This window comes from Chryseobacterium sp. BGA-UO-ETr-SB22 (assembly GCF_059567885.1).
This window is the reverse complement of the sequence record NZ_JCAQOV010000004.1, coordinates 634,388-692,058: the sequence shown is the minus strand read 5'-3', so window position 1 is coordinate 692,058 and position 57,671 is coordinate 634,388. Positions and strand designations below refer to the sequence as shown.

Here is a 57,671-nt window from a genome sequence, read left to right as displayed (position 1 = left end):
ATTAATTGTGATCAACAATGATAAACTAAGACAGCAGTTCGGAAACCTGGGATTCAAGCAGGGATTTTCAAAAGCCGATGAAGTTTTAGCGAATGCTGCCAAAGGTATGGCAGAAGTTATTACAGGTTATTTTGATGTAAACATTGACTTTAGAGATGCTAAATCTGTACTTCAGAATTCAGGTACCGCTTTGATGTCTACAGGAACCGCTTCAGGTGAAAATAAAGCCGAAGAAGCCGTAAGAAAAGCCCTTGATTCTCCATTATTGAATGATAATAAGATTACAGGTGCTAAAAACGTTCTGTTATTGATCAGAAGTGGTGCTGAAGAAGTGACCATGGATGAGATTGGTATCATCATGGACCATATTCAGAAAGAAGCAGGAAACACGGCAGATATTATCTTCGGGGTGGGTGCTGATGAAGAATTGGGAGATGCAGTAAGCGTTCTTGTTATCGCAACAGGATTCTCTAACGACAACAAGAAATTTGCAGGACCTACAGAGAAAATCAGAATCAGTCTTAATGACAGTTTTGATGCTCCGAAAAACTCTCCTTTCAAAACAAGAGAAGAAAGAGAATCTGCACCTGATGCAGCCAATGATTCCAGCAGAGCCAATCATTTCAGATTAGATGATGAAGACCACAGCACACAGTTCAAGGTTACATCTATTGAAAAAAAAATGATTCTTGAAGAAGAGCAGGTGAAACCGGAAATAAAATTCTCTGATAAAGAGGAAAATAGTATAAATACTCCTGAGCAGGCTTGGAAAAACGAAGAAGAAAGTGAACAGGAATACAGCTTGTTTTCTATTGACGAAGAGAGTGAAGATCCAAATGACCTGGAAATTCAGTCTTTCTCATTTGATTTCGAAAATAAAAAAGATGAGCCACAGTCCGGGAATACCTTCAGCAACTCTTTTTCAGATGAAAAACCTGTTGAATTCAGCTTCTTCGTAAACGAACCTGTCAGAAATGAGCCTAATACCGATTTTGGGCAGCCAAAAGCAGAGTTCAACACGCCAAGCAATGCTGCTGTAGCAGAACCGGCTCAGAAGATTGAAACATTCTACCAGAAACAGGAAGAGCCAAAAGCTGAAACAAGAACTGCTTTTGAAAGCAAAACAGAAATTGAAACTCCGAAGACGGAAGAATCAGAATTCACTTTCGTGAATAAAACGATGGACCAGGAAAGAGTGATTGAAAGAAGAAATAAATTGAAAGAATTCAATTCCCGCTACCAAAGCTTTGACAGCACGAGTGAGTTTGAATCTATTCCTGCTTTCAAAAGAAAAAATATTTCGATTGACGGAACCAATGCTTCAGATCAGAACATCAACACGTATCTATCTGATAACAATGGATCTATGCAGATCAGAGAAAACAGATTTTTAAATAAAGACGTAGACTAAATGCTATGGCAATTGGCTACCAGCAAATGGCTTTCGGGCCTTATAAAAGCTATTAGCCAACTGCCAGAAGCCAAAAGCATATAAACATGAGTTTAGAAAATACAATAAGCGAAGCTATAAAAACAGCCATGAGAGAGAAAGACAGAGTTGCTCTGGACTCTCTTCGTGCCGTAAAATCTCAGATTCTTCTTTTAAAAACAGAAGCAAGAGGTGCTGAAGTTTCTGCAGAACAGGAAATTGCCATTCTGCAGAGAATGATCAAGCAGCGTAAAGACTCTTTCGAACAGTTTTCCGCTCAAGGCAGACAGGATCTTGCAGAAGTAGAAGACGCTCAGATGAAAGTAATTGAGAAGTTTTTACCAACACAACTTTCTGCTGAAGAATTAGAAACAGAAATTAAAAATATTATTTCTGAAACCGGAGCTGAATCTATTAAAGATTTAGGGAAGGTAATGGGAGCTGCATCAAAAACATTAGCTGGAAAATCAGACGGGAAAAGTATTTCCGAGATGGCTAAAAAGCTCCTGTCTTAGTTGAAAGATCATCTTTGATGGCCATCCTATAAACCATCAACTTATTTCCTATCAACTATTTACATTAGGATATACAACCTTTGCATATCGATTTGATTAAGAAACCCGGAACTTTTCAGTTCCGGGTTTCACTTTCTTTGGATATTAAAGTTTGTTAATCAGTTTTGATTCTAAACTGAAAAAAGAATTAAGATACTACCATATTTCAGAAAGTAATTAAGTGGTTGATTGCTTGAGGGAAAGCATTAAATGTTTTTTTCATGGCCGTTTGTTTTTCAGAATCATTTCAAAATTAATAATAATTTTCCATTATTCCTAGTCTTAATTCACATTTTTTTGAATATTATTACAGTATTAATATTTGATTAATTTTATATGACTAATCTATTGATAGTTTTTATATATTGAACAAAAGCAAAGAATTGCTTAACTTTGTGGAGATAAAAAACAAAATATATGTATCCAACAGATTTAGTAATGCCTATGAAGGCAGAGCTTACAGATAAAGGTTTCCAGGACTTGACAACGCCAACTCAGGTAGAAGATGCACTGAAGCAGTCCGGAACTACGTTATTGGTTATTAACTCCGTATGTGGTTGTGCTGCAGGTGCTGCAAGACCGGGAGTTGTATACTCTTTAACTGGAGATAAGAAACCTGATCATTTAACAACAGTATTTGCAGGATTTGATACTGAGGCTGTAGTAGAAGCAAGAAAACACCTTGCTCCATTCCCTCCAAGTTCTCCATGTGTAGCCCTTTTCAAAGATGGTGAATTGGTTCACATGCTGGAAAGACACCACATCGAAGGAAACCCTGCAGGAGCTATCGCAGCAAACCTTCAGGCTGCATATGACGAGTATTGCTAAGAAACAATAATCTAAATATCAAACCGTTACATATTTTGTAACGGTTTTTTTATTTAATTCTGTAAAAAATTTTCAGAAAATTCAAATATCATTATATTTGTTGGAATGGCAACCAAAGCACTTTTCAATACCGTAGTCAACTGGTTCATCCGCCAAAGGATAGATCAGATACAGAATTTCATGGACCATCCCATTGAGACCCAGAAAGGTATACTCTTTTCTCAGCTGTTTCATGCAGAAGATACGGAATATGGTAAATTATACGGATTCAATTCTATATCAAGTTATCAGGATTTTAAAAACAAGGTTCCTATCGTTACCTACGAAGAAATGGAGCCTTATATTGAAAAAGCAAGGCAGGGACAGAAGGATGTAAGCTGGCCCGGGCTCATTAAACATTTTGCCAAATCATCGGGAACTACCAATGCCAAGAGCAAATTTATCCCTATTTCTGCGGAAAGCCTTGAATACTGCCACATGAAGGCAGGAAAGGATATGGTGTCCATTTACGCCAATAACCATCCTGAAAATCAACTTTTTAATTATAAAAATTTACGTTTAGGAGGAAGTTCTGAACTGTATGCCGACTTTAACACGAAATTTGGAGATTTATCCGCTATTTTAATTGATAATCTTCCGTTTTGGGTAGAAATTACTACCACTCCAAGCAAGAAAGTCTCTTTGATGGGAGAATGGGAAAGCAAACTGAAAGCGATCACCTCTGAAGTAAAAAATGAAGACGTGGGAAGTATCCTTGGGGTACCAAGCTGGATGATGGTTCTTCTTCAAAAAGTATTAAAGGAAACCAATATTGGAAGTATTTCAGAGCTATGGCCTAATTTGGAGGTGTTTTTTCACGGTGGAATCAGTTTCAAGCCCTACAGGGAACAATTCAGGCAGATCATCGGAAAAAACATCAATTACTACGAAATTTACAATGCTTCTGAAGGTTTCTTCGGGATACAGGACAGGTCAGACAGTGATGAAATGCTACTGATGCTGGATTATGGTATCTTTTATGAATTCATCCCTATGGATCAGTTCCATTTTTCGAATCCAAAAGTAGTAAGCCTGGAAGATGTGGAAGTGGGGAAAAATTATGCAATGGTTATTACAACCAACGGCGGTCTATGGAGATATCTGATTGGTGACACCGTTGTCTTTACATCAACCAACCCGTTCAGAATCAAAATAACAGGAAGAACCAAACATTATATCAATGCTTTTGGAGAGGAACTGATGATTACCAATGTAGAATCTGCCCTTTCAAAAGCCTGTGAAGCTACGGGAGCACAAATCACAGATTTCACTGGAGCCCCTGTTTTTATGAAAGGAAACGAAGGAGGTGCTCATGAATGGATTTTTGAATTCAGCCAGCATCCGGATAACCTGGACAGCTTTATTGATGCTTTTGACAAACATTTAAAGACGATCAACTCTGATTATGAAGCGAAGAGATACAACAATATAACCCTTAAAAGACCTATTGTACATATTGCTAAAACCAACCTTTTCTATCACTGGCTGGAAGCTAAAGGAAAACTTGGAGGGCAAAATAAAGTCCCGAGATTGAGCAACGACAGAGAATATATTGAACCTTTGCTGGAAATGAATAAAAACTAAGATTATACTTTCCAGTTAATAAATAAAAAAGCCGTAACTCAATTGAATTACGGCTTTCTATTTTTATTTACTTAAATCTTCCTTCATTTTCTTCGCGGCTTCCTCTACTTTTGAAGCTCCTTTTTTGGCAGCTTCTTTAGCATCCTGTCCTACTTCCTTAGCTCCGGTTTTAATATCTTTTCCTACTTTATTTGCTTCGGTTTTGATGTCTTGTCCGGCTTTGTGAAGATCTTGTTTCGTTTTATCGGCTGTTGCATCTATTTTATCTTTTGCTTTCTGAGCAGCATCGTCAATCTTATTTCCCGCTGCATCTACCTTCGCCTTCACATCTTCTTTTGCATTGTTGATCTTTGCTGTATCAACAGTGGTTGGAGTGTCAGTAACGGTGGTGGTAGTTGTTGTTACCGATCCATCAGCATTTTCTACTTGCTCTGTTTTTGTTGTTGATTTTGTACATGCTACAGTGAATACAGAGATCACTACAGCTGCCAGGATTTGCTTTTTCATATGGCCTATTTTTTTAATGATATTGACTTTATTGTGTTTTAGAGTCTGGAGTTGAAGGCGTTTCTAAAGGTTTTTGCTTTTTTTCTGCATCTGCCTTTTTCTTTTCCTCTTCTTGTTTTGTTTTATTCTCTTTTTCAAGTTCTGCTTTTAGCTTATTCTCTTCTTCCAAAAGCTTTTTAGCCTGTTTTACAGAATCCAGATATTGCGGAGAAGACATTCTTATCTTGCGGGCGATATCTACTGAAACAGCTCCTGTGGAAAAGGAATCAATAGCAATAGTATCATAATTCATCTTAACTTCCTGTTCAGCAGCAAATCCCGGAGATTCTTTCTTGGAGCATGCCGTAAAGAGGATGGTAAAAATAAAAATCGCAGACAGTATATTTTTCATGGAACTAATTTAGCAGAAATTCTGCAATTACAGGATAGTGATCCGATAATTTCACAGACTGGTCTACTTTATAGCTTAAAGGAATGATAGATTTTGAACTGAAGATATAATCAATTCTCAACGGCACTTTATAGTCGTGAAAACTGCTTGCACTCCCCTTTCCTGCCACTAAAAAAGCATCCTGAAGATCTTTTCCCAGGTTATAATATTCATAAGAATTGGGAACAGAATTAAAATCTCCGGCCAAAATAACCGGGTAAGGTGATGAATCTACCATTTTTCTGATTCTCTTCACCTGATCTTCATGGGCTTGGAATGTAGGTATCATATGAGAAAGTAATGCGGATACATTTCCAAAACCTAAGCCGTCAAGCTTCGTAAACATAGATTTATGAAGTCTGAAAGGCTCAAGATAAACATTTACGATTCTGACTATTTTTCCATTGATATCAATATCAGCATAGAATGAATTTCCTCTTGCTTTCTCATCAATCAGTTCTGCCTGTCTTACAATTTTATGTTTTGTTTTCAGAATGACCGAAGGATATTTTATAAGATCCCGCTTTATGGCGCGGTTGGTATCTTTCTCTTGCACAAGAATAATATCTGCATCTTGCTCTTTGATATAATTTTTTACTTTATCCCAGCCGTATTCTCCGTATTTTACATTAAATGTCAATACTTTAATATCCCGTATTGACTTTACATTTTCTGTTTTCGGAGAAAAGTTGACCCATCGTCTGATTGGATTATAGAAAATAAGGGTACCTAATGCAAAAGCAATAGCTACTTTTTGTTTTTTAAAGATCCATATCAGGGTAAGAATGATATGTGCCAATATCAGATAGGGGAAACCAAGCGATAGCAGGTTAAGATTGCCCAAAAGATTAGGCGGAATCCATGCATTCCCTAATGTGCATAACAGCAAAACAGCAATAACGATATGTATAAATAGTAATATCTGATTCGACTTCATGAAAAAACGGTCTTGGTACGGTTTTCTTTCAACAAAAATCCTACCAAGCAGACAATTTTAACTCTTTTTATGATTATTTGCTCTCCGCTGAAAATTTCACAATGACAGGATAATGATCTGAAATACTTACAGAACGGTCAACTTTATAAGATATTGCCTTTACTGATTTTGAGGAAAAAACATAGTCAATTCTAATTGGGAATTTGTAGTCGTGAAAACTGGTTGCACTTCCTTTTCCAGCAGTTAAAAATGCATCTTCAAGTCCGTCCGACAGATGATAGTATTCATAAGAATTAGGCACAGAATTGAAATCTCCAGCCAGGATAACAGGATAAGGTGAATTATCAATAACTTCCCGAATGAGCGCTACCTGTTCCTGATGTTTTTTAAATGTAGGAATCAGCCTTTTAACAACATCTTTTATTTTTTGTTCGTTGGTATCGGTATTTCCATTAAGTTTCACCATATCTTTTTCGAACCGAAAAGGATTAAGATAGACATCAATGAATCTATATATCTTACCCTTAATTTCTATATCAACCTGTAATCCAGGAATTCTTACATTTTCGTCTTGTGGATCTATAATCTGCTGTTTAATGATTTTATGCTTGGTCAAAATCGTTAAACCTCCTCCGGAATTTGCTTTTTGATAACCATCAAATTGATAATCTTTGCCCGCATCTTCCTGTAATAGAACAATATCTGCATCCTGAGACCTCAGATAAGGAGCAATCTCTTTATTTCCTCTTCCGCCTGCTCTGGTATTGAAGGAAACTAATTTTATTTCTGAATCTCCATTTTTCGGAGATGAATAATTCACCCATCGTTTTACAGGATTAATAAAAGCAAGACCTGCAAACATAAAAACAAACGCTCTTTTTTTCCAGCTGAATACCCAGAATATTGTCAGAATGATATAAGAGATCATAAGTACCGGAAAGCCTAGGGAAAGCAAGTTAAACCACGGAAAAACCTTCGGTGGAACATAGGCATTTAATAATGTACCCAGTAGCAAAAATAGAATTCCAAGATGCAGAACGAATAGGATGAGTCGGAAAACCTTCACAATATTATTTTAATTGAAACGATACAAATGTTTTTTCCAAATTAGAGCCAACAGCCACCCGACCAAAGCCCCTCCTACGTGAGCCAGATGAGCAACACCGCCTCCATTTCCGAAAACACCAAGGTATATGGAAACAACAACAATAATAGGCAGAAGGTATTTTACTTTTATTGGAACCGGAATAAACATGATTCCAATTTTAGAATCAGGATATAATGTGGCAAATGCTGCTATTATCCCGAAAATAGCACCTGACGCCCCTACCATTCGGGATCTTAATAAGTTATAATATTCACCAGCTAATTTCTGTCCTTCGGCTGTTGTAGTGCTAATCTTCATACTTCCCACATAATCAAGAGCTGCTTTCGGGTAAATTTCAGAAGCGCTGAAGCCTAGACTTTGTAAGCGGGAAATAATTTGCTGAGCTTCCACAAAATTCCATAAATTAAAAAGGAAGAATGCTCCTAGACCACTAGCAAAATATAAAATCAAATATTTTTTGTCTCCTAATGTCTGCTCTAGAATTGGCCCAAAACTGAACAATGTAAACATATTGAATAAAATATGCATTATTCCTATAGATTCAGAAATAGAAGCATGCATAAACATGTGCGTAATAATCTGCCAAGATCTAAAATTGGGAGAAAAAGGATAAAAACCTGAAAGTGTATTGTATAAATTAGGGAACACAAAATTGGTTATCACATAAACGATAACATTAATTATAATAATATTCCTCGTAATCGGTGGTATATTGTTAAACATAATTTTTTAAAATTTGTTTTTAAAATCATTAAACGGAACTTCATAATAGCATCTTTTTCCATCCGGTAAAAATTCCGGGAAACCTAATGCTGTAAAATCTTTGATCAGCTGTTCCGCATCTTTTTTATAAATAAAGTCAAATCTCGACTTCGACTGCATTTTGTTCCATTGATTATGGTAATAATGCAAAAACTCTTCTTCTGTTTTATATTCCAGGATTTCAAAAAGATTTTCCAGGAATTTCATCGCCTGTGTTTCTTTCAGCCCTTCAGGAAGAGAATCTATTCGAAGTACACTTTCATGAGCAATTTTCATGTCAAACCCTAATTCTGGAAGATATTTTTTGATCGAATTGTATTTTGTTTTCTCAATCTCATTCATATGGTATTCCAGAGAAAAAAGAAGAGCATGGCTATTTGTGTTTGATTTTCTGGTAGATTTATTCCCTTCAGAAACCAATAGTCTGTGCATTCTTCCGAGATCCAGCATTAATGTCACATCACCTTTATTGAAAAGCCAATAGCCGTTCGGAAGCCTCATCAAATCTTCGTCAAAATCTTCATCTTCAAATAAATTGATCTTTGAAGGTTCAGCGGTAAGATTCTGATGATACATTTCGGTAAGATTCTGAATTTCCTGCGGATGTACTACAATTTTTTCTTCCAAAAACGGGTTATAATCCTTGTCTACAATAATTTCGGGCATTTTTACAAAACCACTTCCACCGCCATTTCCTTTACTTGGAATGGGTTTATTCATCATTTCATCCAATTCCGGATCTCTGTCGAAATCAAGGCTTGGAGAAACATTATAAATACCCAAAGATCTTTTAATGGTTGATCTGAGTAAAGCAAAAATAAGATGTTCATCTTCAAATTTCACCTCGGTTTTCTGTGGGTGGATGTTGACATCTATTTTCTCCGGATCAAGCTCCAGGAAAAGGAAAAATGAAGGTACATATCCGGGCTGAAGCAGTCCTTCAAAAGCTTCCTGTACTGCTTTATTGAAGTATGGGCTTCTGAAATACCTTCCGTTCACAAAAAGAAACTGCTCTCCTCTTGCTTTCTTAGCTCCTTCAGGCTTGGCAACAAACCCATGAAGCTTACACCAGATAATATCTTCTTTAATAGGAATCAAAAGCGGCTGAAGTTTTCTTCCGAAAACATCTACAATACGCTGCATCTGACTTCCTTTTCTCAGCCTGAAAACAGCTTCATCATCATGAAAAAGAGAAAACTCCAGATTTTCATGAGCCAACGCAACACGCTGAAATTCATCAATGACGTGTCTGAATTCTACATTATTATTTTTTAAAAACTTCCTTCTTGCAGGAACGTTATAGAAAAGATTTTTCACTAAAAAATTTGATCCGTCTGCTGTCTGAACCGGGTCCTGAAACTGGAAAACTCCCCCTTCGATATAAATATTGGTACCGATAGACGTGTCTTGCTGTTTCGTTCTGAGCTCCACCTGAGAAACCGCTGCAATAGAGGCCAGCGCTTCACCACGGAAGCCTTTTGTGGCAATCTTAAAGATATCTTCTGTTCCTTTGATTTTGGAGGTAGCATGCCTTTCAAACGCCATGCGGGCATCTGTTTCAGACATCCCTTTTCCGTCGTCTACCACCTGAATAAGGTTTTTCCCCGCATCCCTGATGATCAATTCAATCTTCGTTGCATCTGCATCTATAGCATTTTCCAAAAGTTCCTTCACGATGGATGCAGGCCGCTGCACCACCTCTCCCGCTGCAATTTGGTTGGCTACATGATCCGGTAAAAGCTGAATAATATCTGACATAAAAACGTAAATCAACTTACAAAAATAGTCAATGAAAACGGGAATTAAAATACCAAAACCGTGATTTAATATTTAATTATCAACATTTTCACCTATTTATCCCCAACTGTTTTTTTTAATGTTTGTAATGAAGGGCTTTAGCGTGTTTATTTGCCTGCCCCGGAAATTTTCATTTCTATAAGCATGAAAAATATGGTGAAAAATAACAAAAATGCTGATATGCAAGATAATTTTTCAGAAAAACGCCCTTATTTCATTATAAAATAAGGGCATTTACAGCTAGTTTATACAAAAAATTAATAGTGTGTTTTATATTTTAATCTTCAAAGACAAGCTTTGGTTTCTTCTCTCTTTTAGGAATTCCATGGATTTTCTCATACAGATAAGCAAAAATATTGGCCTTTCTGTAAATCCTGTTATATCTGTAGTTCGTATTGAAGTGACGGATATGAATTTTATAAGCATCGTACCCGATGACAATCAGCAGACATATACTGATCACATAGAATACCCTGAATTCCAGATAATAATAAGTCAATCCAGAGAAGACAGCTCCCATTACATACGCAAGCATAATACTCATCAACAGTTTTGCTCTACCGATCAACTCTCCATTTCTTCTGTATTTCTTTTGTGTAAACATTGAAGCCAGGATTCCTAAGTCGGTAGTTGTTCCGGTAAGGTGGGTCGTTTTCACAGAGAAGTTGGAGATACTTGCCGTAAGACCGTTTTGCAGTCCGGTGGCAAAAAGCATCAATGCTACCAAATATTCTGTTTCTTCTAATGTTTTCTGATAGTAAAACTGTCCGTATATCCCAACAAAAAGGAGACATATGATTTCTAGTGCAATCGGCATAGAATGGGCAAAATATTTACTTTTCTTGTTAAAATTGATGACAATAAAGTTGGACAGAAAGCTTCCGAAGAAGAACAAAAATATCCATCCGCCTACGACCGCTACCTGCGTCCAGTTTCCTTTACTTATTTCTGCGGCTAAAATAGCATAGTGCCCCGTTACGTTCGATGTAAAAGAGAGGAATATCAATAGGGAAGCAATATTTATAGTACCTGCCGTAAAGGCAGTCAGCGTCCCCAACCTGATATTATCTCCCAGTGTCCTGCTGTTACTATAATTTCTTAACATTTTTTTATTTTTTTAATTTGTGTTTATTTAGACCTCTACAAAGATCTCTGCCAGTCTTCCTCTTTCCGGAAGTCTTTCTCTTACCTCAACGGTAATTTCATGGGATTGCAGTTCTTTGCATTTTTTGATATAAGGAATCAGATCAAACTTGCCTTTTCCTTTACTTTTGATGGATGGAGAATAATAAGCTTCGTCAATATTTTCTGCCTTTACATACTGATTGAATGTTCTCTGGAAACTCCCTGTAAAAACATCACAAATGATTTTATTAACAAGATGAGGATATTTATTACTGATAATTCCATAGGCATCACAGAACTCTTCCGGTCTTATTTTATTAAAAACCGATGTTTTGGTCGTGAATAAAAGATCTCTGATAGAATCTCCGGAATCATATCCGGACGTCAGAAGGATATTATATTGATTCTGATCTTCTGATGCGTCTTTCTCCTTAAGTACTTTTTTCAATATATTCAATGACTCAAGAGAGTAATCTGTCGCAATTAAAATTGTTTTAGCCATGTTCTTTATTATTTTGTATTGTGTTTATCTTTTTTGATGATACAAAATTAGAACGACCATATTAGAAGATCTTTGGAACGGAATTAAAATGTGATTAAAGAGATTAAAATGAGATTAGAAAATTGTTAACGGGAGTTCATATAGCAAAAAACGACATCGTAAAATGACGAAATTGCTTATGAATATTGTTTGTTATAGATTGTTTTTAGCCTAAATAAAAGAGATCAGACTATTCCCTTTTCTGTGTACTATAGAAATTTGGGAAGCGCATCTGCACCGTTGTTCCCTGGTTCTCGTGTGAACTCACGATCAGTTCACCGTGATGCATTCTCACGATGTTTCTTGCCAATGGAAGTCCTATTCCATAACCTTCATAGTTGTTGGTATTGGAGGCTCTGAAGAAGGGATCGTAGATTTTATTCATTTCTACTTCAGGAATCCCTATACCATTGTCTTTTACAATAATGTAGACATCTGTATTGGTAGCTCCGAGAGAAACTTTAACCTGCTGAAAATTAGAATACTTACAGCCATTACTGATGATATTGGCTACTGCAAGGTGTAATAGCTGTTCGTTCCCCTGAACTTTTAGTTTTTTAGGATTATCAGGAAGCATGCTGATATCAAGATAGATATTGTTTCTGGAATCTATTCTTCTCAGCGTTTCAATAACATCCCACAGCAGCTGATCTATTCTCACCTTATCCATTTTCTGGATCTTTCCATCGAATCCGGTTTGGGCAATCATTAATAATGCTTTAATCTTTTTATCCAGCTTTTCGGCTTCATCCAGAATGATTCCGAGGGTTTCTTTGTATTCGTCAGCCGTTCTGCTGATGGAAAGAGCAACATCAGCTTCTCCCATAATGGAAGTAAGAGGAGTTCTCAATTCGTGGGAAACATTTCCAATCAGGTGATTTTGGGTCTCAAACGAGGTTTCAATACGGTTCAGCATATCGTTGAACGTGTCCACCAACTCATTCAGTTCTTTATTATCAGGCTGGGATTCTAATCTTAAGTGAAGGTTTTCAGAACTGATCTCCTTTACTTTTCCTGTAATTTTTAAGATGGGCCTAAATAAGGTTTTAGACAGATAAAAAGAGAAGATCATACTAAAGAACAGAGAAAGTACAATACATGTAAGCAGTGTTCTTTTTAGAAAGCCCAGATAATAAATGACATAGTGGTTTTTGGCAGAAGCAATAGCGATATAATCTTTACTATCATATTTAAAGCTTTGTCCTATATAATAGAATTCCTCATCATTATAATTGGATTCTCCTTCTTTGATAATATTTTTAAAGAAATAATCAGGAATATGAACTTCCTGAGATATTTTTTTGAAATTGGAATCTCTGGGAACAGCAAAAACGTAATCTTTTTCCATCGGAAGTTCCTCATCATTCAGGCTGTTGAGAATATAGTTTTCTGGAAGGTCGAGATGATCTTTGCTTTTTTCGATCTGAACAATAGTAGCCGTTCTGATCTTCAGCAGCTCATAAAACCTCTGATGTGAAAAATTAACGATCGAAAAGTACACCAAACCACTGAACAACAAAATGATGGCTGTAAAAACCAACATTAAAAGCACCATCGTTTTGGTCTGATTTGTAATGACTTTATTAAACATCCATTATGTTTTTTTCAACACATACCCCATCCCTATTACAGTATGAATCAACTTATTATCATCCTGGCTATCCAGCTTTTTCCTTAAATAATTAACGTATACATCTACTACATTGGTCCCCAGCTCATAGTTTACTCCCCAGACGGCATCTAGAATCTCTGCTCTTGAAATTACTTTTTCCGGGTTATTCAGAAAATACAACAGGAGCTTATATTCTGTAGAAGTAAGAGAAATATCTTCTCCTGCGCGGGTTACCTTCTTTGTGTAATCATTCACCATCAGATCCGAAAACTGAAACACATGTTCATTATCCGGTTCCGGTTCTATGGTTTCCTGAGGGCCGTTGTTATTGCTTCTTCTCAATAAAGACTTCACACGAGCCACCAGTTCAATGAATTTAAAAGGCTTTACCAGATAATCATCTCCCCCACTTTCCAATCCGAGAACAATATTCTCAGAAGTTCCCAAAGCGGTTAAAAATAAAATAGGAACACTCTGATTGGTTTTTCTTATTTCTTTACAGACATCCAGCCCATTCATTTCCGGTAGCATAATGTCTAAAATTACCAGATCAAAATCGTTAGCCTGCACCAGTTGTACTCCTGTACGGCCGTCAAAAGCCACAGAAATTTCATACCCATTTTCCTGAAGTCCTTTTTTAATAAAAGAAACTACACTGGTTTCGTCTTCGATAAGAATAATTTTTTTCATAAATGAAATAAGGAGTTTTACAAAAATAGGGAAATTTTATTGGGGAGAAAAGACGAAAGAATTTGTGGAAGCCGAGAAAGCAAATAATAATTTTCAATGAATTGATTCCCTCCCATATCTAAACTCTATAGAATAATATTACCTTTGCTTTTAATAGAATGACGAAAAAATAATTCAGGTTAAATTGCACACAGTATGAATGACTTTTTAATAGGTATCGGTAAGAGATTAAAGGATATTAGAAAAAAGAATAATTTAACCATCAATGATCTGGCCTTCAAAGCGAATGTAAGCAACGGTCTTGTTTCCAGGATTGAAAACGGAAGAACAATTCCTTCGCTTCCTGTTCTATTAGATCTGATCCAGTCTCTTGAGATTGATGCCAGTTATTTTTTCGAAGGGGTTGAAAAAAAATCCAACGCCAAATTCATCTATGTTCCGAAAGAAAACCAGCAAGTCATAGAAAAGGAAGTAGAGGCTGAAGGGTTTAAATACATGCATATCTTCAGCAAGAGTCTTCATTCTTTAGGTTTTGAAGCGGTATTATTGACTCTTGAACCCAATTCTAAAAGGGAAAAAGTAATTACAGATGCCTGGGAATTCAAATATATCCTGAAAGGGGAAGTGAAATATGTGATTGATAATGAAGAAATCATCTTAAAAGAAGGTGACTCTTTATATTTCAACGGGAAGTTTCCTCACGTTCCGGTAAGCATCAGCGATGAAAGCTGCGTGATGCTTGTTCTTTACTTTTATACTGCTTAATAGGAATTTTTTAACTGAAAGTTTTTACTTGACTTTTGTCATTCTGACGAAGGAAGAATCTTATTTGCATTCAATAACATAATATTCTTCATTACATTTCATTTCATTCAGAATGACACCTCTAGAATAGATTCATTCCAAATGTATCCACTTCATCAGCGACAAAGTTGCAATCTTTGTATCCTTATATATATACTATTTGAATCATTAAACTTTGCGTTTAAAATAACAGCCATTTACTCATTATCCTTCAATTTCTAATTTTCAGACAATATAAAAGTTTACAAATATGCAACTTTTGTTTTTCTATTTTCTTCCGAGATGAACGAAATATGAATCAAAATACTATGCTTTTTCAGAGATTTTCCATCTTATTATTTTTAAGAATTATTTACACAAAGCGTTGAAATAGCGACATTAACCTTCATTTTAATTGATTTCCTAAAGTTGATTTCAGTTGGCCTTAAAGTAAAATAAGCGTAACAAATAGCACTTATTTGTTAAACAATACTTAATACGAAATATTTATATATATTAAAATTATTAGCGTGATTTGCATAAAAAATTTAATATATGTAAAAATGAAAACAAATTTAGAGAAATTACTTACCCTTGTTTTTGTCTGTTTCATTGTCTTTGTTTCAGCGCAGAAACAGTTAATTATAGGAACTGTTCTTGACGACAGCCAGCCTCTTCCCGGGGTAACAGTCAAAATAAAAGGTTTATCCAGAAATATAATAACTGATATTGAAGGAAAATTTACCATCAATGATATCAAAGAAGGTCAATATATTTTACAAATCAGCTATATCGGTTATGAATCAGCGGACATCAATGTTGATCTGAAACAAGAGCAAACAGTTGATTTAGGAATCATAAAACTTTCCCAGCCCCGAAAAAACATTGATGAAGTAGTGGTTACGGGAACGCTGAAAAATACGGAAGCAAGAGCGTTGAACCTTCAGAAAAATGCGATCAATATTACCAATGTGATTGCTTCAGACGGAATCGGAAAGCTACCAGATAGAAATGCTGCAGAGACGGTACAGCGTGTACAGGGAGTTTCCATTGAAAGAGACCAGGGAGAAGGAAGATTTGTTTCCCTGAGAGGACTTCCACCATTCTGGGCATCTACAACCATCAATGGAAACAGACTTCCAACGGCTGAGGAAGAAACGACTTCCAGAGCTACAGCTTTCGACTTCTTTCCTACAGAACTGATCTCGTATGTACATGTAAACAAGTCTTTTACCCCAGATATGGAAGCAGACGGAATTGGTGGTGGCGTAAACTTTATCACCAAAACTCCCCCAATGAAGACAGAATTCAAAGCAACGATTGGAAGCGGATATAATGCAAAAGCAGATAAAGGTGTTTACAATCTTGGCTTTTTATATGGAGGAAGAACAAAAGATAAGAAATTCGGGTACTTGTTCAATTTTGCCCATTTCATAAGAAACTGGTCTACAGATAATTTTGAAGCGAGAAGAAGTGGTGATGAAGGTGTTTTCAGACTGGAGCTTCGTGATTATAACGGAGTCAGAAAAACTACGGGGATCAATACTGCTTTTGAATATGTTTTATCTCCGAAAACAACTTTCTATTTAAAAGGAATGTATGGTACTTTATCAGATGACGAGACCCATTACAAACACAGAATCCGATTCGATAAGTTCAGCAGCGCCAACAATACGGCGAGAGTTGAGCTTCAGAATATCCACAATTTATTGATTACAGAGCTTACTTCGGTTTCTTTGGGCGCGGTTCATCAATTAAATAAAGGAAAAATCGACTGGGATTTATCTTATTATGACAATAAGTTCAAGTATGGAAATATCCCAGACAAACAAAATAACTCCTACTATGTCATCAAGTATACGCAATCTGGTGTAGGGATCAATCCTGATTATATTTCCAATCATGGAAATGGCCCAAGAGCTTACTGGAAAGCGGATGGAGGAAAATTAGACTATAAAAATCCGGATGCTTTATTTGGTTTTTACAGTGACCTGAACTTTAAGATGGATGCTTCTCAAATGAGATTTACAGATCTTGAATTCTATAAAGTTTTTGTAGAGGAAAAGGATAAAATCGTAGCGGCATTCAACCATGAGATCAATGCTTCTGATAAACTGACTTTAAAGTATGGTTTTAAATACAGAGATAAAGAGCGTAATGCGAAGTTCTCTGATATTTTCTACAACTGGAGCAATGGCACCGCACCTCTTCTGTCTGATTTTTCTCAATATATCACAGCCCAGCCCAATGGACCGAAATATTTAAGTGAAATGAATGCCCACATCGGGAATACTTTTGGGCCAGTACTTTCCACCAATGGAATGAATCAGTTCTGGTATGATCATCAGGGAAATCTGAAAATTAATACTGCTGATTCCGAAGCACTGGAATATAATAAAGCATTAGGAAGAAACTTTGATGTGTTTGAAAAACATGCGGATGCTTATGGGATGGCAACGTATAAACTGAATGATAAAATTACCATTTTAGGAGGAATCAGATTATCAAACACCAATACCAAAGTAAAAGGATACAGTGTAAATGATGATGTACTGACTCCTGTAGAAAATACCAAAAACTACCTGGCTGTCCTTCCGATGGTTCATTTGAAATATACATTAAATGATAAAACAAACCTTCGTTTTGCAGCCACAAGAACGTTCTCAAGACCCAATTTTGGAGATCTTACGCCAGGAGGAACTTATATTGAAGCAGATAACGAATTCAAAGGAGGAAATCCCAACCTTAATCCTACTTATTCTTTGAATTTTGACCTGATGGGAGAATATTATTTTTCCAATGTAGGAATTCTAAGTGGTGGTGTTTTCTATAAATCAATTACAGATCCTATTTTCCAGGATTCTTTTATTGGAAACTATAACGGAATCACCGGTGTGCAGTTTACTGCTCCAAACAATGGAAAAGCAGCATGGTTAGGAGGTATTGAACTGGGAATCAATAAAAGATTTGATTTTCTTCCAGGGTTTCTACAGTATTTCGGAGTACAGCTGAATGCTACATTCATGACTTCTGAAATGGAAAAACCAAGCGGGAGAACGGTAGCCCTTCCCTATCAGGCAAAAGAATTGTACAATGCCCAGCTTTTCTTTGAGAAAAAAGGATTCAATGCAAGACTGGCTTACAACTACAAAGGAAAATACGCTGTGGAATATGCTGAAGAGGATATCAACGATTCTTATTATGGTAAATACAGCAATCTTGATTTCGGAGGTTCTTACCAGTTTACAAAATACCTGACTTTATACGCAGATGTCAACAATATTCTGAACAAACCTCTGATTTATCACTTTGGTAAAAATGAAGACCGTCCTGAGCAGGTAGAATATTATGGAGTACGATTCAATCTTGGAGTAAAACTGAACTTCTAACCCATTACTATGGCCAGAACAATCAATAAAAAAACATTAGTAACACTGAAGGCTGCATTTGCTGCTTTCGGTGTTTACTTCTGCATGTACGGTTTCAGAAAACCTTTTACCGTAGCATCTTTCGAGGGACTTTCCTATTTAGGGGTAGATTATAAGATTCTGATTATCATTGCCCAGACGGTAGGATATTTTATCTCAAAATTCATCGGAATCAAATTTATTTCTGAACTGAAACCTCAGAAAAGGCTCACGTACTTATTCGTTTTTATTGCCATTGCAGAACTTGCGTTGTTAGGATTTGCAGCCGTTCCTGCTCCTTACAATATTATATTTATGTTCATCAACGGTATCCCATTAGGAATGATCTGGGGAATTGTTTTTTCCTACATTGAAGGACGTAAAACCACGGAAATTATAGGCTTATTTTTATGTTCAAGCTTCGTAGTTTCTTCAGGATTTACAAAATCTGTAGGGAAATTTCTAATGGACACTTTCTCCATTTCAGAGTTCTGGATGCCGTTTTCTGCCGGACTTATTTTTGTTATTCCTTTACTTCTTTTCGGACTTCTTCTAGAAAAAATTCCCCAACCTTCAGACGAGGATATTTTGCTTAAAAACAAAAGACAGCCGTTGAATGGCGCAGAAAGAAGAGCACTGATCCAGCAGTTTTTTGTACCGATTGTTTGTATCATATTTTTGTATATCAGTTTAACGGTTTTAAGGGACTTCAGAGATAATTTCAACCGAGAAATCTGGGACGGACTGCGTTTTAATCTTGACAGTTCTATTTTCACCTTAACGGAGATTCCTATTGCGGTGATGGTCCTTTTGATTTTAAGTTTTATGGTGAAAGTGAAGAATAATAAAAGAGCATTTGCTTACTATCATTATATTCTTTTTGCAGGCATTCTCACCGTAGGGCTTTCTACTTATCTGTTTCAGCAGGGCTCTTTATCTCCGTTTTTATGGATGACGATTTCAGGTTTTGGAATGTACATCTGCTATATTCCTTTTAACGGAATTTATTTTGACCGGATGATTGCAGCATTTGAAATCAAAGGAAATGTAGGTTTCCTCATTTATATTGTAGACTCGTTCGGGTATCTTGGAAGTGTCTTGATTCTGCTGTATAAAAACTTCGGTTCGGCTAAGACTTCATGGTTACATTTTTATATCAACTTAAATTATATCATCACCGTAACGGTTTTTGTTCTTTCGGTGATTGCTTTTCTGGCTTTCAGGAACAAATCCAAGCCGAAATCAAACTTAAACTCAAACTCTAATCAATTCATCAATTTCGATACGTCGAAAATCTTATAAATTATAATACAATGACAACAAAATTTGATTTAATCGTTGTAGGAGGTGGAATTTTAGGAACATTCCATGCTTATCATGCGCTGAAGAAAAATCTTAAGGTAGCTATACTGGAAAGAAATTCTGTCCCTCAAGGGGCTACTGTAAGAAATTTTGGACAGGTCGTACCCTCTGGGATGGATCTGAAATGGCAGAATTTCGGAAGAGAAAGTCTTGCCATCTATAACGAACTTCACTCCCAAGCAGACCTTACCATCAGACAAAACGGATCTGTATATATTGCTTCCAACGACGAAGAACTTCAGCTGATTGAAGAACTTTATGAAATCAACAGAAACAATGATTATGAGTCTGTTTTACTATCTAAAAATGACTGTATCAAAAAATATGACGGTCTCCGTTCGGATTATTGTAAAGGAGGTTTATTTTTCCCGCAGGAACTTTCAGTAGATTCTGCAGATATGATTGTAAAACTCCACAAGCTGCTGCAGGAAAAAATGGGTCTGCAGATTTTCTATAATACAACCGTTCTTGAAACGAATGAAGATGATCAGAAATGTACCGCTGTAACCGCAGATGGAACGGAATTCAATACTTCTAAAATCATTATCTGCGGCGGCCATGAGTTCAAGATTTTATATCCTAAAGTATTCAATGACAGCGACCTGGAAGTCAGTAAACTTCAGATGCTTCAGACCAAACCGCAGGGAATCTACTCGCTTCAGGGGAATATTCTTACCGGGCTGTCTGTCAGAAGGTATGAATCATTCAGCGAATGTCCTTCTTTTCAGAAAATCAAGTCTTTAGAAGACCCAAATTCGTTTGAAAAGAAATATGGGGTTCATATTTTATTCAAACAAGCTTTGGATGGGTCTGTCATTATCGGAGATTCTCATGAGTATGCTGATGCTAAAAATGCTGATGATCTTGGATATGATCTTAATATGGAGATTGACGAATTCATGATTCATGAGGCTAAAAAAATTATTGATCTTCCGACTTATGAAATCCAGAGAAGATGGTTTGGAATCTATTCTCAGTGCAAAACCAAAGATATTTTTGAGCACAGCCCTTCTGCCAATATTCATATTGTAACCGGTATCGGAGGAAAAGGAATGACGGGAAGCGGTGGTTTCTCCAAGTTTAATATTGAAAAAATTTACGCATAAAATTCAAATGAAAAATATAGAATTACTGGTTCTGGATATGGCCGGAACAACGATTGATGAAGACAATGTAGTATACAAAACACTTACCAACGCTGTGAATGATTACGGCTATGTTGTAAGCCTTGAAAAAGTATTATCCAGCTGCGCCGGAATGGAAAAACTGGAAGCCATCACAAGTCTTTTAAAAGAAATCAATGGAAATGAAGAGGATGCTCCTGCCATTTTTGAGAATTTTTCTGATCAGCTAAAAGAATCGTATAAAAACCTTGAGATAAAGCCCATCAATGGTACTGAAGATTTTCTTCTTCACATGAAGTCTCAGAATAAAAAGATTGTTTTGAATACAGGATATACTTCTGAAATCGCTCATCAGCTTTTGAATAAACTCAACTGGAAAGAAAGTATTCATTTTGATGCATTAATCACTGCAGATGATGTTTTGGAAAGCCGTCCGAGCCCTGAAATGATTCATCTTGCCATGAAGAAATTCAATATCACTGAAGCTCACAAAGTTTTAAAAGCGGGAGATTCTGTAATTGATGTTGAAGAGGGCAAAAATGCAGGCTGTGGATTAACGATTGCTGTTCTTTCAGGGGCTCAAAGCAGAAGAGAACTGGAAAAAGCTGCTCCTGATTATATTCTGAATACCATTTCTGAAGCTGAAGATCTTCTTTAATAACTTCTTTTTCAAACTATTTTTTAGTACTTCTTGACACAAATGTTTTCGTGGTAATCCATTGAAAATGTTTGTGTTTTTACCACCCCGTCAAATTATAAATTTGATACCCCTCCGGAGGAGGGGAATATCGTACGTTTGATTGACTATTTGTGAAAAGCAGAGATTTCCGAATACTTTTATGAACTTTATATTCTCAAAGCTCGTCACTTAAAATAAACAGGTTTTTATTCGTTTTTGTGACTTTTGTGGTTAAACATTTAACCTTCTTTTCGGAACTTTTTAATTATCAATTAATTAATTTCCAGTTCACATATGTTTACAAATAGTAAACTAATTTTACAATAGTTAAAAATAAATTACTATTTGTAAACTTTTCAATTTTAAAAAACTCTTTTTTCCTATGAAAACAAAACTATTCTCAATGGCTGTTGTAATGAGCTGTTTCCTTGGAGCTCAGACCAAAAAAGTCCTTTTTATCGGTATTGACGGATGCCGAGCAGATGTAATGATGTCTACTCCCACTCCCAACATCCAAAACCTCATCAGTCAGTCTATCTATTCTGTTGACGGTCTTTGCGCTGCCACTACCTGGAGCGGAAACGGATGGAGCACTATGCTTACCGGAGTATGGCACACCAAACATAATGTTCAGGACAATAACTTTACCAGTCCAAACTATGTGAATTACCCAGACTTTTTAACAAGAGCAGAAACTTACAATCCTAATCTGAGAACGATTTCTCTAGCTCACTGGGCCCCAATCAATGATAAAATCATACAGAATGCGGATGTGAAGACTAATCTGGCAACAGATCTCGCAGTAAAAAATGCGGCTGTAACGGCTTTGCAGAATGACAATCCTGATATTCTCTTTGTAGATTTTGATGATGTAGACCACGCAGGACATTCTTATGGATTCTCTTCAAGTGTTCCTCAGTATGTTTCTTCTATTAAAACAACAGACACTTATATAGGAGAAATTGTTGCTGCCATGAAAAACAGACCTTCTTATAACAACGAAGATTGGTTAGTCGTTTTGACCACAGATCATGGAGCGGTAGACAGTTCGCATGGAGGTGGAAATCTTTCTGAAAGAAATATTTTTACGGTGTATTCTAACCCTGGATTTACTCCGCAGCAGATCAGCAAAACTGTACTGGAATCCAATAAAACTTTTAATCAGTTGAATTTTCCGGCAGGAACTTATGCAAAACCAACGAACCAGACTCCTTTTAATTTTGGCGCGAATCAGGATTTTACGATTGAATTTTGGGTAAAACCTAACGCCTCTTATTCCAGTGATCCGGTAATGATCAGTAATAAAAACTGGGCTAACGGGAAAAATAAAGGATTTGTTTTCTCGGGATATTCCGGGCAGACTTTCAAGATGAACATTGGTGACGGTACCAATAGAATAGACCTTGTAGGAGGAAAAGTGGAAACTAATAAGTGGAAACATATTGCTGCAAGCTTTGACAGAGACGGTCTTGTAACATTGTATGAAGATGGCGTTCCTGTAACTTTTGCTAAAATGAATACCATTGGAAATATTGATTCCGGGCTTCCTTTAACTTTAAATCAGGATGGAACAAATACGTATGGAATTAATCTCGCAGCTTCTTATAAAGATGTAAGAGTATGGAAATCTGCACTTCCAAATGATGTGATAGTAAATTGGGCTAACCAGAATATTACTTCTTCGCATCCTTATTATGCTCAGCTAGTGGCTAACTGGAGATGTAATGAAACTTCAGGAAACACGTTGACAGATTCAGGCCCAAATGCAAATAATATGACCGTGACAGGTTCTCCAACGTATAATGTCAATACAGTCAACAATTTTAAAGTGTATGATTATACCTCCACAACAAGAGAAACAGATCATTTCCCTACTGTATTGAACTGGCTTTGCATTCCGGTACAGACTTCATGGGGAATTGATGGAACCAATAGAATTCCGGTTTGTTCCAAGGAAATATTGGCAGCAAAAGACACGAAAATAATAGCTGATGATTTTAAAATCTATCCGAATCCTGTATCAACATTCATTGGAATTCAGTATCAATCTGAGGATAAAGATATTAAAGCAGAAATCATTGATAGTAAGGGCTCGATTGTTTCAACAACACCTCTACAGTCTTCAAGAGGATATTATGATGAAAAAATCAATATCGGAAATCTTCCGGCGGGCGTGTATTTTATTAAAATCAACGGAAGTAAAAAGTCAATGACCAAGACTTTCATCAAGAAATAAAACAGTAAAGCAATTAGATTTAAATTTTGATATTAGAACAAGGATATTTCTATCCGAGTTCTAATATTTTTTTTGTTATATATTCAGATTCAGTTCCATCTGTACATCTACACGGTCATATCCTGCGTCAACAATGGGCACATGCTTAAAACCAAGTTTTTCATAAAGCTTTATTGCAGGAACCAGCACAGAATTCGTTTCCAGAACTATTTTTTCAGCATTCAGGCTCTTTGCCAGATCCACTAATGCTGTTCCTAATAAATAGCCGATTTTCTTTCCCTGAGCTTTAGGGCTTACCGCCATCTTTGACAGCTCAAAAGTAAGAGGTTCCTCTTTCTCTTTTACTAATGCACAGGTTCCTACTGCTTCATTATTTAACAATGCAAAAACAATGTATCCTCCTTTATTTAAAATATGTTCTTCAGGATTATCCAGCAGTTTATAATCACTGGCTTCCATCACAAAAAATGTCTTGATCCACTCTTCATTTAAAGCTTTGAAAGCTTCTTTATACTGAGGTTCATAGGCTGCAATTTTTACTTCGTTATTGTTATCATTCATCACTATAGGGTTTATTAAATTCTGTTTTTTATCATTTTCCCCAGTTTTTCCAGATCACTTTCCACTCTGTCTGTCCATTCCAGGGCATAGTTCAAACGCATGCAGTTCTGGTACTGATTATACTGTGAAAACATTCTTCCGGGGGCAAAGTTTATTTTCTGTTCAAATGCTATATCATAAAGATCTTCTGTACAGATTCTCTTGTCCAGTTCCAACCAGAGCATAAAACCGCCTTTAGGTTCTGAGATTTTGGTATTGTCCGGAAAATATTCAATCACCGATTTCTGGATCTGAAGATAATTGGCGTAGAGTTTTTTCCTGAACATTCTCAGATGATGATCATACCTTCCATGGGAAAGGAAATCTGAGATCACATCTGAAAATAATGACGGACTGGAAACCGTCTGAACAAGCTTCTGGCGGATAATTTTCTCTTTAAATTTTCCGGGAGCTACCCATCCTGTCCTAAAACCGGGAGCCAATGTTTTGGAAACTGATCCCACCCACATCACAATTCCTGCTTCATCATAAAATTTACAGGGTTTTGGTCTTCCTGCTCCAAAATAGATGTTTCCGTAGACATCATCTTCAATTAGCGGAACATTTTGCTCAGTAAGCATTTTTACCAGCTCTTTTTTGTTCTCATCAGGCATCTGAAATCCTAACGGATTGTTATAATTGACCACAAAACAGCATGCAGAAAGTTTTGGGAGTACTTTTTTTAAAGCATCCAGATCCACTCCTGTAATGGGATGAGTAGGAATTTCTACAGCCTTCAATCCTAATAAATGAATGGCCTGAAGGATTCCAAAATAGACCGGACTTTCCACCGCTACGCAATCACCAGGTTTGGTAACAGCCATCAGACAATTATATACTCCATTCATTGCTCCGGAAGTAATAACCAGATCATCTTCTGTAATTTTCCCCTCCATTACCATTGCCCATTTGGCAATTTCACGCCGAAGCTGTTCACTTCCCTGCACCGACTCGTAATTGACCCCGCTGTCACTTTTCCTCTTCACCACATCAATCATGCATTTTTTCATCTTGGCTACCGGAAGAAGGCTTTTCCCGGGAATCCCCAAGGCAAACTGTGTCACATCTGTACCGGCAATGGTTCCGAATACTTTATCAAAAAGATCCTGAGGTGTATTTTTCCCTTCCGAAAGCTTCATTTGAGCTACAGAAGGCAGGGCTAGCTTCCGTTGGGAAGTCTGGCTTACATAATATCCGTATTTAGGACGTGATTCTACCAGCGACCTGCTTTCAAGTTCCATATAAGCTTGTTTTACGGTATTCAGGCTTACGTTATATAACTTTTGGGCACTTCTCAGTGAAGGCAGCCTGTCTCCAAACTGCAGGGTTTCACTTTTGATCTGCTCTGTGACAGAGTTGGCTATTTTAAGATACAGAACATCTTTCGGCATCGTATTACTGTTTTAAGTAAATGTACAATTTTATCATTCTTTATTCAAGATTCAGCCAGCTGATCATTCTGCTGATACTGCTTTTTAATTGTTCTGAATCCCTGAAATTAGGCGTATTATTATTTTTAAAATATCTTTCAGCATGAGAAGAAAACGCTCTCTTTTCTGCTTCTGACATTCTGTTTCTATCATACATTATAAAAGAGATTTCATTCTTTTCATTCACAATAAGACTGGCAAATGCAACGATCTCATTTTTCTTTTTTACCAACATAAAAGGAAGTCCGAAATTCGGGTCTACTTTCTTTACTTCTTTCATCTGCAGGAAAATATTTTTCAGCTCCGGCATGTCCGAAATATAAGCTTCGGCATACTGAATCTGCTCCTGACGTTGAACTATCATTTCCATAAGTACTCTTCTTGCTTAACAAAATTATGGAGTCTTTATGTTTGGATACAGATACAGAAGTACACAATATTACAGGTACAGATTATATTTTATTTGTAGGAATTTCTAACAAAGAAAAGAGACGGATTCATGATAATAGATTTTTCATGATAGCTGACTCATTTTGTACACAACGCATCTGAATTGCAAATATTTTTATCATCCGTTGACTTCACATTCGCTATATTTGCAAAAAATTTTAGACAACATGAGCTTCTTTGGGAGTAATATTAAGAAAATACGACAGGTGAAAGGACTAAGCCAAAAGGCTTTTGCAGACTTGTTTGATTTAAACAGAGGGGTGATTAGCTCTTATGAGGAAGGACGTGCAGAACCAAAAATCGAAACAATACTAAAAGTTGCGAATCATTTTAATCTTAATCTTGATAAATTTCTCACAGAAGCCCTACAGACAAACCAATTGGGAAGTGTTTCCAATACAGATCAGCTTTTGCTTTTCCCTGAATTATCTATTCAGAATAATAATGAAGCGCAAGTAACAACGGAAAGCGATAGCGCCAATGTATCAATATTGCAAAAAATATTAGCATCTGTTGATCTGATCTATGAATTTACTACAGAAAAGCATCTGTTACCACAATATCAATACGGAGATGTTGTATTTCTAAATAAAACTGACCTGAATACAGATCCTATTCATAAATTATTGGTTTACACCAATGAAACACTTCATTATTCATCTGACAATCAATCAACAAACAATGCTTTCCAGCAATATTATAAGATTGTAGGATATGTTTCAACTGCAGATAAGAATATCTTCACAGATATTTTTGAAAGGCTGGAAAATCTTGAAAATAGACTTAAAAATTAATAAGCCGGATGGTAAACTGATCATAAGTGGCTTATTTATCTATTTTAATCACCATCTGTTGAATAATAAAATATTACGATTCGCTTAAATCCTATATTTTATCTATGTTTCGCATGCTTTTATTTTGATTTTCAGACTTAAAACTAAACTATTGTGTAGTCAAAATTAGGAGGCATAAACCTATTTTTGTATTAAAATAACAGCAATGGAAACAAAATATTCTCGAAACAGGTTATACGTGCAGGAAGAAGAGCAGAAAGCAATTAAAAACTTCTCGATTCTCCTTGCAGGGAGTGGTATAGGCAGCAATATTGCTGAATGTGCCCTGCGCTTTGGTTTTGAAAATATCACCATTGTGGATGGCGATACCATTGAACAGTCTAATTTGAACCGCCAAAACTATACTCATCAGGATATTTCTTCTTATAAAGCAGAAACGTTATATCATCGTCTGAAAAGCATTAATCCAAAGGCCAATATCCGGTACCGGAGCGAATTTATTACCCAGGAGAATGTTCATGAAATCATTGGTGATCATGACATAGCTATCAACGCCCTGGATTTTTCAAGTAATATCCCCGTGGTATTTGACAGAATATGCCAGGAAAAAGGAATGCATATTCTGCATCCTTATAATCTCGGCTGGGGAGGTTTAGTGGCCGTGATAGAACCTAACGGACTTGCCCTTGACATCCTTTCTGATGATAATTTCAATGAACTCAAAATGGTAGAGTACATTGCCGGCTATCTGCGTTTTTGGAGAACTCCCAATGAATGGCTTGAGAATATTATAGACGATTATAAGAAGGAAAAAGAAAATCTTCCTCCCCCTCAATTGGCCATTGCTTCATGGATCGTTGCGGGAATGTGTACGCATGTAATGTTCAAAATAGCCACAGGAAAGCCCCATAAAACCTTTCCACAGTTTTATATGAATGCTATCTCCGAATAGCTACCTGTGCATTAAATCAGCTTGTAATTGGTGGCATAGGATAATGCTTCAGTAATGTTACTTACTCCCATCTTATCAAAAAGCTTTCTTCTGTGAAACTTTACCGTATCGCCTGTTACGTAGATCTTTTCTGCAATTTCATTGATGGTAAGTCCCTGGGCATACAACCTTAATATCTCAGCTTCTCTCTCTGAGAGCTTCACTTTTTCTTCTTTTATCCACCTGTTGTCTTTCAGGTCATAGTTCCAGATTTCATCTGTTCCTTGCTTTACAATAGATATATTTCCGGATGCGTGATTGTGGGACAAGGATACAATACACATGGCCTTCCACATTTTTCCCTCTGAAGATAAGAAAAGAGGAGTAAGCTTGTGGTTGATAAGGATGGTATTTTTACTTTCATTGACTAAATGAAAATCATAGGAAATAGTATAGAGCTTTCGCTCATGTACGGGCAGGTTCTCATAGAATTCAAACCCTACTTCATTGATTTTAAACAACAGATCCAGGTCTTCTTTTTTCACATGCCGGAAATAGAAGGCATAGCCCATTGTTTCTACCTCCTTGGGAGTATGGTCACAAAGGAATAAGGGATTATCTGACACATATTCAAAATTCTGCTTCTGATAATCTATGACATACAAACTCATATAAGTGATCCTGGCAAAAGCTTTAATCACTTCAAGATAATCAGAGGTCTGGTTATTCTCTGACTCTGAGATTGTATCAATACTGTTTTTATTTGAAAAGAATTTTCCAATCTCTTCCATAGTTAAGTTTTTAAGGTACAGTTTTTAGGTTACTACACTTTAGTGTAGACTTTAATGAATCTACACTAAAGTGTAGCATATTCCACCATTCAGTGTAATAATTTTACTATAAAGATAAAAAAAATATGGAACATCTTAACTTTTATTCTTTAAGTAATAAAAACTTATACGAACTAGCAGAATTTGTTGTTACCGAAAATTTCAATCATCATGAAAGTTATTCTGATACGGATCAGTTTAAGGCTGAAGTAGAAGATATATATCATGAGGAAAAGAACTTTAAGAAGTCTAAGATTTTTGTTTCCAGAGATCACGAAGATAAGATCAATGGTTCTATAAGAGTCTTTAAATGGAATCACAAGGATGTTCTTCCTTTGGAAAAACTGTTCCATATCAATCCGTCTTCTTTTATCAAAAATAAAACTACCCACATTTGGCATATCGGAAGATTTGCTATTAAGAAAGGAATTGATAAAACAGGGTTTGGAATTTTCAAAACGCTAATGGCTTATGCCATCAATGAGGTTTGTCAGAATAAAAATTCTGTTGCTATAGCTGAGTGCGATGCCAAGCTTCTGAAAGTCCTTAAACTTATGGGAATAGAGGCTATTACATTGGCTGAGCCTATTCATTATCTGGGTTCTGAAACCATCCCTGTAATGCTTACTTATAACGGGCTAAAAAAATTCCTTGATAAGAACTGTCATTTGATGACAACACCGGAGGTAAGCGCCCTACACCAAAGTGTAGTATTACAACAAACCGCCTAAAACTACACTTCCGTGTAGCAGCATTCAAAACACAACATTCTACTTTTGAAATATAAAATAACAATCATGACAAAGCAATACTTAATACCGTTATTATCCTTTTTAGGAATGGGCATTCACCTTAATGCTCAGAGTATATCGGGTAAAGTATCTGATGAAAAGGCAGCCAATATTTCTTATGTAGAAGTGATCCTGTTAGCAGGAAATGATAAATTCTCAACGATCACTGATGAAAACGGAATTTTCTCTATTAAACTTCCAAAAGCAGATTCTTATAAAATGGAATTTTTCCTGAATGGAAACAAAGTATACGAAGGAAATGAAAAAATAGAAGGAGAGATTACAAAAAATTACACCATCAAAGAAAGTCAGCCAGAAAGTAAAGAAATTCAAGCAATTACCCTGACACAAAAGAAAAAATTAGTTGAAAGAAAAATAGACCGTCTTGTTTTCAATGTAGAAAATTCGGTTGCAGCGACAGGAGGTACAGCATTGGACGCTTTAAAAACAACTCCACTGGTTCGCATCCAGGATGAAAAAGTTTCTATCGTTGGAAAAGGAGAAGTACTAGTCATGATAGACGATCGTATTCAGAGAATGTCTCCGGATGATTTATCAAGTTTATTAAAATCGATTCCTTCAGACAATATCCAGTCTATTGAAGTCATCACTACCCCACCGGCAAAGTACGATGCAGAGGGTGACAGCGGACTGATTAATATCAAATTAAAAAGAGGAAAACCGAATTCCTGGAATGCTAATATCGGAGGAAGCTATACTCAAAAAACATATGCAGGAGGCGGCCTTCAGGGAGCGTTTAATTATAACCGCAACAGGCTGTCGTTACAGCTAACCGCCAATACCAATTCCCAGAGACTCCGCACGACATCTGACAGTAAAATTTACTATCCGGATGAACTATGGATCCTGAATGTCAAAAATAAATCTGAAGAGAACAATCTCGGATTGGGCCTTGGTGTGGATTATAAAATATCGGATAAATGGACTACAGGGGCAAAATATCTGGGCAGTTTTACCAGAAACACTTCATCAAACAGTCCTTTTACCTCAAGGTTTAATCCGTCAGGAGCTGTAAACTCCTACATTACATCTGATGTGGATGCCAACAATAAGCCTAATATGAATTCCCTTAACTGGTACAACACCTTTAAAGTAGATTCTGCAGGAACAAAAATCACCACTGATTTTGATTATTTCAACTACAGAAAGAGCGATTATAACTTTTATGCAGGAAATGAGCTGGATCCTCAGAGAAATATTCTGCCGGGAAGCTTTTTCTCAGCCACGAATACGAATATAAACCGTATTGAAAACTATTCAGGAAAAGTGGATGTGGAAATGCCGCTGAAATGGGCTTCTTTAAGCTTCGGAGGGAAGTATACCTATACGAATACGAACAATGATCTTGTTGTTTTGGATCATAAAACCGGAACTCCTGTTTTGAATACCGATCAGTCGAATATCTTTAATTATAAGGAGCATAACGAAGCATTATATGTTTCTGCAAGCAAAAAGCTGGGCGAAAAATGGGAAACCCAGGCTGGTCTTAGAATGGAAGCAACGCAGACAACCGGATATTCACATAATATGAATCAAACCAACAAAAATGATTATGTCAAATTGTTTCCGACGGCGTATGTGACTTACAATCCAGATGATAAGAATTCTTTCTCGCTGAACTACAGCAGAAGAATCCGCAGACCGAATTTTGAGTATCTGAATCCGTTTGTGGTGCGCACAAGTCCTTATTATTATTCGGAAGGAAATCCGTTCTTAAAACCGTCTATCATTGATAATCTGGAGTTTTCATATGTAAGAAATCAGAAATGGGTATCCTCAGTGTATTATTCTCAGGTATCAGACTTCAGCCAGGATCTTGCTATTCTGGATCGGAATACCAATATCACAAGAAGCACACCTTTAAATTATGCCAATACGTATCAGATCGGGGTTTCCACGTATTACAATTTTAATAAATGGACCTGGTGGAACAGCTTTACTGGATTCAATGTGAATTACCAGAATGTAAAGTCCAAAACAGATTTCATCAGTTCAATAGATGGCTACAATGCATATTTCTATTCTAACAACGATTTTACACTGAACAAGTCTAAAACCATATTCTTCAGCGCCAATTATGGCCTGCAGCTTCCGGGACGTTATCAGATCTTTCATATCTCAACCATGAATATTCTGGATGTGTCTATGAAATTCCTGCTGCTGGATAAAAAACTGACCCTGACTGTTACCGGTATGGATCTTTTAAACGGCCAGCGCCCTGTGATCACTTATGAATCTAATGGCGTAAAAACAGACTTCAGCAGCTATGGCGACACAAGAGGAGTAAGAGTCTCTTTGAGCTACAAGTTCGGAAACAAGAATCTGAAATCTGAACAGCAGAGAAACTTCGGAAACGAAGACGAAAGAAACAGAATTAATTAATCAAATATATACTTGCAAGTAGGGTCCAATAAAGGTTTTATGACTTGAAAAGATAACCAGAACCAATCAACTAAAAATTTTAAAATCATGCACAAAATTAAATTAACAAAAGGACTACAAATCAACAAAGAGCAAATCAGCAAATTACAGGAAGAGCAAATGAACAGCCTTAAAGGAGGGGTTAACAGCCTTCAGGCAGCAGCTCAGTCTTGTGGACAGTGTTCTTGCGGTGGAAACACAATTGTAAAAACAAGAGCAGCTCAATAATCAGCTTACCCAATCACATTTAAAATAACATTAACAATCTAAAAATCAACCATTATGCACAAAATTAAATTAACAAAAGGATTACAAATCAACAAAGAGCAAATCAGCAAATTACAGGAAGAGCAAATGAACAGCCTTAAAGGAGGAGTTAACAGCCTTCAGGCAGCGGCTCAGTCTTGTGGACAGTGTTCTTGCGGTGGAAACACAATTGTAAAAACAAGAGCAGCTCAGTAATCAGCTTACCCAATCACATTAAAATAAACAATAACAATTAAAATCAAACATCATGAACAAAATGAAATTATCTAAAGGATTACAGATCAACAAAGAACAAATCAGTAAACTTCAGGAAGAGCAAATGAACAGCCTTAAAGGAGGAGTTAACAGCCTTCAGGCAGCAGCGCAATCTTGCGGACAGTGTTCTTGCGGTGGAAACACAATCGTAAAAACGAGAGCAGCTCAATAATCAGCTTTCCAAATCACATTTACAATAAACAATAACAATTTAAAAATCAAAATCATGCACAAAATTAAATTAACTAAAGGACTACAAATCAACAAAGAACAAATCAGCAAGCTTCAGGAGGAGCAAATGAACAGCCTTAAAGGTGGAGTTAACAGCCTTCAGGCAGCAGCGCAGTCTTGCGGACAGTGTTCTTGCGGTGGAAACACAATCGTAAAAACAAGAGTAGCATCTTAATCAGCCCATTACATTTAAAATAAACAATAACAATTTAAAATTAAACATCATGAACAAAATGAAACTAACTAAGGGTCTTCAAATCAACAAAGAGCAAATCAGCAAATTACAAGAAGAGCAAATGAATAGCCTAAAAGGAGGGGTTAACAGTCTTCAGGCGGCAGCGCAGTCTTGCGGACAGTGTTCTTGCGGTGGAAACACAGTAGTACAAACAAGAATAGCGAAGTAATCTTCTCCTATAAAAGAGGGAGCACTTTTGATAAAACTCCCTCTTTTAAAAAAAATTATATAATCCCAAAGCTCTCAGATCATGCAAAAAGAAAAACTAATCATCTCAGAAATAGAAGAATGTATCCGCAAAAAAGATACTTCCCTTACCGGAATCGGTCTTAATAACGGGATTCTAAGTGCTTCAATGTTTTATTATTATCATTATCTAATGACCAAAGAATCAGAATCTTTAGAATTGGTAACACACTACATTGAAAAGTCTCTGTCTGTTTTAACAGAAGATTATAAAAGTCTTCATTTTAATGATGAGATAAGAGAGCTGGGATTATATCTTATGTTCCTGAAACAGGAAGAAGTTTTAGACAGCGAAATTGATTCTCTACTGGAAAATATAGATGAAATACTGGAAGAAATACTGATCCAGAAAACAGAGCAGGGAGACCTTGATTTAACGAGCGGCTTCCCGAGTTTTGCCAAGTATTTCGTACTGAGAAATCTTGAAGACAAAAAACACCTGATAGAGAAAACCCTGGATAAAGTCATTGAGCTTACTCAAAACCATGACAGCGGAAGCTACTGGAAGTTTGATCTTCGGGATAAAGAAAATCCTTATGTAGAACTGGGTTTAGGACACGGAACAGCAGGAGTGATCAACTATTTGTTATTCCTTTATAAAAACAACATCTACAGTAAGGAATCTTTAGATCTCATTCACAGAGGATTATCATTCATATGGAACTGCAAAGAAAGCAATACAGACAATATCACGCTTTTCCCGTTCAATGCTTTTGAAGACGTCTACATAGATTATCACAATCTGGCATACGGTGAAATAGGAATTGGCTATACTTTTTACAACGCAGGAATTCTCTTAGAACATAAAGACTATTGCGACAAGGGACTTCATATCTTACTCAATACTACAAAATTTAAAGATACTGATCAGTCTGCTATCCTGGAGTCAGGATTAATTTATGGTTCTGCCGGATTATCCGCATTATACAAAAACCTTTATCATCTTACGGAACAGGATGCCTTTTTGGAAGCCAAAGAATATTGGCACGAGCATCTTCTTCAGTCAAAAAATAATGAAAATGAAAAATGGGCCGGATTCAAAGCCTATTACAATGCAGAATTTGACAACATCAATATGGCCCTCGGCCAGGGCATAGCAGGAATCGGGATCACCCTGATGAACAATGTCATTAAAACCAATCACAACTACGTCTCATTCTATAATTACGATCTATAATGGAAACTCTACAATCTCAAAATATCACGACCATTCTTCATGAATACGATCAAAAACTTCTTGATTTTGATTATGGAAATTTACCTGATGGATTACTTTATGGAAAACTGGGACTGCTGCTCTATTTCTTAACACAATATCAAATCTCCGGAAATGATATCTATGTAAACAAGATAGGAGCTATCCTTGAAGAAGTCTTTGAGAATGGCAACATGCAAAAAGAGAGCAACGTATATACACTCCCGAATCTATCCAAAGGAATGACCGGACTGGGCATTATCCTGGATTTATTAAAAAAAGACGGATTAATACAGGACGATTTTGATGACCAGATTACTGACATCGGAGAATTGATCTTCCAACAATCCGTTACCATGCTGAAGGAAGACAATTATACTTTTTTTGATGGCCCGATAGGAAATCTCCATTATTTCAACACCATCAGAAACGAACAGTACAGCAGCGAAATTGTAGACATCCTTTATGATGAATGCATTTCCCACCCCATTCCATTTGAAAACAAGCTGAATGACAGCTATGCAGATGGTATTAACTTAGGATTCAACTATGGCTATCTTTCTATTGTTAATAATCTTTTGAGCCTTCCGGTAATGACGGAAAAAGCAAGGCACATTATTAACATCTGTCTGGATTTCATTATTTCCAATTTTGATGTCCACGAAGTAGAAAACGCTAGAATATATAAACCTTACAATTACAAAATAGCAGAAAACCGGTTGAAGCCTTTCCACAACAACAGACTTTGCTGGTGCAACAGTGACCTCTCCTTCTCTTATCTTTTGTATAAAACAGGAGAAACACTGCAGGAAACAAGATACTTAGATATGGCTCACGAATTAGGTTTAGAAACTACAAAAAGAAAAGTAATGGCCAATACAGGCGTAGAATTTATCCAGTATTGCCACGGAACTTCAGGACTTGTACAGCTGTATCACGAGATTAATGAAAAAGACGCCCATCCGGATTATAAACAAGCCAAAAGCTTCTGGATGAAAAGATCACTGGAAATCCTGGAAAACGAACTGGATCATCCACTTACAGAACAGGACAGCTCCCTAATCTTTGGAAAAACCGGAGCTCTGATTGCTCTCAATGATAAAATCGACAAAACTAAATATCTAAAATTTTTACTGTAACATGAAAACAAAAAGCATAGGATTACTAGAACTAGGATACAGAAGCGGCAAAGATTCAATCACAGCTCTTAACGATGTAGTTGATTATGCCCTTCATGCAGAGAGATTAGGATACAGCAGATTCTGGCTGGCAGAGCATCATTATTCCCACCTTAAGAATCTTGCATTTTCAAATCCGGATATCGTGATTGCCATGATCGCCGGAATGACAGAAAAAATAAGAGTAGGATCTGCAGGAACTTCAGTTCCCAGTTATTCTCCTTACGCTGTCGCTACCAATTATAAACTGATCAACAATATATTCAACGGAAGAATAGACCTGGGTCTGTCAAAAGGGATTCCTGAAAGTGAGCACACCAAAAACCTTTTGAATCCGGATATTCTTGAAAGAGGTACCGGAGTTGTTTTTAAGGAAAATGCCCACCAAATCCACGAATTGTTTTATTCTGAAGCTGAAAAGAACGAAAAAGAAGGAATATTAATTCCTCCCTACGGCGGACTGATCCCTGACCTCTGGTATCTTTCTTCTTCTTTGAACAATCTGGATGATGCTATCAATTTACACTCAAACTATTGTGTTTCAGCCTTTCACGGAAGTGGAAAATTCCTTGAAAATCTTGAAGATAAAAAAGAAGAGATCAACAGATACAGAGATTCTTTTGCACAGCAAAACGGATTTGTTCCTAAAATATCACTGGCTCTGGCAATCAACCTTTCAGAAGTCAATGAAATAAAATCCGACGCAGATGAATCTGAATCTTTCAAAATCCTCAACCTCAACTTTGAAGAGCTTTTTGAACTGATTGAAAAACTGGATGAAAAACTGTCTGTTGATGAATTCATTTTATATGACACAGAGCCGGACAGTGACAAGAAAATCGAAAACGCTGAAACGATTAGCAACCATTACAACCTACAATCTATTCAACATGAAAACGCAGTTAGATAACATCAATATTGGTTTTATGAGAAACTCTTTGTACTCATTCAAACAATATAACAATATACCGAAAAATACAACAGATCTTGATCATTTTGTTCTTGAATTATGGAATGATGAAGTCTTCAGAGAATCTATCTTTCTAGCATCTTATGAGCTGTATAACGAATGGGCAAGATTGTGCCAGGACGATCCTTCTTTATCTCTGGTAAAGAGAAACAGAATCAACAATTCTATTCTGAAATATTACATCAGAATAACTACCAGGTCTACTCCTTTCGGAACATTTGCTTCCCATTCTGCTTTTGAACTCAACTCAGACAATAAAAATATTGAAGCAGGAAATATGAATGCTATCCACCGCTATACTACGCTGGATCTTTCTTTCCTTTTTCAGGTTATAGTATTAATCAACAGAGACTTTCCAGAGGTTCACGAATATGCTCTTAATGACTCCATCTATAAGTTAGGTGATTATTACCGATATATCGAAACCGCAATACAAAACGAAAAAAGAGTCTATACTTTAAGCTCATTGGAAAAAGATGAACTTCTGGATTTTCTGGTTGAGACTGTGGCTGCCCAATCTTATTCTTTTGACAGTCTCGTTGCTCTGGTTGCAGAAAATGTAGAAGGAGTTTCCGAAGAAGATGCAAAATACTATATTTTCAGCCTGATTGATGCCCAGTTCTTTAAAAGTAACTTTGACATCTGCCTGAATGAGCACTCTCCTTTGTCTCAGATCATTGGATATTTAAGTTCAAAAAAAGGAATCTATCCTGAGCTGGACCGTTATCTGGAAATCCTGATCAAAATGGAAAGCTATATGGAATTACTCAACTCCGGAGTAGGACAATCTCAGGAATATTACAACGAAATATTTGCACTTGCCAACCAATTCTCCATCCTGTATGACAGAAAATATCTGATCAATTCATCTTTAAAAAGAAATCTTGACTTTTCTCCTGTTACCAGAGAAGATCTTTCCAAAATCAAAAAGGGAATCAATACCCTATCATGCTTTTGGGATAAAGGAAGTGAAACGGTGAATGAAAATTTAGAAAAGTTTAAGTCTGCTTTTTACACAAGATATGAAGAGAGCCTGGTGCCTTTGGTTGAAGTGCTAGATAACGAAAGCGGCATTGGATACATCCAGGAACAAAACAGTGAAAACGACTTTTCTTCCCTGTTGGATACCCTGAGCTGGCCCAATTCCAGTAATGATTCATTCTCTATCACATACAATAAAAAGATTCATGAATTCTGGAGAAGAATCATCAACAAAGCCAATATCAATGGAGATACTGCTATAGACCTTAGCCAGCACGACATCAACAGCCTTCAGAATGCAGATGAAGTAAGCCTTGCAAGATCGATGGCCGTAATGATTGAAAAGGTATCTGATAAAATAGCAATCTCTTCTGTAGGTGGAACAAGCGCTGCCAATCTTATTGCGAGATTTTCCAATGAAGATGAAGAAATCCTGGCTCCAATGAACAGAATCATCAAAGAAGAACAGAATGATCATCATTTTATCTATGCAGAACTGCTTCATTTGCCGGACAACAGAGTGGGAAACATCTTACTGAGACAGGTAAAAAGAGGAAATCAGCTTTCTTATCTTACCAAGTCTTCAGATTCGGAAAATACCATTGCCCTGACGGATCTTTACATTAAAATGATTGATAAAAGAATCGTATTATTCCATAAAGAGCTGAATAAAGAAGTGAAAATATTCCACTCTACCGCTCACAACTTTGATTATAATTCGCTTCCGGTATATCAGTTTCTGTGTGATCTTCAGCATCAGGATGTTTCCACAGCATTGGTTTTAAATATTGGAGATACCAACTACCTGATGTATGACTATATTCCTAGAATCACGCATGGTGATGATATCATCTTCACACCGGCATTATGGAGACTATATCAGAATGAAGTATCAGGAATTAAGACCAAAAACAATACTGAAAGCATTAAAACAGTAAAAGAATACCTTTCAGAGAAAAAAGTCAACAGATATTTCTTTATATCCCAGGGAGATAACAAATTATTGATCGATACAGAAAATGACAACCTTTTATTATTCCTTATTGATGAACTGAGATCCAAGGAAACAGTAACCCTTACCGAATGTCTTTACGATCTTGAGACTGATGAGTTCAACAACGAGATTGTCATCCCAATGATCAACAAAAGTTATAAAGCATTTAAAACAGAACTGGATCAGCATCTTTTCAATGTCAATATTTCTGATAATAAATTTATCCCGGGGAACAAATGGCTGTACTATAAAATCTATTGCGGCAACAAGTTTTCAGACAAAATATTACAAGATGTATTTCCGGATCTTTTACCTCACCTAAGTGAAGAAGAGCTGATCAAAAAATGGTTCTACATACGATACAGTGACCCTGACAATCATATCAGACTGAGACTGGAAATCAATGATAATAAGCTCACCAACACCGCCCAGATTATTACCACTTTCAACGATTATTTTGATAAATATATCAGCGAAGGAATCATTAATAAAGTAGAAATGGGAACCTATGACAGAGAGTATGAGAGATATGAAGGTGAATTTATTGATACCGCAGAACATATCTTCCATTATGACAGCCAATTGACTGTTAACCTGCTTAAAAATATTCCTAATAATGATGACCTCTGGTTATACTCCATCAAAAGTATTGATACGTATTTCGATGTCTTCCAGCTGGATCTAGATAAGCGGTATGAAGTGATCAACAAAATTTACACTCAGTTTCAGCGCGAGTTTAATGTAGACAGCAGCCTTAAGAAACAGCTGGATCTGAAATACAGAACGAACCTGAATCTCATCAACGAGATCGTAGAATCAAATGACAATCAGTATTTCTCAGAGTTTGTCACTTCTATGAAAGACAACTGCAGAGAAATAGAAAATCTGAAGACCATTCAAAAAGAAAGATTAGTCAGCAGTTTTATTCATATGCATATCAACAGACTGATCAGGTCCAGACACAGAATGCACGAACTGATCATCTACGGCATTGTAGAAAAGTATTATAAAATGAAAATCGGCAAAAGAAAATATCTAGTATCATGAAGCTAAAATTTATCCCTCAACACGACCAAATGGACTGCGGTCCTGCATGTATCGCAATGGTGGCTTCCTACTTTGGCAAGCAGATTCCGTTACATTTTTTAAAAGAAAATGCCAACCTATCCAGAGAAGGAGTTAGCTTACTGAGCATCAGTGAACTATGCGAAGATATTGGATTTGAAACTTATCCGGCCAAGCTGACATTACAGACCTTGGATGAAAATGGCAGCCTGCCTTGCATTCTTCACTGGAATAAAAACCATTTCGTAGTACTTCTTGATGTAAAGAAAAGCCTTATCACAGGAAAAAAACGCTACAGAATTGCTGATCCAAGCCATGGAATGATCTGGCTGAGCGAAAAAGACTTTCTTAAAAGCTGGCTATCAGACGGCGAAACCGGAATTGCTCTTTTCGTAAGTCCTACCAACAGTTTTTATCAGCAGACTTTCCCGGAAGAAGACAAGTTGAGTATTTCTTTTGCCATGAAATATTTCAAAGAGCATAAAAGCAAATTCCTCTTTTTGTCCGGAATGCTTCTCATCGGAAGCTGCCTGAGCCTTGTCTTTCCTTTCCTTACACAAACACTTATTGATAAGGGAGTTAACACAAAAGACATAGACCTTATTACGATCATTCTGATCTCCCAGGTTGTATTATATTTAGGAAGTATTACCATAGAAATTCTCAGAAACTGGCTGATGCTTTATATCGGAACCAGAATTAGTATTTCCATTATTTCAGACTTTCTGAAGAAGATGCTTCTCCTTCCAATGGGCTTTTTTGATACCAAGATGAAGGGAGACTTTACCCAGAGAATCCAGGATAACGAGAGAATAGAAGACTTTCTTACCTCTCAGAGTCTTATGACTTTCTTCTCTATGGTGACTTTTCTTGTGTTTTTCGGAGTGCTTTGGTACTATAATGTTACGATTGTACTTATTTACTCATCTCTGACTGCATTATCTCTTGTTTGGGCGCAGTACTGGTTAAAGAAAAGAGAAATCCTCGATTATTACCGTTTCAGAGAAAAAGGACAAAGCCAGGAAAGTGTTTATGAAATTCTGAACGGGGTTTCTGAAATGAAACTCAATCAATTCGAAGACTATAAAAGACAGGAGTGGGAAGGTATTCAAAATAAGCTTTTCAAAACTACCCTTCGTATCTTAAAAGTAGATCAGTATCAGTTTTCAGGATTTGAATTTCTTAATCAGCTAAAAAACATTTTCGTTACTTTCTTTGCGGCATTGCAGGTTGTAAAAGGAAATATGACCATCGGTGAGCTATTGGCGATATCTTACATCATCGGGCAGCTGAACTCTCCTGTTAACCAAATGATTTCTTTCTTCCGTTCTTTACAGGATGCAAAGCTGAGCCTTTCAAGATTAAATGAAGTTCAGAATCATGAAGAAGAGGAAAAAGAAGGAATGAAAGCGCTTGAAATCAACAATACTTATTCAGAAGAAGAGAAAGGAATTACCTTAAACAATGTTTCTTTCCAATATGAAGGCCCAAAATCTCAGTTTGTTTTAAAGGATGTCAACCTGTTCATCCCTGAAGGCAAAGTCACCGCTATTGTAGGTGCCAGCGGAAGTGGAAAAACTACTTTAATGAAGCTTTTACTGAAATTCTACAATCCTACTCATGGTACCATTCATTATAACGAAGATGATATTCTAACCCTTTCTCCTAAAAGCATAAGAGAAAACTATGGAGTGGTAATGCAGGACGGATTTATTTTCTCAGATACCATCGAAAGAAATATTGCCACCAGCGAAGTAGAAATCAACACCCGAAAAATGGAAAATGCGGTAAGAGTAGCCAACATTTCCTCTTTCATTGATAATCTTCCGTTAGGATACAGCACCAAAATAGGGGCAGCCGGCAACGGAATTTCCGGAGGACAAAAACAAAGAGTTCTTATTGCAAGAGCAGTGTATAAAAACCCTCATTTTATACTATTTGACGAAGCTACTTCGGCGCTGGATGCAGAAAATGAAAAGATCATTCATGACAACCTTCAGGAATTCTTCAAAGGAAAAACTGTAATTATTGTAGCACACCGCTTAAGCACCGTAAAAAATGCAGACCAGATTATCGTTCTGAAAAATGGAGCTGTTGTTGAAAAAGGAAACCATCAGGAACTTGTCAACAAAAAAGCAGATTACTACAGTCTTGTAAAAAATCAGCTTGAATTAGGCAACTAATCACCTCTCAATATATTTTTAACCGTTTCACAGGCTGTGAAACGGTTTTTTATCCAGTTTAATAAAATAAAGCCCTTTGTAAATGAATTACAAAGGGCTTTATTTTAATCCAGATAGGTTTTATTTTAATTATTTAAAGTATTTATCCTCAACGTTTTTGTTATAATATAACTCTACAAGAGTTGCTTCCTGATTTCCACTTTCAGAAACAAAAATTGATTTAGTAGCATTCCAAAGATCTCCGAATTTTTTATAATCACTTTGTAAAACGGTAGAAAATGAATCTTTATTTCCGTTTTCAACCGTTTCTTCTTTGCTAAGAAAGAATGACTTTACATCATAATACAGATAAGTCTCTTTTCCTGTGACATAGGTTGCTTTTATTTTATAATAGATCTTATCAGGATTTTCTTCAATAAGTTCAATCTTATATAGCTTGGGATCTATGTAAGCAAGTTCATTAATAATATACTTTCGGTCGGCTTTGTCCTTAAATTCAGCAGGATCAGCCAACTTTCTCTCGCCATTCACCATCTCATACCCTGTTTTGCCATCAAACCATGATCTGTAAACAATTCTTCCCTGATATTCAATTTCAAAACTTCCTTTATTGGGTACCATTTCTTTTGTGATCCAATTCACATTTCGCCCATCCATTACCGTTTCTGACTTGGAATAAAGGGTTTTTATACTGTTTAAAAGTTCTTTCCCTCCTCTTGCCTGAATGGCTTTTTCAATAATTTGCAGGGCATTCTTTTCGCTGGATATCTGTGAGAACAATTGGTTAGAAGCTGTTATCATACTAACTATTGCAATCGTATTCAATAATTTCATGGTTGTTTATTTTTCTGAAGCAAATGTACCAAAAGACGCTTTAAGTCTTTCTTTTTTGAGATTTTATTTTCAAAATATAAAAAAGGAAAGGAGATATCTACATTGAAAAAACGAGTGACAGCATTTTCAGAACCATTTTAAAACAAAAATCCCTCCGTAATCATATTACAGAGGGACTTGTACCCCAGACGGGACTTGAACCCGTACATCCGAAGATACAGGATTTTAAGTCCTGCGTGTCTACCAGTTCCACCACCAGGGCATGGTGAGGGCAAAAAAAAAGATTCGAACCAAGGGTTCCAACCTTTTTAGTAACTCTGTAAAGAGTTTTTTCGCATTGTGCGGATGAAGGGACTCGAACCCCCACGCCTCACGGCACCAGATCCTAAGTCTGGCATGGCTACCAATTACACCACATCCGCTGATTTTCTGATCTGAATTTACAGATTCAGGCTTTATTTCTTACAAATATAAGACTTTTTATTTAAAGAACACTCTCTATTAAAACAAAAAACCCTCCGTAAGATTTTACAGAGGGTCTTGTACCCCAGACGGGACTTGAACCCGTACATCCGAAGATACAGGATTTTAAGTCCTGCGTGTCTACCAGTTCCACCACCAGGGCATGGTGTGGAGCGAAAAACGGGATTCGAACCCGCGACCCCAACCTTGGCAAGGTTGTGCTCTACCAGCTGAGCTATTTTCGCATAGTGCGGATGAAGGGACTCGAACCCCCACGCCTCACGGCACCAGATCCTAAGTCTGGCATGGCTACCAATTACACCACATCCGCTGGTTTTTTTATATTGTAAGTTTTAAAGAGCTTGCTTCGTTTTTGTGAGTGCAAATATAGGGCAATTTCCTTTACTACCAAACTTTTCAAGAAAAAAAATTAAAATTTCTACATTTTTTTTTCACGGCACCTTTTATTACATTTCATTTTCTTACTTTTACATCGTTAATATTTACGATATGGAATTACAAGGAACGGTAAAGAAACTTTTTGATGCTCAAACATTTGCGAGCGGGTTTCAAAAAAGAGAAATGGTTATTTTAACTCAAGAACAGTATCCACAGCCGATAAACATAGAATTTTTATCTGATAAAATCAGTTTATTAGATAACCTTAAAGAAGGAGAAAACGTAAAAGTAGGAATCAACATCAGAGGTAGAGAATGGGTTTCTCCTCAAGGAGAAACTAAGTACTTCAACTCTATTACAGGGTGGAGAGTAGAGAAAGTTTCTGAAAATGCTTCAGAACCTACTCAGGCAATGTCTCAACAATCTGCTTCTCCAGTTTCAAACGAAAATCCGTTTGCCGGAGACGATGATGATGATTTACCTTTTTAATTAAAGAATAAAAGATCAAATATAAATCCTGCTTTTTGAAGTGGGATTTTTTTTCTAAACATGGTTCGATTAGACGAAAACGAGATTTCATTTCCTGACCCTGAGCTGTATGAAGGGCATGAAGGAGTGGTTGCTTTTGGAGGTGACCTGTCTGTAGAGCGTATCTGGTTTGCCTATCAACTTGGCATCTTTCCCTGGTACAATCCCGGAGAAGAAATTCTGTGGTGGTGTCCGGATCCTAGATTTGTACTGCTTCCTGAAGAAATAAAGGTTTCAAAATCTATGAGAAAGATATTAAACAAAAATGTTTTTACTTTTTCAGAGAATAAGAATTTCAGAGAAGTGATCAGGAACTGTCAAAAGGCGAACCGAAAAGGCCAGTCTGGGACGTGGCTTTCTGATGAACTGATGAACTCTTTTATTCAGCTTCATGAATATGGTCTGGCCAAAAGTATTGAAGTATGGCAGGATGAAGAGCTTGTAGGTGGTTTTTACGGACTGCAGATTGGAAACGTTTTTTGTGGAGAAAGTATGTTTACAAAAGTAAGCAATGCTTCCAAAGCAGGATTTATCCACTTTGCAGAGAGTAATAAAAACAAAATTGAACTTATTGACTGTCAATCCCATACAGAGCATCTTGAAAGTCTGGGTGCTAAAATGATTCCTAAAAAAGAATTTCTAAAAATCTTACACGAAAATAATGAACGCGGATAAAGAAAAATGGGTTCTTCTGATTATCCTGAGTTTGATCTGGGGATCATCCTTTATTTTGATCAAAAAATCATTGGAGCATTTTAATCCTTTTCAAGTAGGATCTTTAAGGGTTCTTATCGCTGGGATTATTTTACTTCCAATTGCCATTTCCAACTATAAACTTTTCCCCAAAAAAAATCTGAAATGGTTGATTTTGGCGGCTTTTACAGGGAACTTTATTCCGATGTTCCTTTTTCCGATCGCGGAAACTGAAGTCAGCAGCAGCATTGCAGGAATCATCAACTCTATGATGCCTATTTTTGTGATTATTGTGGGAGCATTGGTTTGGAAGTTTGAAACAACCAAAAAACAGATTATAGGAACATTAATAAGCTTCACCGGAGTTTGTATTCTTGCATTTGGCGGGGGAGACGGCGGAGAATTGAAAATGATTCCGATTCTGTTGTTATTATTCGCTACTTTATGCTACGCACTGAGTACAACGACTGTCAAATCAAAGCTTATGGAGGTATCTTCCACTGTTTTATCTGCTTTTGTTTTCTCATTTGTCTTATTATTTCCGTCCATTATTGCATTGACAAGCACAGGATTCTTTTCGGAATTCAGTTTTTCGAAAGACAATCTGCTGGGTCTTATGTTTGTAAGTCTTTTATCCGTTTTCGGAACCGGGCTCGCGATGATGATGAATTATCGTTTACTGAAGGTTTCCACGCCTCTTTTTGCATCAACGGTTACTTTAGTAATGCCTATTGTTGCTATTATCTGGGGAATTTTAGATGGGGAAAAACTGACTTATTTACAATTTATAGGAGCAGGAATTATTATTGCCGGATTGCTATTTTTAAGAACAAATCCAAAAAAATAAAATCATATTATAAATTAAATTATATTTGGCTGATTTAACTTATAACTATGAAAAAAATTCTACTTTGTGGCTCAATAGCCTTATTAACACTTTCGTGTTCTTCTACGCGTGATGATGATGCTCCTTTTGACAACAGTGATCCTTCCAGTCAAAATGTAATTCTCCCTACAAAAATGATTATGGACGGTATTGTAATGAAAATCAATTACAACGGAACCAAAATCATCAGCATGATTAACAACATTAATCATGGACAAAGAATTGAATTCACGTATACGGATGAGTACGTTACCGGGATTAAACATTATGAAAATAACGTTCTTGAAAGTACGGTTGAATATGGATATTCCAACGGCCGTATGGCATCTGCAATTACAAAAGAATATTCTCTTACCGGTACGGTTCAAAACACAGTAACATTTACCTATATCTACACAAGTACCACAGAAATTAACGTAAAAAGACAAACGAATTCCGGTTCTGCGGGATCTTCTACCATCAACAGTGTTTTTACATACAACAATGGAAATATGGTAAGCAATGTAGGCTCAGGAACGGGTACAGTAAATGGAAATACGGTTAATTACACAGAAACGGAGACTTATACTTACACAGATAAAAATTATCCTTTTAAGAACGTAAAGGGCTTTGATAAAATTATCTTCAACGGAAATGAGAGCACCGATGGCGTAAGCATGTTATTTTCGAATATAAAGAACAGCTTAAGCACTTATAAAGGACAGTTTACCAATACTACAGTGGGCGGAGGAACCGGTACAGGAACAACTTCTCATAAATATACCACTACTTTTAATACTGCAGGTTATCCATCTGTAGAAGACAGACAATCTCTTGATATCAATGGGAACCCCAATACAAGTTCGCCTGATAAATTCATCTACGAGTACAACTATCAATAAAAAAAACCTGCATTTCTGCAGGTTTTTCTATTATTTTTAGATTAATCTAGTTCTTTTTCTTCACTTTAGTAGCCTTCACCTTTTTCACCTCATCTTTAATGAAAGGATATTTTTTCTGCATATCCTTAGCTAAAGACGGATCAAGGTCTAATGCTTTCTGAAGTGATTCTGCTCCTTTATCCTGGTCTTTCAGATTGAAAAAACAGTTACTCAACTGATAAAACAGCTCAGCTCTGTGATGCTTTTTTATGGCACTATTCAAAACGGTAACCGCATCTTCATACTCTCCTACCAACATCAAAACTTCTGAATAAGCATACCAGTTGTAGAATCTTGTAGGTTCTGCATCCACCAGCTTTTTAAGACAAGCAAGACTTTCTTCAAACTTCCCTGAATCAATGAATAGAAATGCTAATCTTTTTTGATAGTCAAGATTATTTTCATTCAGCTGGGTTGCTTCTTTGGCATAATGCAATGCTTCAGACATCCCGCCCATTTCTTCGTAAAGATAAGACTGCTCCATCATTGCAAGATAAAACTGAGGGTCTTCTCTCAATGATTTCTGGAATGCATTTAAAGCTAAAATAGGCTGTTTTAATGCCTTATTGCACAATCCGATCTTATAAAAAGTAAATGCTTTTGTATATTCCAGCTCCAGCATTTCTTCATAAGTCTCGATAGCTTTTTGGTATTGTCCCATAGCCTCATAACAGGCTGATTTATTAGCATATACCCCAACAGAGCTAGAGTTGATTGCCAACAAATAATCGTAGCCTCTTATGGCTTCATCATAATTTTTTCTGTTGAAATAGAATTGTCCGTATTCAAACCAGGCGGTTTCAGAATAAGAGAATTCATCTAAATATTCATTAAGAAAGGCAATAGCCTCCTCACTCTTATTCAGATCACTGAAGCACACCATACAGTTCTCCAGCGAATATTCATCCGTTGGATCTTCTTTCAGTGCTTTTCTGTAATGCTTAAGAGCGTTAAAAGGATCTCCGAGATTTACATATTCATCCGCAATAAAGTTGTGGAGAAAGTTTTCTTCTTCCTCTAATGTCAAAGCTTTTTTGCAGATTTCAATGGATCTTCTAGGATTTCCTAAGCTCGAATAATATTTAGCGTAACAAACCAAAAAGTCTGTGTTCTCCATAGAAGCACCTTTCAGCTCGTTGATAAGTTCTTTCGCCATATTATACTCTTCCCACTCCAAAAGGATCTCAAGTCTTTTGATCTTGATATCCAATGAATTGGGATGAAGCTTCAGTCCATAATTAACCGCCATATCGGCGTAATTAAAATCACCAAGCTCCAAATAATAAACAATAATGTCTTCTAACTCTTCTGTATCAAAGTAGAATTCGTCATTGTTTTCCATCATTTCCTCGAACTTTTTTACAAGTTCATTTCCAAAATACTCTTCCAATAGTGTCCTCTTTGTCGGCCTGATGTCTGAATTTGCTTACAAACCTCGGCAAACGTTTAGTTAATAATACATCTGAAACTGATATTCAAATATTTATGCAAAGTTGCAACTTTTTTTTGAATTTTCCAGTTCATAAATTTCTATTATAAAAATAGTAAAAAAAGAAAACCGATAAAAGGATTGTGGATAAAAAAATGGAAATTGGGGTTAAATTCTTATGACCAGGCGTTTTCCGCTTTGTATCTCAGCATTCCATACTGCTTCGATATTTTTAATATCAACCTCTTCTGTTTCCATTTTAATTTTTCCTTCTACGGCTGCCTGATACATTTCCGGAATGATTTCTGAAAACAGAAGCGCAGATTCTTCTTTCGTCCAGCTGCCCAATCCCGATCCGGAAATATGAATATCAGTTCCTCTGAGAATCTGTGAAGACAATTGAATGCCATCTCCACTCATTCCTCCTACTGTTACCAGTTTTGTTTTGTGGGAAAAAGTTCCATCTCCTTTGAAAGCTGACAATATCATTTCTACAGAATGACCCCAGATATAATCCAGAATAATGTCTATAGGCGTTTGATTATGAATTTCTTTTATTTTTTGTTTAAAATCATGATCTGTAGATTGAAGGGAAACCACCTCATCGGCTCCCAGTTCACGCAAAGACTGTAAGGATTCTTCATTTCTTCCGGTAACAATAATCTTTCGGGCACCATATAATTTAGCAATCTGAACGGCTATTCTTCCTGTAATTCCTGTTGCTCCATTGATCAATACTGTATTTCCTGGCTGTAATCCCGCTTTGAATTTTAAAGCCATTGCTGATCCCATAACCGCGTTGGGTAATGCTGCTGCTATAGAAAAATCCAGTTCTTCAGGAATCGGGACGATCATTTTTGTATCAGCCACAGCTTTTTCAGCTACAGTTCCTTTCTTGCTGAAAAAATAGACCTTATTTCCATTTTCAAGGTATCCAACTCCGTCTGAACCGATAATTTTAGGCTGATGAGTTTCATTTTCTGTAGAATAATGACTTCCTCCCGCCCTTGCTCTGTCCAGATTTTTAATAGACGCTGCTTTTACAGACACTAAAACTTCATTTTCCTGTATTGTTTCCGGCTCAGGGAAATCTGCATATTGAGGAATACCTCCTTTATCAAATACTACTGCTGCTTTCATTTTAATTTTTATACAAAATTATCGGTAATGAGTACTGTGGGGCGATAACATTTGTTATGAGTTTTAGAAAAAGAGATGTGAGATGAAGGTAGAAGGTTTATGTGGTAATAAAATTAAAAACGCAAAGATCACGAGGTCATATATTACTGTGCATTATTTGGTCGCAAGGGCACTTCATTTAGCAAAGGTGTTATGTTAATTGAAATAGAATAAGACAGAACTATATACTTTTCTGTAAACTTTCAGCTTCGTACTTCCATCTTCCAGCCTATTCTGACTTCTCTTTCAATATCTTGCTTTTGATCCTGCTGAGATGCACCGTTGTAATGCCCAAATAGGAAGCAATATAATGCTGGGGAACTCTTTTGATAATTTCCGGTTTGGTTTTGGCCAGATTGATATACCGCTGTTGGGGTGTATCTTTAATAAAGGAAAAGAAATGTTTCATATAATCGAATACCCTTTCAAAAAGAGCATCCATAAATAGATTTCTAAGCTCAGGATTTTCATAGACTTCTTCCAGGAAAGCCTCTACATCCGGTTTATTAATTTTGTATAAGATGCAGGGTTCTATGGTTTCAAATGACACCATACTTGGCAGGCCCTTTCTGAAGCTTTCAAGGGAAGAAAACATTGTATTTTCAAGAAAAAACTGAAAAGTGACATCTTTTCCATCATTATTATACCAGGCTCTCACCATCCCTTTTTCAATGTAATAAGCATTGCAGGAAACCTCTTCTTCTTTTAAAAGTAAGGTTTTAGCAGAAACTTCCATACGTTCAAAGCTTCCAATAAATTTTCTCCATTTTTCTTTAGGAAAAGGAAACCTGTTTTTAATATGCTCAAACATGTCTGATATAAAAAAAGAACGGAACAAATGTCCGTTCTTATATATTTTAGATTAAAGTTTTAATTTTAGCAATGATATCATCACCTAACTGATCCGCTTCTTCCTGAGAATGAGCTTCTGTATAAATTCTGATAATCGGCTCTGTATTGGATTTTCTAAGGTGAACCCAGTTGTTTTCAAAGTCAATTTTAACACCGTCTACCGTAGAAACGTCTTCATTCTGATATTCCTGTTCCATTTTGCTTAAGATAGCATCTACATCAATCTCCGGAGTCAGTTCTATTTTCTTTTTACCCATAAAATAACTTGGATATCCTGCTCTCAGCTCAGAAACAGTTTTGTTTTCTTTGGCCAAATGAGTTAAAAACAAGGCTACTCCTACTAAAGAGTCTCTTCCGTAATGTAAATCAGGGTAGATAATTCCTCCATTTCCTTCTCCTCCTATCACAGCGTTTTTCTCTTTCATCAAGGTAACAACATTTACTTCTCCTACAGCACTGGCAAAGTATTCTGAGTCATGCGAACGTGCTACATCTCTCAAAGCACGGCTGGAAGAAAGATTGGAAATTGCAGCTCCTTTTTTATGTTTCAACAGGTAATCGGCAACAGCAACTAACGTGTACTCTTCACCAAACATTTCTCCTTTTTCATCAATCAGAGCTAATCTGTCTACATCCGGATCTACCACAACTCCTACGTCTGCTTTTTCTTTTTTCATCAATTCGCAGATGTCTCCCAAATGTTCTTTCAGCGGTTCAGGATTGTGTGGAAAGTGTCCTGTAGGTTCACAGTATAATTTGATGGTTTCACAGCCTAATTTATCCAAAAGCATAGGAATTGCAATTCCTCCTGTAGAGTTTACTGCATCCAGGGCTACTTTAAAGTTTTTAGCTTTGATTGCTTCTACATCTACCATTGGTAAATCCAGGATCTGCTGAATATGGATATCAAAAGCGTCATCTCTTGTTTCATATTTTCCAAGATCATCCACTTCTGCATAGTTGAAGTCTTCACTTTCTGCCAAAGCCAGCACTTCAGCTCCATTTTCCCCAGTGATGAATTCTCCTTTTTCGTTCAATAACTTAAGGGCGTTCCACTGTTTTGGGTTGTGGGAAGCGGTAAGGATGATTCCTCCGTCTGCATTGAGCTCAGGAACCATTATCTCAACTGTAGGTGTTGTAGAAAGGCCAAGGTCTACTACATTAATTCCTAATCCCTGCAATGTAGCAGTTACCAAAGAAGAAACCATCTGACCAGAAATTCTGGCATCTCTTCCGATAATAAGGGTAAGGTCTTTTTTATTTTTATTGTTCTGAAGCCAGGTTCCGAATGCGGAAGCGAACTTTACTACATCCAACGGTGTTAAGTTATCATTTACTTTACCGCCAATGGTTCCGCGAATTCCGGAAATAGATTTTATTAGTGACATGATGTTTTTACTTTTATTGTTTTCTTTCTAAATTTTCCAACGCAAAGATACTTAAAAGACCTTTCAACTTATAGAACGGGGATCTTTTTTTGGATTTTATTGTAGGTATTTTTTACAACTTTCGGTGGTGCAAAACGATAACCTATGTATAACAAACCATATAGGTTATTATTTTCTACCGTCTGGTTATTTTTCTGGTCGTAGGCATGTGTATTAAAATTCATTTTACCTCCAAATAAAAACCGATCTGTATTATATCCAATATGAAGCCCACCCTGCATTCTTATGGTTGCATACTGGGCATTTTCTTTGGCTCCTCCATTCTGAAAATCTCTGTAGCTGGAGAATTTTCCTCCGATTCCAGCTGCCAGATAAGGTGAGATATTGACATTCTTACCAATTACCCAATTATAGAAATATCCGATATTCCCCCCAATATTATATTGTGTCTCCTTGCTTTTTATACCATCAATTTTATTTCTGAAAATAGTAAGGTCATAGTCCACAAAAGGAACCCAGCTTCCGCTGCTTTTATACTGCCATTCTCCCTGCGTGTAGATACTTCTTGCTGAAAAGTTTTTATTGAGAATATAGGAGGTAGATCCGCCAAAGGTTTGTACCCTTAAATCAGGAAACTGAATATAAGGATCTCTTCCTTCCTGCCATTCGGGGGATAGGTCTTTCATATTTTCAACATAAAAACCACTTACATTTTTATAATAAACATTCTGAATAAATCTTCCGGGAAATAACCTGAAACTAAAATCGGTATATGAACTTTCCCCCTTCATGTCATCATCATTATTTCCATCTAAAAATCTGGGAGCAAATGATACTGTCGCACTTATAATTCTATAATCGACTGAAAATGATGTTTTGGTTTTATTGTTGATTGACAGGTCCATCTTGAAGGCATTCTTACCTTCTCCTGATGAAAAAACATAGTTCTCGATATTGGTATCAAGATTCACACGAATCATTACCTGGTCTGCATAAGACTTGGTATTTGTAGTATCTGATTGTGCTTTCCCGTGAACGGTAAATAACGAAAATAGTACGAGTGATCCTGTTTTTAAGAAATTCAAATTAATAATTTACATTAGAAAAATGAAATTACTACATTTTTTTCAATTATCTATTGAACGTAATGTTAAGAACACCCGCAATCTTTATCGCAGTTCGTTCTTTTGGAGCTGAATTTCTTGGGTGCGAAATTCTTTTTAAGTACTTTAAATAAAGAGTAACAGGCGAATGCTACAATTAATAGGATAAGTACGTATTGAAAAATTAATGATAAGTCCATTACTTTAAAATCTGATATGCTATCATCGACACAAAATATGCCAAACCTGTCATCATCACCACCTGAAAGCCAGTCCATTTCCAGCTTTTGGTTTCTCTGTAGACTACTGCAAGTGTAGAAACACACTGCATTGCAAATGCATAGAAAAGAAGAACAGAAATTCCGGTTGCAAAACTGAAGACTTTTTCTCCGTTTGGCTTTACATCTCTTCTCATTTTATCAATTACTTTTACTTCCGGAGCATCATCCTCCAAACTGTAAAGTGTAGACATTGTTCCCACGAACACTTCTCTTGCCACAAAACTTGTAAGAATTCCAACTCCCATTTTCCAGTCGTAGCCCAGTGGGGCAATAACAGGTTCTATTCCTTTACCCATTTTGGCAAGGTAAGAATGGTCAAGATGAACGTCTGTAGCAACCAATTCATTTGTTTTCTGGCTTGGTCCGAAATAGCTCAGAAACCAGATGATAACACTTACAATAAAAATGATTTTTCCGGCTCCTGTAATGAAGTCCCATACTTTCCCTAAAACCATTTTAAAGTCATAACCGAAAAGTGGTTTTTTATAGGCCGGAAGGTCCATTACCAGGTATGTTTTTCCTTTACTTTTAATAAATCTTTTAAGGATCGCTGCTGAGAATAAAGCAACCAGGAAGCCAAGAAGATACATCCCCATCAGAACCAGTGCTTTATATTTTATTCCTAAAAATGTTCCTTCTGAGATAATCAGTCCGATAATAATACTGTATACCGGAAGTCTCGCTGAACAAGTCATAAATGGTGTTACCAATATCGTCAGCAATCTTTCTTTCAAATTTTCAATATTCCTGGTGGAGATTACCGCAGGAATAGCACAGGCCGTTCCTGAGACAAGAGGAACAATACTTTTTCCATTTAGCCCGAACGGACGAAGCAATCTGTCCATCAGGAATACAACTCTTGCCATATATCCTGAGTCTTCCAGCAGATAAAGGAAATACAACAGGATTCCGATCTGTGGTGCAAAAACAACAATTCCTCCGATTCCCGGAACAATTCCGTTTGAAATAAGAGAATTAATAGGCCCTTCGGGAAGGTGCTCACCTGTAAATGCTGCCAGCCATGAGAAAGTACTTTCAATCCAGTTCATTGGATATTCTGCAAGGAAGAAAACACTTTGGAAAATAACCAACAGAATGGCTAAAAAGACTACATAACCCCAGAATTTATGTACTAAAACTTTATCCAGTTTTTCGGTTAATAATTCTTTGAATTGTGCTTTTTTAGAAATTACATCTTCCAGTATTCTGTCTACATTCTGATACCTTCTTACAGTTTCCTGCACCTGCAATCTTTTTGGAACCAGGCTTTTTGTATCAGCCTCATTCAGCTGTTCCATTACAGAACTTATTCTGCCAAGGTCTGTTCCCAGTGAAAGGCTCATCCAGGCTTTGTATTCATTATCGAAACCTTTGTGTGCTGCCAGTTTCTGAATAAAATCTCTATGTTCGTTCGGGGTTTCAAAAGAAACCTGATCTGTTTTTACAAATTCATTGTTGTAAACAGCTTCTCTTACTTCTTCAATCCCGATCTGCTCCTTAGCATTGGTCTGGATAATTTTAATCCCTAATGCTTCGGAAAATTTTTGAATATCGATGGTGATCCCTCTTCTTTCCGCCTGATCAATCTGATTAACAATCAAAATCATTGGAATCCCCAGGTCCTGAATCTGCTGAAACAAAAGCAGTCCTCTTTTTAAACTTAATGCTTCAAGAATATAAACAACCCCTGCATAGTTTTTCTGCTCGTCAATAAGGTATTTGGAAAAAATAGCTTCATCTTCTGAGCTTGGATATACGCTGTAAGAACCCGGAAGGTCAATCACCTCAACATCCTGGTCTTTATACGTATAGTTCCCGGAATGGCTTGCAACGGTAACGCCGGCATAGTTTCCGGTCTTCTGCTTTTTGTTGCAAAGCGTATTGAAAACCGTTGACTTTCCTACATTAGGATTTCCGACTAAAAGTATCTGTTTTTTCTTGTTTTCCTGCATTAATTCAATTCTTCAACAATGATGTAATCTCCTTCTTCCTCACGAAGAGCAATCCGGCTTTTTTCTGCTCCAAATTCTACATACATGGGCCCATTGAACGGAGCCTGATACAAAATCCTGAATGTGGTTTCCGGAAGAAGCCCCATTTCAATGATTTTATTGGGCATTCTAAGATGGTCATTATCATACCCCAATATCTTCCCCATTTTGTTTTTAGGGAATCCACTTAATTTATGTAATCCTTTCTCTTTCAAAGCCTAATTTTTAGTCCTGCAAATATACGCTATTTAAATTTAATCTAAATAACGTTTAACATAAAAGAAATCAACCCAAACACATTGCTGTATCCGGGTTGATTCAAAATATAATTTAGTTGATATGAATGCTTATTTTTTCTTCTTGTCAGAGGCTTGATCTTTCTCTATTGGATTGTTATTGGATCCGAAGAAGTCTTTCACTTGTTTTTCCATTCTCTTCATAAAATCTCCAATCGTTCCATCTGTACCCGGCATTGGCTTACTCATTGTTTCAGCAGTCATATACGGGCGTGATTCTGCAAAAGGATCTGCCTTAAAGGCATCATATGATTTTTGAAATTTTTCTTTAGTTGTCGGAGTTATAGAATTACTGGACATTCCCATTTTAGCATTAATCTTATCTGCATAAGAAACCTCGTCATAGTTCTCTATTTTTTTGTTTCCACTTAGCTGCCAAGAATAATTTTTATCAGCATCTTCTACTTTTACAATTAAACCTGGTAAGCCATAGAATTTATATGGTCCGTCCTGAAAAGGAATGTCAGAACTAAACCATGCAGTCCATGTTCTTCCTCCAAACTCTGTAGTCGCTTTTTGGGTATTATAAGTTCCTATTTTTTGTTTTTCAGGTAAAATATTCCACTGTAATTTTATATCATCATCATAAGAGAAAAAATTTCTGCTGATCTTGTCAACATACTGCATTTTCATTTCAGGATAGTTTTTGATAATTTTATAGGAAAATTTAGGCCATCTTATCATCTTACTCATGTCCTTGAAGGTCTTGGTTTTCTCCATCTCTTCTACCTGAACTTTAATGATAGAGTCCTGCGCGGGCATTGTGTAATCCTGATATATTGATTTTTTAGGAGTAATATCCAAAATTGTAATCACTTTATCCAATCTTGCCGAATCTTTCTTCGGTTTAAAAGTCAGTTCATAAAAGAAACGGTTAGCTGTCTCTTTTGATTCCTGAGCTCCTGCAAATGCAAAGAGAGCAATAAGAAATACGGAGAATAACTTTTTCATTATAACAAGTTTTATATAATTAGTAATCACATGTCTTCTTTTGTTACAGTTTTTTTTAGTTTTTTTTTAAAAAGACATGTCTGTGGAGTCGGTTTGCGGAGGAGGAGAAAAAAATTATGATTCTCTTAAAACATTTTCATTTTCAAAACACCTACCTTTAAGTTTCTAAAAAACAAAATATTATGGACACTTTATCTCAATTAAAATCTGAACTGGAGGGTGAATTCCAAACCACAAAAAAGTTTATTCAATTATTTCCCGAAGGAAAAAATGACTTCGCTCCCCATGAAAAAAGCATGAAAATGATGCCTCTTGCCACCCATCTTGTAGAAGTTTTTGAATGGCCGAATACTATTTTGAAAACTTCTGAACTGGATTTCGGTAAAGGCGACTACAAACCTACAGTTCTTTCAACAAAAGAAGATCTTATGAAAAAACTGGAGGATGATTATCAATCAGCAAAAACGGCACTGGAAAACAGTACTGAAGACGATCTAAATCCCAGCTGGACTATTAAAAATGACGGCCATGAGTTGGCAAGCTGGAGTAAGTATGGAGCAATTCGACATGCTTTAAATCAAATCACTCATCACAGAGCACAATTGGGAGTATATTACAGACTGAACAATATTCCTTTGCCGGGAAGCTATGGGCCTTCAGCAGACCAGCAAAGCTTTTAATACATCATTATATCTCAACAAAAAACCAATCCTGTAAGATTGGTTTTTATTTTATTTAAAGTTGAATTTTACGGTAAACATTACCTGACTAGGGCGAAGCTGATATCTCGTATACTTAATATTTATAGTATTAATATCATAGGTTTCAAAAACTTTTTTGTTCGCGATATTCATCCATTTCAATTCAAAATCAATTTTCTTTTTGGTCCAAGTAAACTGATATGACACGTCATAGAATCCATTATGATATTTTTGACCTGCTGCATTTGTATTTACCTGATCCCAATTGAATCCAACAGTGTGACTTTCCATAGGATAGAAGAAAACCCCTAGATTATGAGTAAATCCTGTTCTTGAAGCATTAGAGTTTAATTCTCCAACACTTGTTTGTTTTGTTCTAGTAAGACTTGCATTATAATCAACACTCATCCAACTGAAATAAGTATTATTGAATTTAATTCCAAATGACTGGCCATTGTTTTTATTGGTATAGGATTTATTATTCAAAAAGGCATCAGATTCTGTCGTATTATTACTATAGCTAAGAGATGCGTTCGTTTTAAACTTTGGAAAATATTTTCCAACTTCTACACTATATCCATTATTTAATACATGATTGTCCTGTTCTTTATATTTCATTATGGTATATCCTCCTCCATTGATCTCCGGATTTGAAATTAAGTTTCTCTTTGCATCAGAATATCTGTAATTAACATTGAAGAATAAATTATTTAATGGATTTCTATATTCTATTCTTGTCCCTGCAGATTTATTGTTATTCTGTGGAATTGGGTTATTTACATCCATTGCATTAATTCCTTCAGGTGAAGTCATTAAGAACCCTGAATATGCTGTATTTATTTCTCCAAAATTATTATTAATATTAGCATTTACGGATGCTTTCCAGAATGATGCAAATGAATATTGAGCAAAAATATTTGGTTCAAAAGTTACTCTGTTTACCGATTTTGAAACGAGTCTTAATGGATCTTCCGCTTTAATATTGTTTGAATTCACTGGAAGATTCGCATATATCATCCATGATTCACTTTTATAATTTATCCCTAAGCTTCCGTATGGTGTAGCCGTGGTGTAATTTAAATCATTACTATATGCCGAAGGTTGGGGATCTTTAATATTAGGATTGGTAGATGGAATCGCTTTTACATTTGACAAATCTGACATCATCCCTGTACT

General features: G+C 36.4%; 53 protein-coding genes and 5 tRNA genes (2 of these 58 running past the window's edge). 29 read left to right on the top strand and 29 right to left on the bottom strand.

The genetic code is table 11. The annotated features are described in order from the left end of the window. From ftsZ to AC57AW_RS06945, 4 genes are all read left to right on the top strand, one after another. Positions 1-1,411, top strand: partial view of a cell division protein FtsZ gene (gene ftsZ, locus AC57AW_RS06960; RefSeq protein ID WP_496351310.1) — the 3' portion only. 503 nt of this gene lie to the left of the window's left edge; only the last 1,411 of its 1,914 coding nucleotides appear in the window; its start codon lies off the left edge, out of view; the stop codon is at positions 1,409-1,411. A gap of 86 nt (positions 1,412-1,497) precedes the next feature. After that, a complete protein-coding gene (locus tag AC57AW_RS06955) occupies positions 1,498-1,944 on the top strand; it encodes a GatB/YqeY domain-containing protein (protein ID WP_496351309.1) in 447 nt (148 codons plus the stop codon). Positions 1,945-2,400: 456 nt separating this feature from the next. Further along, complete coding sequence (locus AC57AW_RS06950; protein WP_079243608.1) at positions 2,401-2,811, top strand: BrxA/BrxB family bacilliredoxin; 411 nt, start codon at positions 2,401-2,403, stop codon at positions 2,809-2,811. Between the two features lie 105 nt (positions 2,812-2,916). Continuing rightward, on the top strand, positions 2,917-4,434 hold the full coding sequence (locus AC57AW_RS06945) for a GH3 auxin-responsive promoter family protein (protein ID WP_496351308.1): 1,518 nt from the start codon (positions 2,917-2,919) through the stop codon (positions 4,432-4,434). Positions 4,435-4,497: 63 nt separating this feature from the next. On the opposite strand, the gene AC57AW_RS06940 is transcribed toward AC57AW_RS06945, so the two are convergent. The 10 genes from AC57AW_RS06940 to AC57AW_RS06895 all read right to left on the bottom strand — a co-directional run bounded on the left by AC57AW_RS06940 (position 4,498) and on the right by AC57AW_RS06895 (position 13,943). Further along, positions 4,498-4,941: a hypothetical protein gene (locus tag AC57AW_RS06940; protein ID WP_318847750.1), complete on the bottom strand. Its 444-nt coding sequence runs from the start codon at positions 4,939-4,941 to the stop codon at positions 4,498-4,500. Positions 4,942-4,969: 28 nt separating this feature from the next. Then, positions 4,970-5,332, bottom strand: coding sequence for a hypothetical protein (locus AC57AW_RS06935; RefSeq protein WP_318847749.1), 363 nt, complete (start codon positions 5,330-5,332; stop codon positions 4,970-4,972). A gap of 4 nt (positions 5,333-5,336) precedes the next feature. Beyond that, on the bottom strand, positions 5,337-6,308 hold the full coding sequence (locus AC57AW_RS06930) for an endonuclease/exonuclease/phosphatase family protein (RefSeq protein ID WP_496351307.1): 972 nt from the start codon (positions 6,306-6,308) through the stop codon (positions 5,337-5,339). Between the two features lie 73 nt (positions 6,309-6,381). After that, positions 6,382-7,374, bottom strand: coding sequence for an endonuclease/exonuclease/phosphatase family protein (locus AC57AW_RS06925; RefSeq protein WP_496351306.1), 993 nt, complete (start codon positions 7,372-7,374; stop codon positions 6,382-6,384). A 9-nt stretch (positions 7,375-7,383) separates the two neighbouring features. Continuing rightward, positions 7,384-8,139 carry a rhomboid family intramembrane serine protease gene (locus AC57AW_RS06920; protein WP_496351305.1) on the bottom strand — a complete coding sequence of 252 codons (756 nt, stop codon included), beginning with the start codon at positions 8,137-8,139 and terminating at the stop codon, positions 7,384-7,386. Between the two features lie 6 nt (positions 8,140-8,145). Beyond that, on the bottom strand, positions 8,146-9,936 hold the full coding sequence (gene mutL, locus AC57AW_RS06915; protein ID WP_496351304.1) for a DNA mismatch repair endonuclease MutL: 1,791 nt from the start codon (positions 9,934-9,936) through the stop codon (positions 8,146-8,148). Between the two features lie 316 nt (positions 9,937-10,252). Then, positions 10,253-11,080 carry a YoaK family protein gene (locus AC57AW_RS06910; protein WP_318847744.1) on the bottom strand — a complete coding sequence of 276 codons (828 nt, stop codon included), beginning with the start codon at positions 11,078-11,080 and terminating at the stop codon, positions 10,253-10,255. Between the two features lie 27 nt (positions 11,081-11,107). After that, positions 11,108-11,602: a hypothetical protein gene (locus tag AC57AW_RS06905; RefSeq protein WP_496351303.1), complete on the bottom strand. Its 495-nt coding sequence runs from the start codon at positions 11,600-11,602 to the stop codon at positions 11,108-11,110. 229 nt (positions 11,603-11,831) lie between these two features. Beyond that, a complete protein-coding gene (locus AC57AW_RS06900) occupies positions 11,832-13,232 on the bottom strand; it encodes a sensor histidine kinase (protein WP_318847742.1) in 1,401 nt (466 codons plus the stop codon). 3 nt (positions 13,233-13,235) lie between these two features. Next, positions 13,236-13,943 carry a response regulator transcription factor gene (locus tag AC57AW_RS06895; protein ID WP_496351302.1) on the bottom strand — a complete coding sequence of 236 codons (708 nt, stop codon included), beginning with the start codon at positions 13,941-13,943 and terminating at the stop codon, positions 13,236-13,238. Positions 13,944-14,138: 195 nt separating this feature from the next. On the opposite strand from AC57AW_RS06895, the gene AC57AW_RS06890 reads away from it, so the two are divergent. The 6 genes from AC57AW_RS06890 (at position 14,139) to AC57AW_RS06865 (ending at position 23,534) form a co-directional block, all read left to right on the top strand. After that, complete coding sequence (locus AC57AW_RS06890) at positions 14,139-14,708, top strand: helix-turn-helix domain-containing protein (protein WP_149389149.1); 570 nt, start codon at positions 14,139-14,141, stop codon at positions 14,706-14,708. Between the two features lie 581 nt (positions 14,709-15,289). Next, the gene (locus tag AC57AW_RS06885) at positions 15,290-18,115 is read left to right on the top strand and encodes a TonB-dependent receptor (RefSeq protein WP_496351301.1); all 2,826 of its coding nucleotides are present in this window, start codon (positions 15,290-15,292) and stop codon (positions 18,113-18,115) included. 9 nt (positions 18,116-18,124) lie between these two features. Beyond that, the gene (locus AC57AW_RS06880; RefSeq protein ID WP_496351300.1) at positions 18,125-19,435 is read left to right on the top strand and encodes a DUF5690 family protein; all 1,311 of its coding nucleotides are present in this window, start codon (positions 18,125-18,127) and stop codon (positions 19,433-19,435) included. A gap of 11 nt (positions 19,436-19,446) precedes the next feature. Then, positions 19,447-20,601, top strand: a complete 1,155-nt coding sequence (locus AC57AW_RS06875) for a TIGR03364 family FAD-dependent oxidoreductase (RefSeq protein ID WP_496351299.1) — start codon at positions 19,447-19,449, stop codon at positions 20,599-20,601. 7 nt (positions 20,602-20,608) lie between these two features. Then, positions 20,609-21,277 (top strand): HAD-IA family hydrolase, encoded by a 669-nt coding sequence (locus AC57AW_RS06870; RefSeq protein ID WP_496351298.1) that lies wholly within the window; start codon positions 20,609-20,611, stop codon positions 21,275-21,277. A 403-nt stretch (positions 21,278-21,680) separates the two neighbouring features. Next, positions 21,681-23,534: an alkaline phosphatase family protein gene (locus tag AC57AW_RS06865; RefSeq protein WP_496351297.1), complete on the top strand. Its 1,854-nt coding sequence runs from the start codon at positions 21,681-21,683 to the stop codon at positions 23,532-23,534. Between the two features lie 75 nt (positions 23,535-23,609). Here the strand turns inward: AC57AW_RS06865 and AC57AW_RS06860 are convergent, their stop codons facing one another. The 3 genes from AC57AW_RS06860 to AC57AW_RS06850 are packed head-to-tail and all read right to left on the bottom strand — an operon-like array spanning position 23,610 to position 25,934. Next, positions 23,610-24,095: a GNAT family N-acetyltransferase gene (locus AC57AW_RS06860; protein ID WP_318847734.1), complete on the bottom strand. Its 486-nt coding sequence runs from the start codon at positions 24,093-24,095 to the stop codon at positions 23,610-23,612. Between the two features lie 14 nt (positions 24,096-24,109). Next, positions 24,110-25,525, bottom strand: coding sequence for an aminotransferase-like domain-containing protein (locus tag AC57AW_RS06855; protein WP_318847733.1), 1,416 nt, complete (start codon positions 25,523-25,525; stop codon positions 24,110-24,112). A gap of 40 nt (positions 25,526-25,565) precedes the next feature. Then, positions 25,566-25,934: a hypothetical protein gene (locus tag AC57AW_RS06850; protein WP_496351296.1), complete on the bottom strand. Its 369-nt coding sequence runs from the start codon at positions 25,932-25,934 to the stop codon at positions 25,566-25,568. A gap of 247 nt (positions 25,935-26,181) precedes the next feature. On the opposite strand from AC57AW_RS06850, the gene AC57AW_RS06845 reads away from it, so the two are divergent. Together AC57AW_RS06845 and AC57AW_RS06840 are read left to right on the top strand one after the other, a co-directional pair. Further along, positions 26,182-26,808: a helix-turn-helix domain-containing protein gene (locus AC57AW_RS06845; RefSeq protein WP_496351295.1), complete on the top strand. Its 627-nt coding sequence runs from the start codon at positions 26,182-26,184 to the stop codon at positions 26,806-26,808. Positions 26,809-27,013: 205 nt separating this feature from the next. Beyond that, the gene (locus AC57AW_RS06840; RefSeq protein ID WP_496351294.1) at positions 27,014-27,760 is read left to right on the top strand and encodes a ThiF family adenylyltransferase; all 747 of its coding nucleotides are present in this window, start codon (positions 27,014-27,016) and stop codon (positions 27,758-27,760) included. 11 nt (positions 27,761-27,771) lie between these two features. Here AC57AW_RS06840 and AC57AW_RS06835 read toward each other — a convergent pair whose 3' ends face one another. After that, entirely contained in the window at positions 27,772-28,530 is a 759-nt protein-coding gene (locus tag AC57AW_RS06835; protein ID WP_318847723.1) for a response regulator transcription factor, read from the bottom strand. Between the two features lie 125 nt (positions 28,531-28,655). Between AC57AW_RS06835 and AC57AW_RS06830 the strand changes: the two genes are divergently transcribed. The 12 genes from AC57AW_RS06830 (at position 28,656) to AC57AW_RS06775 (ending at position 41,602) form a co-directional block, all read left to right on the top strand. After that, positions 28,656-29,300 (top strand): hypothetical protein, encoded by a 645-nt coding sequence (locus AC57AW_RS06830; RefSeq protein ID WP_318847722.1) that lies wholly within the window; start codon positions 28,656-28,658, stop codon positions 29,298-29,300. Between the two features lie 66 nt (positions 29,301-29,366). Continuing rightward, positions 29,367-31,763 (top strand): TonB-dependent receptor domain-containing protein, encoded by a 2,397-nt coding sequence (locus tag AC57AW_RS06825; RefSeq protein WP_496351293.1) that lies wholly within the window; start codon positions 29,367-29,369, stop codon positions 31,761-31,763. An 87-nt stretch (positions 31,764-31,850) separates the two neighbouring features. Continuing rightward, a complete protein-coding gene (locus AC57AW_RS06820; protein WP_076595230.1) occupies positions 31,851-32,030 on the top strand; it encodes a class I lanthipeptide in 180 nt (59 codons plus the stop codon). 54 nt (positions 32,031-32,084) lie between these two features. Further along, positions 32,085-32,264, top strand: coding sequence for a class I lanthipeptide (locus AC57AW_RS06815; protein ID WP_076595230.1), 180 nt, complete (start codon positions 32,085-32,087; stop codon positions 32,262-32,264). A gap of 52 nt (positions 32,265-32,316) precedes the next feature. Then, positions 32,317-32,496, top strand: a complete 180-nt coding sequence (locus AC57AW_RS06810; protein WP_318847720.1) for a class I lanthipeptide — start codon at positions 32,317-32,319, stop codon at positions 32,494-32,496. Between the two features lie 54 nt (positions 32,497-32,550). Beyond that, on the top strand, positions 32,551-32,730 hold the full coding sequence (locus tag AC57AW_RS06805) for a class I lanthipeptide (protein WP_223598131.1): 180 nt from the start codon (positions 32,551-32,553) through the stop codon (positions 32,728-32,730). Positions 32,731-32,788: 58 nt separating this feature from the next. Next, positions 32,789-32,959: a class I lanthipeptide gene (locus AC57AW_RS06800; protein ID WP_174774463.1), complete on the top strand. Its 171-nt coding sequence runs from the start codon at positions 32,789-32,791 to the stop codon at positions 32,957-32,959. 81 nt (positions 32,960-33,040) lie between these two features. Further along, entirely contained in the window at positions 33,041-34,213 is a 1,173-nt protein-coding gene (locus tag AC57AW_RS06795; RefSeq protein ID WP_496351292.1) for a lanthionine synthetase LanC family protein, read from the top strand. Then, entirely contained in the window at positions 34,213-35,370 is a 1,158-nt protein-coding gene (locus AC57AW_RS06790; protein ID WP_496351291.1) for a lanthionine synthetase LanC family protein, read from the top strand. Before AC57AW_RS06795 ends, AC57AW_RS06790 begins: the two co-directional genes overlap by 1 nt. 1 nt (position 35,371) lies before the next feature. Beyond that, positions 35,372-36,319, top strand: a complete 948-nt coding sequence (locus AC57AW_RS06785; protein WP_496351290.1) for an LLM class flavin-dependent oxidoreductase — start codon at positions 35,372-35,374, stop codon at positions 36,317-36,319. Then, positions 36,300-39,401, top strand: a complete 3,102-nt coding sequence (locus AC57AW_RS06780) for a lantibiotic dehydratase (RefSeq protein WP_496351289.1) — start codon at positions 36,300-36,302, stop codon at positions 39,399-39,401. The genes AC57AW_RS06785 and AC57AW_RS06780 overlap by 20 nt, the downstream gene beginning before the upstream one ends. Next, complete coding sequence (locus AC57AW_RS06775; protein ID WP_496351288.1) at positions 39,398-41,602, top strand: peptidase domain-containing ABC transporter; 2,205 nt, start codon at positions 39,398-39,400, stop codon at positions 41,600-41,602. The genes AC57AW_RS06780 and AC57AW_RS06775 overlap by 4 nt, the downstream gene beginning before the upstream one ends. 129 nt (positions 41,603-41,731) lie before the next feature. On the opposite strand, the gene AC57AW_RS06770 is transcribed toward AC57AW_RS06775, so the two are convergent. The 6 genes from AC57AW_RS06770 to AC57AW_RS06745 all read right to left on the bottom strand — a co-directional run bounded on the left by AC57AW_RS06770 (position 41,732) and on the right by AC57AW_RS06745 (position 43,229). After that, positions 41,732-42,436 (bottom strand): hypothetical protein, encoded by a 705-nt coding sequence (locus AC57AW_RS06770; RefSeq protein ID WP_496351287.1) that lies wholly within the window; start codon positions 42,434-42,436, stop codon positions 41,732-41,734. A gap of 180 nt (positions 42,437-42,616) precedes the next feature. Continuing rightward, a tRNA-Leu gene (locus AC57AW_RS06765) sits at positions 42,617-42,698 on the bottom strand. A gap of 78 nt (positions 42,699-42,776) precedes the next feature. Further along, positions 42,777-42,858: transfer RNA gene (locus tag AC57AW_RS06760), tRNA-Leu, on the bottom strand. A gap of 121 nt (positions 42,859-42,979) precedes the next feature. Then, positions 42,980-43,061, bottom strand: a tRNA-Leu gene (locus tag AC57AW_RS06755). A 6-nt stretch (positions 43,062-43,067) separates the two neighbouring features. Next, positions 43,068-43,143: transfer RNA gene (locus tag AC57AW_RS06750), tRNA-Gly, on the bottom strand. Between the two features lie 4 nt (positions 43,144-43,147). After that, positions 43,148-43,229, bottom strand: a tRNA-Leu gene (locus AC57AW_RS06745). A 179-nt stretch (positions 43,230-43,408) separates the two neighbouring features. Between AC57AW_RS06745 and AC57AW_RS06740 the strand changes: the two genes are divergently transcribed. Genes AC57AW_RS06740 through AC57AW_RS06725 form a run of 4 tightly spaced genes read left to right on the top strand, consistent with a single transcriptional unit; the run spans position 43,409 to position 46,285 of the window. Further along, entirely contained in the window at positions 43,409-43,786 is a 378-nt protein-coding gene (locus tag AC57AW_RS06740; protein WP_318847713.1) for a DUF3127 domain-containing protein, read from the top strand. Between the two features lie 60 nt (positions 43,787-43,846). Next, a complete protein-coding gene (aat, locus tag AC57AW_RS06735; protein ID WP_496351286.1) occupies positions 43,847-44,500 on the top strand; it encodes a leucyl/phenylalanyl-tRNA--protein transferase in 654 nt (217 codons plus the stop codon). Next, positions 44,487-45,365 carry a DMT family transporter gene (locus AC57AW_RS06730; RefSeq protein WP_496351285.1) on the top strand — a complete coding sequence of 293 codons (879 nt, stop codon included), beginning with the start codon at positions 44,487-44,489 and terminating at the stop codon, positions 45,363-45,365. Before aat ends, AC57AW_RS06730 begins: the two co-directional genes overlap by 14 nt. A gap of 47 nt (positions 45,366-45,412) precedes the next feature. After that, entirely contained in the window at positions 45,413-46,285 is an 873-nt protein-coding gene (locus AC57AW_RS06725) for a hypothetical protein (RefSeq protein ID WP_496351284.1), read from the top strand. A 46-nt stretch (positions 46,286-46,331) separates the two neighbouring features. On the opposite strand, the gene AC57AW_RS06720 is transcribed toward AC57AW_RS06725, so the two are convergent. The 8 genes from AC57AW_RS06720 to AC57AW_RS06685 form a co-directional block, all read right to left on the bottom strand. Then, a complete protein-coding gene (locus tag AC57AW_RS06720) occupies positions 46,332-47,714 on the bottom strand; it encodes a tetratricopeptide repeat protein (protein ID WP_318847709.1) in 1,383 nt (460 codons plus the stop codon). A gap of 207 nt (positions 47,715-47,921) precedes the next feature. Beyond that, the gene (locus tag AC57AW_RS06715) at positions 47,922-48,893 is read right to left on the bottom strand and encodes a quinone oxidoreductase family protein (RefSeq protein WP_496351283.1); all 972 of its coding nucleotides are present in this window, start codon (positions 48,891-48,893) and stop codon (positions 47,922-47,924) included. Between the two features lie 268 nt (positions 48,894-49,161). Beyond that, a complete protein-coding gene (locus AC57AW_RS06710) occupies positions 49,162-49,743 on the bottom strand; it encodes a Crp/Fnr family transcriptional regulator (RefSeq protein ID WP_496351282.1) in 582 nt (193 codons plus the stop codon). Between the two features lie 46 nt (positions 49,744-49,789). Beyond that, a complete protein-coding gene (gene glmM / locus AC57AW_RS06705) occupies positions 49,790-51,172 on the bottom strand; it encodes a phosphoglucosamine mutase (protein WP_496351281.1) in 1,383 nt (460 codons plus the stop codon). Positions 51,173-51,240: 68 nt separating this feature from the next. Beyond that, a complete protein-coding gene (locus AC57AW_RS06700) occupies positions 51,241-52,257 on the bottom strand; it encodes a DUF4421 family protein (protein WP_496351280.1) in 1,017 nt (338 codons plus the stop codon). A 217-nt stretch (positions 52,258-52,474) separates the two neighbouring features. Continuing rightward, positions 52,475-54,508 (bottom strand): ferrous iron transport protein B, encoded by a 2,034-nt coding sequence (gene feoB, locus AC57AW_RS06695; protein ID WP_318847704.1) that lies wholly within the window; start codon positions 54,506-54,508, stop codon positions 52,475-52,477. Beyond that, the gene (locus AC57AW_RS06690) at positions 54,508-54,762 is read right to left on the bottom strand and encodes a FeoA family protein (protein ID WP_496351279.1); all 255 of its coding nucleotides are present in this window, start codon (positions 54,760-54,762) and stop codon (positions 54,508-54,510) included. Before AC57AW_RS06690 ends, feoB begins: the two co-directional genes overlap by 1 nt. Before the next feature lie 132 nt (positions 54,763-54,894). Continuing rightward, positions 54,895-55,794 (bottom strand): GLPGLI family protein, encoded by a 900-nt coding sequence (locus AC57AW_RS06685; RefSeq protein ID WP_318847702.1) that lies wholly within the window; start codon positions 55,792-55,794, stop codon positions 54,895-54,897. A 182-nt stretch (positions 55,795-55,976) separates the two neighbouring features. Between AC57AW_RS06685 and AC57AW_RS06680 the strand changes: the two genes are divergently transcribed. After that, positions 55,977-56,474 (top strand): DinB family protein, encoded by a 498-nt coding sequence (locus AC57AW_RS06680; RefSeq protein ID WP_496351278.1) that lies wholly within the window; start codon positions 55,977-55,979, stop codon positions 56,472-56,474. A gap of 51 nt (positions 56,475-56,525) precedes the next feature. On the opposite strand, the gene AC57AW_RS06675 is transcribed toward AC57AW_RS06680, so the two are convergent. Then, positions 56,526-57,671: the 3' end of a carboxypeptidase-like regulatory domain-containing protein gene (locus tag AC57AW_RS06675; protein ID WP_496351277.1), read on the bottom strand. Its footprint extends 1,557 nt past the window's final position; 1,146 of the gene's 2,703 nt are visible here — the last part of the coding sequence; its start codon lies beyond the right edge, outside the window — the gene reads right to left on this strand; its stop codon occupies positions 56,526-56,528.

Excerpts from the sequence above, each read along its gene's own strand:
- AC57AW_RS06955 (WP_496351309.1), top strand. The coding sequence starts at position 1,498 with ATGAGTTTAGAAAATACAATAAGCGAAGCTATAAAAACAGCCATGAGA.
- AC57AW_RS06950 (WP_079243608.1), top strand. The coding sequence starts at position 2,401 with ATGTATCCAACAGATTTAGTAATGCCTATGAAGGCAGAGCTTACAGAT.
- AC57AW_RS06945 (WP_496351308.1), top strand. The coding sequence starts at position 2,917 with ATGGCAACCAAAGCACTTTTCAATACCGTAGTCAACTGGTTCATCCGC.
- AC57AW_RS06940 (WP_318847750.1), bottom strand. The coding sequence starts at position 4,941 with ATGAAAAAGCAAATCCTGGCAGCTGTAGTGATCTCTGTATTCACTGTA.
- AC57AW_RS06935 (WP_318847749.1), bottom strand. The coding sequence starts at position 5,332 with ATGAAAAATATACTGTCTGCGATTTTTATTTTTACCATCCTCTTTACG.
- AC57AW_RS06930 (WP_496351307.1), bottom strand. The coding sequence starts at position 6,308 with ATGAAGTCGAATCAGATATTACTATTTATACATATCGTTATTGCTGTT.
- AC57AW_RS06920 (WP_496351305.1), bottom strand. The coding sequence starts at position 8,139 with ATGTTTAACAATATACCACCGATTACGAGGAATATTATTATAATTAAT.
- mutL (WP_496351304.1), bottom strand. The coding sequence starts at position 9,936 with ATGTCAGATATTATTCAGCTTTTACCGGATCATGTAGCCAACCAAATT.
- AC57AW_RS06910 (WP_318847744.1), bottom strand. The coding sequence starts at position 11,080 with ATGTTAAGAAATTATAGTAACAGCAGGACACTGGGAGATAATATCAGG.
- AC57AW_RS06905 (WP_496351303.1), bottom strand. The coding sequence starts at position 11,602 with ATGGCTAAAACAATTTTAATTGCGACAGATTACTCTCTTGAGTCATTG.
- AC57AW_RS06900 (WP_318847742.1), bottom strand. The coding sequence starts at position 13,232 with ATGTTTAATAAAGTCATTACAAATCAGACCAAAACGATGGTGCTTTTA.
- AC57AW_RS06895 (WP_496351302.1), bottom strand. The coding sequence starts at position 13,943 with ATGAAAAAAATTATTCTTATCGAAGACGAAACCAGTGTAGTTTCTTTT.
- AC57AW_RS06890 (WP_149389149.1), top strand. The coding sequence starts at position 14,139 with ATGAATGACTTTTTAATAGGTATCGGTAAGAGATTAAAGGATATTAGA.
- AC57AW_RS06885 (WP_496351301.1), top strand. The coding sequence starts at position 15,290 with ATGAAAACAAATTTAGAGAAATTACTTACCCTTGTTTTTGTCTGTTTC.
- AC57AW_RS06880 (WP_496351300.1), top strand. The coding sequence starts at position 18,125 with ATGGCCAGAACAATCAATAAAAAAACATTAGTAACACTGAAGGCTGCA.
- AC57AW_RS06875 (WP_496351299.1), top strand. The coding sequence starts at position 19,447 with ATGACAACAAAATTTGATTTAATCGTTGTAGGAGGTGGAATTTTAGGA.
- AC57AW_RS06870 (WP_496351298.1), top strand. The coding sequence starts at position 20,609 with ATGAAAAATATAGAATTACTGGTTCTGGATATGGCCGGAACAACGATT.
- AC57AW_RS06865 (WP_496351297.1), top strand. The coding sequence starts at position 21,681 with ATGAAAACAAAACTATTCTCAATGGCTGTTGTAATGAGCTGTTTCCTT.
- AC57AW_RS06860 (WP_318847734.1), bottom strand. The coding sequence starts at position 24,095 with ATGAATGATAACAATAACGAAGTAAAAATTGCAGCCTATGAACCTCAG.
- AC57AW_RS06855 (WP_318847733.1), bottom strand. The coding sequence starts at position 25,525 with ATGCCGAAAGATGTTCTGTATCTTAAAATAGCCAACTCTGTCACAGAG.
- AC57AW_RS06850 (WP_496351296.1), bottom strand. The coding sequence starts at position 25,934 with ATGGAAATGATAGTTCAACGTCAGGAGCAGATTCAGTATGCCGAAGCT.
- AC57AW_RS06845 (WP_496351295.1), top strand. The coding sequence starts at position 26,182 with ATGAGCTTCTTTGGGAGTAATATTAAGAAAATACGACAGGTGAAAGGA.
- AC57AW_RS06840 (WP_496351294.1), top strand. The coding sequence starts at position 27,014 with ATGGAAACAAAATATTCTCGAAACAGGTTATACGTGCAGGAAGAAGAG.
- AC57AW_RS06835 (WP_318847723.1), bottom strand. The coding sequence starts at position 28,530 with ATGGAAGAGATTGGAAAATTCTTTTCAAATAAAAACAGTATTGATACA.
- AC57AW_RS06830 (WP_318847722.1), top strand. The coding sequence starts at position 28,656 with ATGGAACATCTTAACTTTTATTCTTTAAGTAATAAAAACTTATACGAA.
- AC57AW_RS06825 (WP_496351293.1), top strand. The coding sequence starts at position 29,367 with ATGACAAAGCAATACTTAATACCGTTATTATCCTTTTTAGGAATGGGC.
- AC57AW_RS06820 (WP_076595230.1), top strand. The coding sequence starts at position 31,851 with ATGCACAAAATTAAATTAACAAAAGGACTACAAATCAACAAAGAGCAA.
- AC57AW_RS06815 (WP_076595230.1), top strand. The coding sequence starts at position 32,085 with ATGCACAAAATTAAATTAACAAAAGGATTACAAATCAACAAAGAGCAA.
- AC57AW_RS06810 (WP_318847720.1), top strand. The coding sequence starts at position 32,317 with ATGAACAAAATGAAATTATCTAAAGGATTACAGATCAACAAAGAACAA.
- AC57AW_RS06805 (WP_223598131.1), top strand. The coding sequence starts at position 32,551 with ATGCACAAAATTAAATTAACTAAAGGACTACAAATCAACAAAGAACAA.
- AC57AW_RS06800 (WP_174774463.1), top strand. The coding sequence starts at position 32,789 with ATGAAACTAACTAAGGGTCTTCAAATCAACAAAGAGCAAATCAGCAAA.
- AC57AW_RS06795 (WP_496351292.1), top strand. The coding sequence starts at position 33,041 with ATGCAAAAAGAAAAACTAATCATCTCAGAAATAGAAGAATGTATCCGC.
- AC57AW_RS06790 (WP_496351291.1), top strand. The coding sequence starts at position 34,213 with ATGGAAACTCTACAATCTCAAAATATCACGACCATTCTTCATGAATAC.
- AC57AW_RS06785 (WP_496351290.1), top strand. The coding sequence starts at position 35,372 with ATGAAAACAAAAAGCATAGGATTACTAGAACTAGGATACAGAAGCGGC.
- AC57AW_RS06780 (WP_496351289.1), top strand. The coding sequence starts at position 36,300 with ATGAAAACGCAGTTAGATAACATCAATATTGGTTTTATGAGAAACTCT.
- AC57AW_RS06775 (WP_496351288.1), top strand. The coding sequence starts at position 39,398 with ATGAAGCTAAAATTTATCCCTCAACACGACCAAATGGACTGCGGTCCT.
- AC57AW_RS06770 (WP_496351287.1), bottom strand. The coding sequence starts at position 42,436 with ATGAAATTATTGAATACGATTGCAATAGTTAGTATGATAACAGCTTCT.
- AC57AW_RS06740 (WP_318847713.1), top strand. The coding sequence starts at position 43,409 with ATGGAATTACAAGGAACGGTAAAGAAACTTTTTGATGCTCAAACATTT.
- aat (WP_496351286.1), top strand. The coding sequence starts at position 43,847 with ATGGTTCGATTAGACGAAAACGAGATTTCATTTCCTGACCCTGAGCTG.
- AC57AW_RS06730 (WP_496351285.1), top strand. The coding sequence starts at position 44,487 with ATGAACGCGGATAAAGAAAAATGGGTTCTTCTGATTATCCTGAGTTTG.
- AC57AW_RS06725 (WP_496351284.1), top strand. The coding sequence starts at position 45,413 with ATGAAAAAAATTCTACTTTGTGGCTCAATAGCCTTATTAACACTTTCG.
- AC57AW_RS06715 (WP_496351283.1), bottom strand. The coding sequence starts at position 48,893 with ATGAAAGCAGCAGTAGTATTTGATAAAGGAGGTATTCCTCAATATGCA.
- AC57AW_RS06710 (WP_496351282.1), bottom strand. The coding sequence starts at position 49,743 with ATGTTTGAGCATATTAAAAACAGGTTTCCTTTTCCTAAAGAAAAATGG.
- glmM (WP_496351281.1), bottom strand. The coding sequence starts at position 51,172 with ATGTCACTAATAAAATCTATTTCCGGAATTCGCGGAACCATTGGCGGT.
- feoB (WP_318847704.1), bottom strand. The coding sequence starts at position 54,508 with ATGCAGGAAAACAAGAAAAAACAGATACTTTTAGTCGGAAATCCTAAT.
- AC57AW_RS06685 (WP_318847702.1), bottom strand. The coding sequence starts at position 55,794 with ATGAAAAAGTTATTCTCCGTATTTCTTATTGCTCTCTTTGCATTTGCA.
- AC57AW_RS06680 (WP_496351278.1), top strand. The coding sequence starts at position 55,977 with ATGGACACTTTATCTCAATTAAAATCTGAACTGGAGGGTGAATTCCAA.